Raw genomic sequence first — 56948 nt, forward strand, 5'->3', positions numbered from 1 at the left:
ACAACACATCGGAGAACTTGCTCCAAGCATATTGATTTTAGATGTCCTAGCTGAGCAAGATTTGTCGACAATAGCCGACGCCCTTACCGATCTAAATGAAAAATTTGTATTAGTTGGCGCTGCCGGTATCGCGAAGCACTTACCCAGTTCCATGTTCTCTGAGGGTGTAGGTAAGCCAGTCTTGGTGCTTGCTGGGTCTATGAGTGAGACTACTTTTAATCAGATAAATTATTGCCGCAGCTTGGGTTTGAAAACCGTTTATGTAAGCGCGAGAGATATTTGGTTAAATTTCGAGGACACCCTGCGTGATGCAGTTGATAAAATCTCCTGGCAATTACAACAAGGAAACAATTGCGCGTTGATGACGCTTCAAGATCAGGGGGAGCGGCAGAAAGTTTTGGAGTTGTGCGCTGCGGAGGACGTCAATTTGAGCCAGATAAGTACCTCAGTGGCACGGTTCTTCGGGCAGGCGGGTAAGGAGCTTTTCACAAAATTTCATCTCGCAGGAGCGCTTCTTACCGGCGGCGACATTGCAGCATCGGTTGCTGCCGGGTTGGGCGCTTCAGGTTATAAAATTCAAGGTGAAATAGAGCCTTGTATCCCTTATGGGCACTTCACTGATAATAAAACAAGAATTGTGACCAAAGCCGGAGGTTTTGGCTCAGAAGAATCAATCCAGAACATTATTGAATTTTTGGAGGGCCCTCAATGCAACCAATCGGAATAACGATGGGGGATGCCAGCGGCATCTCTCCTGAGATAATATTAAAAGCATTAGATGCTGATGCGTTGAAAAATACGCCTCTTGTCATCTTTGGCTGCTTTGAAACATTTGTTGCTCAAAATGAATTAATGCAAATTACAAAGAGGCAATTCAGCCGGATAGATGATGTAAAAGAGGCTGATTTTCAGAGCGGGAAAATATTTATCATAGATGTGCCTTTGGAACAGCCAGCAGGCTTGCAGTTTGGCAAGGTACAAGCTCAATGTGGTGATGCAGCCTATAGATGTATCGAGAAGGCAACTCATTTTGCTTTGAAAAAGCAGATTAGTGCGATCGCAACGGCGCCCCTAAATAAGGAAGCGCTTCACCTTGCGGGGCATATGTATGCTGGACATACTGAACTTCTCGCTGAATTGACCAATACCCGTGATTACGCAATGCTCCTATATACAGATAAGCTTCGCGTAATTCACGTTACCACTCATATTTCGCTGCGACAGATGCTGGACAGGTTAAACCCTGAGCGGCAAGAAATTGTGGTTGAAATAGCGGAAAGGTTTCTCGATAAAATTGGTGAGAAAAATGCGCCCATAGCCGTGGCGGGCATTAATCCTCATGCCGGGGAAAACGGCCTGTTTGGCCGCGAAGAGCTTGATGTAATTGCACCTGTTATTGAGGGCTTGAAAAACAAAGGGCACAATGTTCATGGCCCGCAGCCGCCAGATACTGTTTTTCTGCAGGCATATGAAGGTAAGTACGCTATGGTAGTTGCCCAATATCATGATCAAGGCCATATCCCGCTTAAACTATTGGGGTTCCATTCTGGCGTAAACATTACTGCTGGTCTGCCGTTTATCCGAACTTCAGCAGATCATGGCACCGCCTTTGATATTGCAGGAAAAAATATCGCCAAGTGCGAAAGTATTATTGAATCCATTAAACTGGCGGAAAAGCTGATAAACTAATCGAACTAGGGGCAAGGGCGCTTCCCGCTGGACAACAGCAAATGCTTCAGCCTTGATAAAATAAATTGACCACCTGCGAATTACCTTTTGTCGTGTACCTCGGCGAACTGGAAGCTCACCTTTACCGTGAATAGGTAGGCTCTAAAGAAGTCTTCGACTATTGCTTAGGCTCGTAGATCTACGAGGGCGACCACTATCGCGAACTGCAACATTTTATGTAACATCAATCGGTACGTTTTTGACAATTGATGGAGACAAAAGTCGCCCGCCTGCTTTCGATATTTGGGTCTCCAGCAGGCTACCTTCTGAGCGATCCATGCACGTTTCCAGAATTGTAAACCCATGCGAATGCTGTATTGCATACTGTGCCCACATGGGTGTAGTACATGAATTGTTTCTGAGTTGAAGTATATGTTATTTCAATGGCTTACCGAGATATGGAGAGGCAGCTGAGAATCCTACCACCCCAGCCAACTTTCTCCTTAAAGTTTTATGCAATTACAGCACACAGACTTGCGTTTGTGCGCGATGTTAGCGTTTGCATGTTCATCAAGAATGCAGCTGATTGCTGCGTAGACCCGTCAAAAAAACACCCCGCCCCACAAACTCAAGCTGACGCTTCGCCATGTCTGAGCAGGTATACGCCTGCCCAGATGAACCAGACGATAAATCCAAGGCCGAAGATAATGCCGCCCGGTTCGCTCATGCCCGGAATAACTGTCACAAGACCTGCCAGCCCGATGAGGATGCCCAGCCAGCTCAGCCCTTTGGAGAGGCTGGCCCCGCGCAGCCCTGCCCAGCACAGCAGCAGCACCCAGAGGCCGCCGGTGATCTCGTTGCCGCCGCCAATGCCTTCCTGCACGTTGCCCAGTGTTGCCCACATCGCGAGCGCTCTGTCCTGATCCAGCTCATAAAGCGCAGAAACTTCAGCCAGGGAAATATTCGCAAGCATGCCGCTTGCCAGCACCAGCCCCGCCCAGATTAACCCAAAGGCCGCTGCAATCTGCGAAAGGCCCGGCGCTGCCCCTTTCAGCCGGTCATGCAGTGCAACAACGAGCACCACCAAAAACACCGCGTTGACGATGTAGATGATGAAGTTCCACAGGTACATAAGGCCCTGATTGGACATCTCAAATGCGAACATATTCACATCATCGCCGTCTTCTCCGGCCCCTGCCTCTACAAGCAAAGTTGATAAGAGAGCAAAGCCGACAATATAAGTGGCAGCCGCGATCAGAGAGGCCACACCTCCGGTTTTTTGTAGGGTCATCACAACGGTCCTCGCATAGGTCTGGCATCACCCTCTGGTCGAAATTGGCTTGCCCAAAGGTAGAGGGACTTAAAAAGTGCAGGTAGACGCAGCGTAAACTTACAGTATGCGTTAAACAAGAGGCCTATACTCAGACGTGCAAAAACCGGTAGTATTTGTGGTTCAGAAGTTTGGATAAGGCAGCCTGCTATAATCCAACACTGCGAAGCTCACACACGAAGACAGATACCTGAGCGCAAAGTGCGGTCATGCAAAACAACCCGTGGGGAACGGGAGGGCTGCCAGATTGCTTTTGAGGAGAGGCAATCTGATATAAGGGGGAGACCGAATGAATCTGGCAGAGTGGCTGGCCCGGACAGCCAGGATAACACCTGATGCACCCGCGCTCTTTCATGGCACGCAGCTTGTCGCAACCTATGCGCAGTTCGGTGCACATGCTGCAGCCATTGCTGGGTCATTGCAGGCCGACTTTGGTATCGCGCGCGGCGATCGTGTCGCCATTTTCATGAAAAACCGCTGCGAGTATCTGGAAGCCAGCTACGGCATCTGGTGGGCAGGCGCTGCAGCTGTTCCCATCAACGCCAAACTCCACCCTAAAGAAGCCGCGTGGATCATCGAAAACGCAGGCGCCACAGTCGTCTTTGTCTCCGATGACGTGGGTGAAGATCTGATCAGGGAGATTGACCAGACCAGAACCAAAGTTATCTCGGTAGATCAGGATATCTACACGCAGATGCTCAAGGCCCAGCGACTGGCTTATCCGGTGCCCATTGATGCGCAGGACATGGTCTGGCTGTTTTACACCTCCGGCACCACGGGACGCCCCAAAGGGGTGATGATGTCCTCGCAAAACATCCAGAGTATGATGCTTGGCTATTATGCAGGCATTGGCACCCCAACCCATGAAGACGCCACACTTTACGCTGCCCCCATGTCACATGGAGCGGGAATCTATAGCTTCATGCATGTTGTTGCTGGAGGCAGACATGTCTGTCCGGTCTCCGGCGGATTTGACGCCGCCGAAATCCTGCAGCTCGCCCCCAAAATTGGCCGGATCGCCATGTTCGCAGCCCCCACCATGGTCCACAGGCTCGTGGAAGAGGCAAAGGCCACAGGCGCAACCGGGGAGGGACTGGACACCATCATCTACGCTGGTGGTCCCATGTACTTTGCCGATATCGTTGAAGCTGTTGAAGTTCTCGGCCCCCGTTTCGCGCAGATCTACGGGCAGGGCGAATGCCCCATGGGTATCACGGTCCTCAGCCGGGAGCAGGTCTGCGATAGAAAACACCCCCGCTGGCAAGAAAGATTGAAGTCAGTTGGGGTAGCTCAAGTCGTCTCCCGCGTGCGTGTGGTAGGAGAGGACATGAATGACCTGCCTATTGGTGAGATCGGTGAAATTGTCGTGTCAGGCTCAGCGGTCATGTTGGGCTACTGGAACAATGAGGAAGCAACCGCTTCCACGATCGTCGATGGCTGGTTGAAAACAGGCGACATGGGTGTACTGGATGCCGATGGGTTCCTCACTATGCACGACCGCTCGAAGGACATGATCATCTCGGGCGGGTCCAACATCTATCCTCGCGAGGTGGAAGAAATTCTTCTGCTGCATCCGGATGTATCTGAAGTCGCAGTTGTCGGTCGCTTCCATGAGGAGTGGGGCGAGGAGGTGGTGGCCATCATCTCTCCGGAAAATGGAAAGACCGTCGAATTTGCAGAGCTGGACAAGCTCTGCATTGATAACATCGCGCGTTTCAAGCGTCCAAAGCAGTACATCGCCATGGATCAGTTGCCGAAGAACAATTACGGCAAGATCCTCAAGCGGGACTTGCGGGAGATGCTGAAAGGCCCGCAGCAAGGTGGATCAGTTTGATGAAGACCTTTGATATTCGTAGTGCTCGCTCAAAAGACATTCCGCAGATAGGAGAGGTCGGTCTGGCCTCATGGAAACGAGGCATCGGCCCGCACGTCCCGCCGGTATCCCACGACAGCGTTAGTATAGAGACCTTCACAGGCTTTGCCAGCGCCCGTCTGGATCAGATCGTGGTGGCTGTCAAAGACGATCGCGTGCTCGGCTTCACAGCAACCGAGCAGGCAAACAACTTCATCACCGACCTTTGGATCGACCCCGACTGCGAAAGCAGCGGATTAGGTACCGCCCTGATGGAAGAAGCCGAACGACGCATCGCCGCCCGTGGCTACCACACCGCAGAAATCTCGGTGCTACTGCAAAACGAACGCGCACTCAGCTTGTACCGCCACATGAAATACGAGGACGTGCAAGAGGAAACCAAGTTTAACAAGACCCTCAAATCCGAAATCACAAGCATCCGCCTACGCAAACACCTGCAATTCTACGCGGATGAAATCGCCTGAGGAGTACTCCTCAGGCACACCTTTCCCGCAGCACACCTCCACCCGTTGTGGGATGAAATAGAGTGATACGCTTGAAGGTATGGTGTCTTTCCCAAGCTTGGTGAAGGTAGACTGGGTGTGCCAACATCTACCTGTCAGATTAAGCGTGTGAGTTGTCGGTTTGAGCCCCAGAGGGGAAAGAGTACGTCACCTAAGCCAAGGGCCATACATGCGGATAGACGGCCATGCGCTTTATATTCAAAGAGCAGCATGTGGATGAGGGGACTTACCTACCTCGTTCTTTTGGAAACTCTTCAAGATTGCGGGAGCGGAGGTCATATCTTCAATACGACCTCACAGCCCAAAAAATGATCTCACCTTGAAATTGACGACGCTTAAACAGTTGATGTCGCGTCAATGTTTAAATGCCGGAATATCGACGAAATATATGGTTAGGAGACTGGAGAAAAGACCTTTCGAAAGGACCTTCCATGGTTGTCTATTGTGCTACGACACCGCAGAAATTCTTTGATCAATTGCCAGCTCAAACAGATATACTTGTTATCGGCGGTGGAATAATTGGCATTTCTACCGCTTATTACCTTGCGAAAATGGGCGTGAAAGTAACAGTCTGTGAAAAAGGGTGTGTTGCTGGAGAGCAATCAAGCAGAAATTGGGGTGCAGTACGTCAGCAAGGTAGGGATCCTGCAGAATTACCCATAATGATCGAGGCAAATCTTTTATGGCGCAATCTCGCCGTGGAGACTGGTGAAGATCTTGGGTTTCGACAACATGGACTTAGTCACCTGGCTGAGACTGAAGAGGCCCTGTCAGGTTTTGAGGATTTTCTAAAGCTGGCAAAACAGTTTGAACTTGATACGCGGCTTCAAAGCGCTGCGGAAGTTCTGCTGCATATCGATGGTCGGCCAGGGAGATGGCTCGGCGGTATGATCACGCCAAGCGATGCCTGTGCAGAGCCATGGCAAGCAGTTCCCGGCATTGCACGAGCGGCGCAGCGTTTAGGTGCTGTTATCGTCGAGAATTGCGCAGTACGTGACATCGAAATCACGAACAGTGCGGTTACCGGTGTCTTAACTGAAAAAGGGCGCGTTGAATGTAATCGAGTGCTCCTTGCCGGTGGCGCATGGTCATCTGTTTTTGCGGAAAAAATCGGGTTAGATATTCCCCAATCGTATGTGATGATGCCCGTAGCCTCAACCGAAGAGACAACGAACATTTCCTCCGGGTGTGCCTCTGATCAAACTGTCTTCTTCCGAAGACGGGAAGATGGCGGTTATTCTTTATGTGCCAAAGAGCTGTATTCGGAGCTTTCACAAAATGGTTCACTGGCGGATGCTGGCAACAAAGAGCAGGCTTTCATAAACCTATTGGCAGAACTTGGCTTGGAACCAGTAAGTTCACAAAATGGTACTGAAGAAACCATTTTCGAAAAGTACCGGATCCTTAACCCAGCGCCTCCTGCAAAATCTGGACGGATAATCCTGGAACATTTTGGTGAACGGTTTCCACAGTTGGCTGACACGAAAATTAGTGAACTATGGGCGGGGATGATTGACGTATTGCCAGATGATCTCCCGATTATGGATCAAGCTGGTAGTTGTGATGGATTGTTCATAGCGACCGGGTTTTCAGGTCATGGTTTTGGCATTGGCCCTGCGTCTGGACGTATAATGAGCGATATGATGCTCGGAAAACCTGAGCGCCATGATCTCAGCAGTTTCCGCTTTTCCCGTTTTAATGGCGCCACCCCCAGTACTCCCGCACCCGTTTAAGTTAGTTCGCCAGAGCCAATCAAACCCCCAGTGCAATCTGGGCGTTTTCTGAAATTTCTTGAACCGCTGTTCTCATGGCAGGCAGATAGGTCTTTGCCATATTCTCCAGCGTCGTTACATAAGTCGTGCTGGTTACTGATAGGGCGCCAATTGGTTCCCCGTGCTTGTTCAGGATCGGCAGGGCCACGCAGATGATGGTGTCCTCATGTTCCTCATCATCAAACGCGTGCCCGCGCTCACGAATACGCGCCAGCTCATCACGCAGCATCAGCTCGTTCACCAGCGTCTTATCCGTATGGCGTTGAAAGGACTGCGCCTTGAGCGCCTCCGCAAGTTGCGGCTCGGACAGGGCAGAAAGCATGGCTTTGCCTACGCCGGTGCAATAGGCAGGGCCAATCTTTCCGGGACTGGAGAACATGGAAACACTGCGCGGCGGCAGCCGTTTGTCCACGTAAAGCACCTGATTGTTGTCCAGCACCGCAAGATGAATGGTCTCTTCAATCTCAGTGCTCAGCTTGTCCAATGCATTACGCGCAACGCTGGCAAGACTTGCCCGGCTCCAGGTAGAATGCGCCAGTTTCAAAACCCGCATACCCATGCTGTAGGTTTGGCGCACATCGTCATAAGCCAGCATACCTTCACGTGTCAGCTGCCGTAACTGTCGGTGCAAGGTGGCTCGGCTCAGCGGCAAGGCATTTAGCAAATCCACGAACCGGGGAGGTGATTCTGCCAGCGCAACCGCATCCAGCACCACCAGCGCCTTGGAGATAGGACTGGAGAGGTCTGGTTCACTTGCCTCAGCGGTTCTCACGGTTTCTGCAGCCATGTCCAGTTGCTTCCTTATATGCTCGCGGATTTTGCATTCTTCATGCAGACCACGCCCTCATGCCTTTGCTTGACAATTATGCATGAGCACGTAACAATTTCAATAAACAAAACATAGTTTCATTGAGTGAAACTGTCTTGGCGATACTGGGAGGTTGAGCTTTTGAGTTTTTATGAAGGCAGCTACACGCGTTCCTGCTCCAGCACCTGCGATCTCAAGTCCCCCATATGTTGATGGCGACCTGATCCTCACACTCCACAAGACCTGATCATAACAACAAAGGAAGCGGGGGGCATAAATGAACCAGCAGGGGGCACGAGACAGCGACCTTCGCCAGATCACTTCCGCAGGCAGCTGGATCGCTGTTGACTGGGGCACGTCCAGTCTTCGGGCATGGCTGATTGACGAAAACGGATGCACGCAAACCGACGCAAAATCAACGCAAGGCGCCGGAACGCTTCAACCTACTGAATTTGAAGGTGTTTTGCTGGGTTTGGTCGGCGGCTGGCTACAAACCGACGCAAAACCAACGCAAGTGTTCATTTGTGGCATGGCCGGCAGCCGTCAGGGCTGGCAAGAGGCAGAATATGTCCCCGTTCCCACCAAACTGACAGATCTGCACAAGCATCTGGTTGTCCCGCAACCACACAATCCCCGCATCCAGCCGTTCATAGTGCCCGGTCTCTGCCAGAAGACAGAGCAGCACCCGGATGTTATGCGCGGTGAGGAAACACTGCTGCTGGGCATCTTGGAGGAGTTATCCCACAAATCCGGCACCTTTTGCTTACCCGGTACCCACAGCAAGTGGGTCGATATGGAGGAGGGGGTAGTCACCCGAACCGCCACTTACCTCAGCGGCGAGTTATTCGCGCTCATCGCCCAAAGGTCCATCCTCCGCCATTCGCTGGATACAGAAGCGACACTGGACAAGGATGTCTTCCTGCGAACGCTGGATCAGATGAAAAATCAGGAAGCTACACTGCTTGGCGACTTGTTTGGCCTGCGCGCCAGTCAACTGCTCAACGAGACCAGCACCAAGGCAGCTGCGGCCAGACTGTCCGCACTTGTTATCGGAACCGAGCTAGCAGACAGACTCGCAACCTGCGGGGATAACCCGCCAAAACAGGTGCACCTCATCGGAAGCACCTCGCTTTCGCAAAACTACGCGCTCGCCCTGCAACATTTCGACATTACGCCAATCTTGCATGATGCAGACAAAGTAGCGCTCGCAGGTCTCTCCGCCATCAGACAAGGGGTACTCAATGACAACTGTTAAACAAAGCCCGGAGCGCAACCTCATAGCAATCCTGCGCGGCATAACACCCTCCGAAATATTGGATGTGGTGGAAGTGCTTGTTGACGCGGGCTTTTCCAAAATCGAAGTACCGCTCAACTCACCTGATGCGATCACCTCAATCAGCATGGCACAAGAAAGGTTTGGCACCTTATCCGCCATCGGAGCGGGGACAGTTCTGACAGCACAGCAAGTCGGGCAGGTCCGTGCAGCAGGCGGAACCTTCATTGTCTCCCCCAACTGCGATGAAGAGGTTATCCGCACCACCAAAGCAGAAGGCATGAGATCCTATCCGGGAGTTCTTACCCCAACCGAGTGCTTTGCAGCGCTCAAAGCGGGTGCCGATGCACTCAAGATCTTCCCGGCCTTTCAGGTGGGCATAAAGGGGATTGAGGCCGTGCGTGCTGTACTGCCCAAAGAGACGCTCCTATATGCAGTGGGTGGTGTTGAACCAGCTGACTTTGCCGACTATGCAAATGTGGGCTGTCAGGGCTTCGGCATGGCCAGCAACCTCTATAAACCGGGCTTCAGCGCTGCGCAGACAGCTGAAAACGCAAAGAAAATGGTCGCTGCATACGATGCGATCAAACTGGGAGAAAAAGCATGAGTGAGCCCTATGTGTTCGCAAATACAGAGTGTGAGCTGGGCGAGGGGCCGTTGTGGAGCGCCCGCCATGAGGCGCTGTTCTGGACCGACATCAACAATAGTCTGGTCCTGAAAAAGGGCATATCCGGAGACGTTGAGACATGGAAGTTCGATGAGCCAGTCTCCGCCTTCGCCCGCATCCCCGACAGTGACGACTTCGTATTATCCTCTGCAACAGGGTTGTATCACTGGTCCCCGGAGTTTCATAGCAAAGAACTTATCCTCCCCGTTGAGGACCAAAACCCAATCACCCGCTCCAACGACGCCCGCACCGACCGCTCCGGCGCATTCTGGATTTCCTCCATGGGCTATAAGGCAGAAAAAGGTGCCGGCAGTCTTTATCGGTTCTTCAAAGGGGAATTAGTGACAGTTGCAAGTGACATCACAATCCCGAATTCCCTTTGTTTCTCGCCAGATGGCAGCACAGCATACTTTTCGGACACGCTAACATCCCAGATCATAAAATGGCCACTAAATGCACAAACTGGCCTGCCAGAAGGGCCGGCGGAGGTATTTGTCGATATCTCCGGGACAGGTTTTGGCCCCGACGGTTCCGTAGTTGATGCGGAGGGATATCTCTGGAACGCTCAGTGGGGCGGATACAGGGTCGTCCGCTATAAACCGGACGGAACAGTGGATCGCATTGTTGAGATCGACGCAAGTCAGCCAACGTGCCCTGCATTTGGCGGGCCGGACTACAAGACCCTGTTTGTTACTAGTGCTCGCGAACATTTAAGCGAGCAGCAACTCGCAAAAGAGCCACTCGCAGGTTCGGTCTTTGCGTTTCCCATTGACACTCCGGGCCTGCCGGACCCCGAACTGCAAATGTGATCTCATGAGCGATAAGAAACACTTAGGTATCTGTTACTATCCTGAACACTGGTCAGAGGACCTTTGGCAACAAGATGCCGAAGAGATGGCCGAGTTGGGCATCACCTATGTGCGTATCGCTGAATTTGCATGGTCCCGCATCGAGCCGGAACCCGGTCACTACTCTTGGGATTGGTTGGACAGCGCAGTTGAGGTTCTCGCAAGTGCAGGTCTCAAGATCATTATGTGCACCCCAACCGCAGCCCCGCCACGCTGGATGGTGGATAAGCACCCAGACATGCTCGCCGTCGACGAGAACGGACACCCCCGCAACTTCGGAAGCCGCCGCCACTACTGCTTTTCCCACGAAGGCTACCGCTGGGAATGCCGACGGATTACAGAAATGCTCGCCGAGCGCTTCGGTAATCACCCCTCCATCGTCGCCTGGCAGACCGACAACGAGTACGGTGGCCATGACACTGTACGCTCGTGGTCTCCTTCCACCCACAAGGCCTTTCAGCTCTGGCTCGCGCAAAAGTACGGGAACATCAAAGCGTTGAACGTGGCGTGGGGCAATGTGTTCTGGTCCATGGAATACAACAGCTTCGAGCAGGTCGAGCTGCCAAACCTGACAGTGGCAGAGAGTAACCCGTCTCACATGCTTGATTTCAAACGGTTTTCATCCGACCAAGTATTCGAGTTCAACGGCGAACAGGTCGATATCCTGCGCAAGCTCTCTCCCGGTCGCCCGATTATCCATAATTTCATGGGCAACAGTTTTTCCTTTGATCACTACAAGGTCGCAGACCAGCTCGATATCGCCAGCTGGGATTGCTATCCCCTTGGCTTCCATAGTAAATTTCAGATGGAAAACCCTCTTGGTACACCAGAAGGCTACTGGGAAGACTTCTTCCAGCAGGGCGATCCGGATTTTCAAGCCTTCCATCACGACCTTTACCGACAAGCAGGCCATGGCCGTTTCTGGGTCATGGAACTGCAACCCGGCCCTATCAACTGGGCAGCCTATAACCCGGTGCCGCTCAAAGGAATGGTGCGCTTGTGGAGTTGGGAGGCGTTCGCCCATGGTGCTGAAACCACTAGCTATTTCCGCTGGCGTCAGGCCCCGTTTGCACAAGAACAGATGCATGCCGGCCTCAAACAGACCGATAATAAAGCAGCTCAGGCCTATGTGGAGGTCGCGCAGGTCGCCCGCGAAATCGAAGAGCTGGGCGCGTTCACCCCCTCTGCAGCACCCGTTGCGCTCGTTGTCGATTACGAAAGCCACTGGGCACACGAAACGCAGCCGCAATCTCAGGACTTTAGCTACTTCCGCCTCGTCCTTGCCTACTACCGTGCTCTGAGACAAAAAGGTATCGATGTGGAGATCATCAGACCAGCCTCACAGGACTTATCCTCCTACAAGCTGGTTATTGTCCCCGCCCTCTTTACAATGACGGAAGCCCTCTCCGACAACCTTGCAGCCTATATAGAATACGGCGGCGTCATCCTCGGCGGCCCGCGATTGGCGCAAAAAGACAAGAACTTCCAGATCTCTCAGAAAACCCTGAACCTGCCAAAGCCATTCGAAGAAGTTGAGGTCTTACGCGTCGCGACCAGCCCGGCAGAGTTTGCGGCAACGGTTCAGGATTTGGAAGGCAAGGAACGCGGCAAAGCCTACATCTGGCAGGAAGAGGTCTCCACCGGCCTGCCAACGGTTTTTGAAGATGCCAATGCAAACCCGATCTTCATCGGCGAAAAGAGCCGGTTCTACACAACAGCCTGGGCTGATCCGACCCTGATGAGCGCCATACTGGATGAAGTCTTCAAGACCGCAAAAATTGAGAGGGTGGACCTACCAGAGGGCTTGAGAAGAAGCAAAACCTCGATAGGCACCTTCTACTATAACTATTCGAAAAATATGATGAATTTGAAAACGCTGGGTCTCGCGGATGCAGCAGAATTGGATGGACTGGAGCTGCCACCGGCAGGGGTGGCTCTGGTTCGGGAAGGAACTGACGGGCAATGATGGAAGCTCCCAAAAGAAGACTACGCTCCCAAGAGTGGTTTGACTCAACCGACAACCCAGGAATGACAGCGCTCTATCTGGAGCGTTATCTGAACTACGGTATCACACGCGAGGAGCTTCAATCAGGCCGACCCATCATAGGCATTGCTCAGACTGGATCAGACCTGTCCCCTTGCAACCGCCATCATCTGGTGCTGGCAGAACGGGTCCGCGAAGGCATTCGCGAAATGGGCGGCATCTGTTTTGAATTCCCAGTCCATCCCATTCAGGAAACCGGCAAGCGCCCAACTGCAGCCCTTGACCGCAACCTTGCTTATCTTGGCCTTGTTGAAACGCTCTACGGTTATCCCCTTGATGGGGTTGTTCTTACCATCGGCTGTGACAAGACCACGCCAGCGCTGTTGATGGCCGCTGCCACTGTCAACATCCCCGCGATCTGCCTGACTGTCGGCCCCATGCTCAACGGCTATCATAAGGGCGAACGTGTGGGCTCCGGCACGGTTATCTGGAAAGCCCGCAAGATGTTGGCAACCGGAGAGATCGATTACAAAGAGTTCATGGAGATGGCCGCAGACTCCGCTCCATCCGTTGGCTACTGCAATACGATGGGCACCGCGTCCACCATGAACTCGCTGGCAGAAGCTCTGGGCATGAGCCTGCCGGGCTGCGCCTCTATCCCCGCTCCGTATCGTGAACGGGGCCAGATCTCTTTTGAGACCGGCAAGCGCATCGTGCAGATGGTGCATGAAGATCAAAAACCATCAGATGTCCTCACACGCAAGGCTTTCGAGAACGCAATCGCGGTGAATTCCGCCATTGGCGGCTCAACCAACGCCCCCATACATATCAACGCAATCGCGCGCCATATTGGGGTTGAACTGAATAATGACGACTGGCAGAACCTCGGCCACAAAATTCCACTGCTTGCCAACGTCCAACCCGCTGGTGTGTACCTCTCAGAAGAGTTCCACCGCGCAGGTGGCATCCCGGCCATTTTCTCACAGCTGATGAAACACGGCCACGTCCATAAAGATACCGTCACTGTGTCTGGCAAAAAGACCGGCGAGATCTACGCCGAGAGTACCGTCAAAGATCATGATGTGATCTATCCCTATGACAAACCAATGCTGGATGATGCAGGTTTCATAAATCTCAAGGGCAATCTCTTCCGATCCGCGATAATGAAAACATCTGTGATTTCAAAGGATTTCAGAGCGCGCTATCTATCAGATCCAGACGACCCAGAAGCATTCGAAGGCAAGGTCGCGGTGTTTGATGGTCCTGAGGATTATCACGAAAACATCAATAACAAGGCACTTGGCATTGACGCTAACACGATCCTCGTCATTCGCGGAGCTGGACCCGTTGGCTATCCGGGAAGTGCCGAAGTGGTCAATATGCAGCCACCCGATGAGCTGTTGAAGCACGGTATCGATGCGCTGCCATGCATTGGCGATGGTCGCCAGTCTGGCACCTCCGGTTCACCATCTATCCTCAACGCATCCCCTGAGGCTGCCGTTATGGGCGGTCTGGCGCTGCTGAGAAACGGAGATAGTGTTCGTCTTGATCTGAGAAAGGGCGAGGCAAATGTCCTGATCTCTGATGAGGAGCTTGCCAAGCGCAAGCAGGAGCTTGCAGAAAGTGGCGGCTACGAGTTCCCTGCACACCAGACCCCTTGGCAAGAGATTCAGCGCGGCATTGTTGACCAGCTTGACGAGGGTATGGTGCTCAAACCAGCCGTCAAATACCAGCGCATCGCGCAAAAAGGACTTCCACGTCATAGTCACTGATAGGCATGTGAACGTAAAAAGCCGCCTCTGTTTGAGGCGGCTTTTTTGCTGTTCTAAAGCAGCTTAAACGCTTTAGTCTTCTGTGGCTGCCAGCAGGCTCGCGTTCCCGCCAGAGGCTGTGGTATCGATGCACAGATGACGCTCAAGCTGATAGCGCTCAGGCTGGTTGCGCTCCATGATCAGCTGTATCAGAGCGCCATCGCGTTCCGCCAAGTCGGCCTTCATCTCTTTCAGCTCTTTCTCGCTGTGATGAGCTGCAATTGCGTCAACACCCTGAAGTTCCTTCAAAGCGCCAGTCGCCAGATGACCTTCCAGCGCAACAATTGGAGCAGCAAGTCGGCGGAGCTTCACAGCCAGTTTCTCGGCACCTTGTCCAACAGCAATCACCCCGTTGCCAGCCGCCAGAGCCAGAACCACTTGATGCGTCAGGCTTTCTGCATCGGGACCAAGGCACAGCACAATGCCGCGCGGTGCAGCATACAGGCGGTTGGATTCACCGGTCGGCCCAGGCATGTCATGCGCATGGTCTGTCGCAACGCGGTTCAGCAGGCCTGTTTCCTTCTCAAACAGAGTTGCCAGCTCGGTGTAGCGACCAAAGTTTTTCTCCCACGCGCTGGCGCGTAATGCACCGTGTGCTTTGAAGATATCCTCGGCAGTAACGGTTCGGCTCAGCGTGACGTTCTCAGCTGCTGAGGTGTCAGCAAGGCGGAAGCGTGCCACATAGTGAGGGCCACCTGCTTTCGGACCCGTGCCGGAAAGGCCTTCACCGCCAAATGGCTGAGACCCAACAATCGCGCCAATCTGGTTTCGGTTCACATAAAGGTTGCCCGCCTTCACGCGCTCTACAATGTGCTGAACACGGCTATCAACGCGCGTATGCAAACCAAAGGTCAGGCCAAAGCCTTTTGAGTTGATCGCATCAATGGTCTGATCGATCTCATCTGCTTTGAAGGTCGCAACGTGCAAAACAGGACCGAAGATTTCTTCCTCCAGCTCGTCAATGCCTTCAAGCTTGATCAGGGTAGGTGCTACGAAGTAGCCTTTGCCTGACCCTTTCAACTGCTTGAGAACGCGGCCTTTTTTGTCCCATTTCTTGCAATGTGCCTCAATCTTCTTCTGCGCTGCTGCATCGATCACAGGGCCAACATCGGTCGAAAGAGCAGCAGGGTTGCCCAGTTCCAACTCGGCCATTGCACCCAGCAGCATCTCTTTGAAATCATCAAAGATGTCTTCCTGAACATAAAGCATACGTAGGGCAGAGCAGCGCTGACCAGCACTTTGGAAACTGGAGGCAATGATATCGCGAACGGCCTGTTCTGGCAGGGCAGTGGAGTCCACGATCATCGCGTTCAGACCACCAGTCTCCGCAATCAGCGGCGCAGTTGGTGCAAGCGCTTTTGCCATGGCACGGTTGATGTGCTGTGCAGTTGCAGTGGAACCGGTAAAGCAGACGCCAGCCACACGGCTGTCAGAGGTCAGGGCAGCACCAACTTCACCAGCACCAGGTAGCAGCTGTAAAGCTTCAACAGGAATGCCTGCTTTGTGCATCAGACCAATGGCAAACGTTGCGATCAGCGGGGTCTGCGGGGCTGGCTTTGCAAGCACCGGGTTCCCGGCAGCAAGGGCTGCAAAGATCTGACCGGAGAAAATCGCCAGCGGAAAGTTCCATGGGGAGATACAGGTGATCGGACCACGCTGTGCCCCTTTGCCATCACGCTCCTCAAGGCGGATCGCCTCGTTCGCGTAATAGCGAGCAAAGTCAACCGCTTCACGCAGTTCGTTGATGGCGTCCATGTGGGTTTTGCCAGCTTCGCGGGTAAGCAGTGCAAAGATCTCAGGGGCATTCTCTTCAAACAAATCCGCCGCCTTGCGTAGGATAGCTGCACGCTCCTCTGCGCTCTTGTCTGCCCACGCAGCACATCCGTGATGGGCAGTCGTCAAAGCCGCTTCGATCTGCTCAGGCGTCGCTGTTGCCACGCTGCCAACAACATCATCCAGCTCCGCCGGGTTTTTGACAGGCACAGCCTCGGCGTTCTTGACGGATGCAGCAATAACAGGATGACCGGCCCATTTGGTTGTCGCAAAGGTTTTCAGGTTCGCAACGTATTCCGCTTCTTGACGCGGATCACTCAGATCCCAGCCCTTGGCGTTCTTGCGACCTGCACCATAAAGCTCTGGTGGAAGTGCGATCTTGGAATTGGCAACGTGTTCGCCATACTTCTCGATATGCGCAAGTGGGTCCTGTGCGATCGCTTCAGGAGTGACGCTCTCATCGCGGATCTGGTGCACGAACGAGCTGTTCGCACCGTTTTCCAGAAGGCGGCGAACCAGATACGCCAGCAGGTCTTTGTGCGCACCAACCGGAGCGTAGATACGGCAGTTGGTGCCATGCTTCTTCATGGTGCGCTCGTGAAGCGCTTCGCCCATGCCATGCAGACGCTGGAACTCGTAGGAGTTCAGCGGTAGGTTCTTCGCCAGTTCCAGAATAGTTGCAACACTATGCGCGTTGTGGGTCGCAAACTGCGGATAGATCCGGTCGGTCATGCCCAGCAGCTTTTCAGCACAGGCCGCATAGGAGATGTCGGTGGACACCTTACGCGTAAACACCGGATAACCTTCAATGCCAAGCGTCTGTGCGCGCTTGATTTCGCTGTCCCAGTAAGCCCCTTTCACAAGGCGAACCATGATCTTGCGGTCATACTTTTCAGCGGCAGCATAAAGCCAGTCGATTACATGAGTAGCGCGTGGGCCAAAGGCCTGCACAACAACACCAAAACCATCCCAACCTTCAGTTGCCGGGTTAGCCAGCAGAGCCTCGATCACATCGAGAGATAGGTCAAGACGATCAGCTTCTTCCGCATCAATGTTGAAGCCCATATTGGAGGACTTCGCCAACATGATAAGCGAGAGCGTGCGCGGAACCAGCTCCTTCATCACCCGCTCGCGTTTTGCAAACTCATATCGTGGATGCAGCGCGGAGAGCTTGACGGAAATGCCTGGGTTCTGGCGAATGCTTGCATGGTTGCAGTTGCTTGCCAGCGCGGTAATTGCCTTGGAATAGGACAGGTGATAGCGCTTTGCATCAGCATCGGTGCGCGCTGCTTCTCCCAGCATGTCGTAGGAATAAGTAAAGCCTTGGCCTTCCTCCGCCCTTGCATTTCGCATGGCTTCGCGGATGGTGCGACCCAGAACGAACTGGCGGCCCAGCTCCTTCATCGCCTGACCAACAGCCGTGCGAACCATCGGCTCGCCAAGGCGTTTGACCACACCGCGGACGGTGCCGATGAGGCCTTGATTGTCTGGAGCAAGAACCTTGCCCGTCAACAAAAGCGCCCACGTGGATGCGTTGATCAATGAAGACGAGGATTGCCCCAAATGCTCTCCCCAGGCACTTGGAGTGATCTTGTCTGCAATCAGAGCATCAATAGTCTGGGCATCTGGAACGCGAAGCAGGGCTTCTGCAAGGCACATTAGCGCAATGCCTTCCTGCGTTGAGAGACCGTATTCGCCGAGAAAACTCTCCATGATCGTCGGAGAAGTGTTCGCACGCAAATCTGAGATCAGTTCCGCAGCTTTATGAGAAGCACGCTGGCGCGCTGCCTCATCCATTTGCAGCGAGGAAATGAGCTCCTGAACAACCTGATTTTCGTCAGGAAGGTAATTATCTCTGATTTTGTTGCGGATGATTTCCGGCGTAGCCTCTGAACCCATGCAGTCCTCCCTACTATTAAATACCTATTATTATGGCGACATTAGCAAAAGACCTATAGGGATGTTTCCTGTATTTTTTGATGGTAAAGACTATTCGACTTTGATATTTAGGCGCTGTGGTCGTTATCAATAAAAAAATGGCATATCATGGAGAAATTGGACGATTTTGATCGCAGGATTGTGGAGGAACTGCAAAAATCCGGGCGCATCACCGTTACTGACCTGGCAAAAAAAGTAGGACTCTCCAAAACTCCTTGCCAGATCCGCATGAAAAAGCTGGAGGATGCCAAGTACATTCTAGGCTACCGTGCAGAGGTCGATCACCGCAAACTGGGGGCAGGCCATATCGCTTTTGTTCAGGTTAAACTCAATGACACTCGGTCACGTTCGCTGGAAGCCTTCAACGCCGCTGCACGCGAGATCCCGGAAATCGAAGAGTGCCATATGATTGCAAGTGGCTTTGATTATCTCCTGAAGGTGCGCACCAAAGATATTGGCAGTTATCGTCGAGTGCTTGGTGAAAAGCTCTCTGAAATGCCGTTTGTCGCCCAGACCTCCACTTTTGTTTGCATGGAGCAAGTTAAGGACCGGCCAATCTAATCAACCGGTCGCTGCATGTAGTGTACGCCTGGTCCGTAAGTCAGCAGGTTGTTCTAATTGCTTCTTTGTCGACGATCCGGAAACCACGGGATTGCCAGAAACTCTCTGCCATGGGCATGGCAACGAGTGCGAACTTCTTGATGTAATGCCGGCGCGCCACCTGACTAAGTTGAGCAAGAATCGCCTTTGCTGCGCCAATGCCCTGCACGTCAGGTAGCAAGGCAATATCGTGGATGAAGTAGACTTCCGGAGAAATGGGAAGGGATCTGAGTAGGCTGGAGAGTGGTGGGACGTTAAGGTCCTGCCAGGGATGCGAAACGACGTAACCGAAAATGCGGTCGGAGCCATCGCTTCGAAGCACGTAGCATCCATCTGGAAACAAGCGTAAACGCTCGCGTGCGCAAGCGATGTCTTCGGGCAAGGTCGGATAGGTTTGGAGCAGGATTTTCTCGATCTGAGGCAAATCATCTTCCTGCATAGAGTGCCAACTATAATTCTTCATAAGCCTGCTGGATGCCCCTCGGATCACTCTGTCTGCTTATCATCCGGCACTACAAAACGCTCAGGTTGCTGGGCCACCATCGTCAACATGCGCCATCCCATTACGGCGAATGCAATTGTCAGGATCGGGCTGACAATGTTGAAGAAGGCGTAAGGGGCAAATGTGAGCGCCGGGACGCCAAGCGTCGCCGCCATATAAGCACCGCAGCTGTTCCACGGGATGAGGGCAGACGTCACCGTCGCGCTGTCACCAACTGCACGCGAAAGAACTTCCGGACGCAGCCGACGTTCACGGAATGGTTTACGGTACATCCGGCCTGGGATTACGATGGCAATGTATTGATCTGCAGCAAGAATATTGGTCGCGATTGCGGTAGTGACCAGCGAGAATACCAGCGCACCGGTGGTCTTGGCTGCATTCAGGATAGGACCGATGATCCTGTCCAGAATACCGGCTTTCTCAACCAACCCACCAAAGGCCAGAGCGGTCATGATGAGCCAGATGGTCGTGAGCATATTGCCCATGCCTCCACGGCTTAGCAGCGCGTCAATGGAAGTGTCGCCGGTCGCGCTCACATACCCGTTGGACATAGCGATCCAGACGCCTTTGATGATCTCAAGCACATAAGGCAACTCGGGAGACGCTGCCAGCCCGGTTACCTTGTCAGGTTCCATAATGATCGCATAAACGCCACCAAATAAGGCACCGATGAAGATAGTCGAAAATGGCGGATAGCGAACCATCGCCAGCCCTAAGACCAGCAACAGCGGGAGAAAAGCGAATAAGGAGATATCGTAGTGCTGCTCAATACTGGTCAACGTATCCTGCGCTATAAAGTCCCCAGGCTTCCCAAGCCACCAGAACAAGGCTAGCGAGATGAGAAGGGCAGGGACAGACGTCCAGAGGTTTTCTTTGATGTGCGTGTAAAGCTCTGAGCCTGCCGCCGCCGTTGCCAGATTGGTTGCGTCAGAAAGGGGAGAGGATTTATCGCCGAAGTAGGCACCCGCAAGAACAGCGCCAGCGGTGATTGCCGGGTTCAGGCCCATCTCAGTTGAGATGCCCATCAAGCCAATGCCGATCGTACCGGCAACGGTCCATGAACTCCCGATACTGACAGAGACAAGGGCGCAGATAAGAACGGTCGTGAAGTAAAAGTAGTTAGGGCTCAGCAGTTGCAAACCGTAATACACCATCGCCATGATGGTGCCGGACATTGCCCATGTGCCGATCAGTGACCCAACCGCCAGCAGAATAAAGATGGCATAGAGGCCGGTGCTGACGCTTTCAACCACTGCATCCTTCAACTCATCGAAGTTGAAACCATGATAAAGCGCCACAAAAGTTGCAATAAGCGTGCAGAAGAGAAGTGCAATCTGGTTCGGTCCCGACGAGGCTTCATCTCCAAACAGGTAGTAGGAGAGGGCAAGTAGGGTCACGAGGGAGACAACAGGGATGAGGGCTCCGATCAGCGACATCTTATGGGAAAACTGAACCGGCGCATTGGCCATATGCTACTCGTCCTTTGTATTGTTCCTGTTTTTCTGATGGGCAACTTGGTGCCCAAGGACAATTAAATGCATTTTGAAGAGAAACGCCCCGCGGGTGATACAACCCCGGGGCTTTCATCTCAATAAAATGCGGTGTCGCCTGCATTCATAGCAATCGTGGTGCCTTTCTCTCCCACAATTGCCTGCGGCACGTCAGAAAGAGCGCAGATCACCGCTTGTTTGCCGGTTTCGCGTGCAAATGTCTGGGCAGCTTCCACCTTGGGGCCCATAGACCCGGCGGCGAAACCGTAAGCGTCCAGTGCGTCGGGTGAGGCAGACTTGATGGCGCGCTGGCTTGGGGTGCCCCAATCCAGATACACCGCGTCCGCATCCGTCGCCATAATGTACACGTCTGCGTCAATCTCTTTGGCAAGGAGCCCGGAGCATCGGTCTTTGTCGATCACGCACTCCACACCAACGAGTTTCTTTTCTTCGTTGTACATGGTCGGAATACCGCCGCCACCGGCAGCGATGACCAGAACATCATGGTCCAGAAGCCATTTGATCGGCCTGATCTCGAAAATGTGCTTCGGCATCGGACTTGGCACGACGCGTCGCCATTTGTCTCCGTCTTCACGGATGGACCAGCCTTTCTCCTCGGCAAGCCTCTCGGCGTCTTCTTTGGAGTAAAGCGGCCCGATGGGCTTGGTTGGGTCATGAAAGGCGGGGTCGTTCGGATCAACTTCCACCTGCGTGAGGATGGTGGCAAAGGGTTTCTCGTAGGGGAGCAGATTACCAAGCTCCTGCTCAATCATGTAACCAATCATCCCCACGGTCTCAGCACCCAGCACGTCCAGCGGATAGGCTTCCACATGCTCATAGGCAGCGCCCTGCAAGGCCAACAAACCAACCTGAGGGCCATTGCCGTGCGTGATGACCACTTCATGACCCACGTCATAAAGAGGTGCTAGCGCCTCGGCGGCGAGCCTCGCATTCTTGCGTTGGTTCTCTGCGGTCATTTTTTCTCCGCGCCGGAGTAGGGCATTCCCGCCAAGTGCAACGACAACACGCATTACCGGCCTCCAATCGTCGCAACCATGACGGCTTTAATGGTGTGCAGACGGTTCTCCGCCTGCTCAAAGGCCAGATTGCGATCAGATTCGAAAACCTCGTCAGTCACTTCCATTTCAGAGATGCCAAATTTCTGGAAAATCTCTTCGCCAACCTTGGTCTCGCGGTTATGGAAGGCGGGTAGACAGTGCATGAAATAGGTGTTCGGGATGCCGGTGTTATCAATCAGCTTTTTGTTGACCTGATAATCACGCAGCAACTTGATCCGGCTTTCCCACACATCGGACGGTTCGCCCATGGAGACCCACACATCGGTATGGATGAAATCAACCCCCTTGGTGCCTTCCTCAGGATCGTCCGTAATAGTGATGCGTGCGCCATAACGCTTCGCTTGGGCTTCTGCTGCCTTGACCACGTTTGCTTCTGGTTGCAGGCCCTTAGGGCCGATGATGCGCACATCACAGCCGCACAAAGCGCCCAGCATCAGTAGGGAGTTCCCCATGTTGTTGCGGGCATCTCCAATATAGGCAAAGGAAATATCGTGCAGAGCCTTGGAGGAGTATTCGGTCATCGTCAGCATATCAGCCAGCATCTGCGTTGGATGCCAGTCATCAGTCAGACCGTTGTAAACCGGTACGCCCGCATATTCTGCAAGCGTCTCCACTGCTTGCTGCCCGGCTCCACGAAACTCGATTGCGTCAAACATGCGGCCCAGCACACGCGCAGTGTCCTTCATAGATTCCTTGTGACCGATCTGAGAGCCCGACGGATCAAGATATGTGACGTGGGCTCCCTGATCATGGGCAGCAACCTCAAACGCACAACGAGTACGGGTCGAGGTTTTTTCAAACACCAGACAGATGTTCTTGCCAACAAGGGTCTGCCGTTCTGTCCCTGAATATTTGGCTCGCTTCAGATCACGGGCCAGATCCAGCATGTAGAGCACTTCGCGTTGGCTGAAGTCCTTTAGCTTGAGGTAACTGCGACCTTTCAGATTGAAAGCCATATTCCTTACTCTCCATCTCTCGGATGTTTTGTTGTTTAACGGAGGTTGCACAGACTAAAACTCCACAGCTTCGCGAATGGTCGGGCATGTCATGCAATGCCCACCACCACGCCCACGACCCAGCTCGGCACCGTCAATGGCGATCACTTCCACACCGGCACGTTGGAGCTTCGAGTTTGTGTAGGTGTTCCGGCGGTAGGCAACGACCACACCCGGCTCGATGCAGACAACGTTGTTACCGTCATCCCATTGCTCGCGCTCCTGGTCGTAAGCGTTCCCGCCCGTTGTCACCACTTGCAGTTTACGGATGCCAAGCGCCTCTGCGACAACGTCAAACAGATGGCCTTCATCCTTGCGATAATCCACGTCCTCTGGCTTGTCGCCGGGACGGATGGAAAAGCAGATAATCTCGTCACATACGCCCTGAAAGGCCGTTGCCTTATCCCGGTCCAGCAGCGTGAAAACCGTATCCAGATGCATTGCCGCACGGCTCTTTGGCATCTGGCAGGCGATCACACGCGTTGCCGCATTATTGCGGAACAGTGCCCGAGCGACCTGACCCACGGCCTGTGGGGTAGTGCGTTCCCCCATGCCAATCAGCACAACACCGTTGCCAATCGGCATAACGTCGCCGCCTTCCACGGTGGATTCATGGAAGTCCTCATCCGGATCGCCCCACCAGAAATTCACCTTGCCTTTGAAGTGAGGGTGAAACTTGTATATCGCCGTGGTGAGCAGCGTTTCATTCTTGCGCGCCTGCCAGAACATGGGGTTCAGCGTCACGCCGTTATAGATCCAGCAGGTGGTGTCGCGGGTAAACAGCGTATTGGGCAGGGGCGGGATGACAAAGTCGTTGGGCTCCAGATAGCTGCCAAAAACACCGGTTGGCTTGAAGCCCAGCTCGGCGCGGGCGATGCCGCCAATCAGGTGGTCTGCAAGAAACTTCTCGGGCTGCTCAAGAAGCCAGCCCCGCAAATCTTCCGCCATGCCATAGCCAACCCGGTTGTGCGTGATACGTCGATCCAGCACCCACTTGCGTGCTTCCGGGTCTGCTAGCGTCCTTTCCAGCAGATTGTGCATCTCCAGCACTTTCACACCACGTTCTTCTATTCGCAGACAGAAGTCGTAGTGGTGCTTTTGCGCCTCTCGAACCCAGATCACATCATCAAACAACAATTCCTGACAGTTGCCAGGCGTTAGGCGCATATGCGCAAGCCCAGGGCGGCAAACCATCACTTCTTTCAGTTTGCCAACTTCTGAATGAACACCAAACTCAGTCATGTTGCAGACTCCATTCCAGAATTCCTAGGTTTGAGAGATCAGCATCTCTTTGTGTGTCGCAAAGGATGGCCAGATGAAGGCCTCCTTCACGGAGTTTTCGAGGACTGTCTCTAAACACTGAGAGAAAGTGCAATCGAGATCAGGATGAACAAGATGACGACCAGCGGGATAGAGAACCGGAGCCACTTGTCATAAGGCACCCGGCCAATGGCCAGACCGCCCATCACAACAGCAAATGTCGGGTTGAACAGGTTCAACAGACCGCTCGCGGACTGGAACGCAGTCACCACATGTTCTGCACCAACATTTGAGAACCCGGCCAGCGGTGCCATGATCGGCATGGATAGAACGGCCAGACCTGAAGAGGAGGGAACGAAGAACGACAGCACCAGCTCCAGCCAGAACATCACGTTGATGAAAGCAACCTTGCTGAGACCGCTGACAGCCTGTTCAGACCAGTAAAGGACTGTATCCGTAATTGAACCGGCATCCATCACAACAACAATGCCGCGGGCCACACCAATGATCAGCGCCACAGCAAGTAGATCGCGCGCGCCGTCAAGGAAGTTGTCGACGAACTCATGTTCGCCCTGACGCGCGATGAGGCCCACCAGGATCGAGGCTGCGAGGAAGAGGGCCGCCATTTCGCCCATCCACCAGCCCAGAACGGCAACACCGTAGATCAATAGGGCAAAGGTCAGGACGAAGACTGCCAGGATGATGCCGTGCTTGGTGGTGAAGTCGGGAATATCACTGGTTGAAACACCCTGAAGGAAGTGCTTCTCGTTGTCCTCCTTCATGTCGGCGACGAGGGAGGTTGTATGGTCGGCTTTCACCTTGCGCGCGTAACGCATCACCCACGCTACGCAGACCAGCCAGCCAACAATCAAGATCAGGAAGCGCAACCAGATACCGTCTGTGAATGGTACGCCAGCCGCATTGGACGCGATAACTGTTGCAAACGGGTTGATGGTCGAACCCAGTGTTCCAATGCCCGCACCCAGCATGATAACGGCAACACCCGTCAGGGAGTCATATCCGGCGCGGATCATCACCGGGATGATGAGCGCGTAAAATGCAAGACTTTCCTCTGCCATCCCATAGATCGTTCCCCCCGCAGCAAAGAATGCCATCAATATGGGGATCATCAGGTTCTCTCGCCCTTTCAATCCCGTCATGATCCTGGCAATCCCGGCATCAATCGCGCCTGTGCGGGTCACAACCATAAGGAAGCCACCAATCACTAGGACAAAAACGGCAACATCAATCGCATTCGCCTCGTAGGAAATCGGGTCATAAAGACCCGCTATCGGAGCGAGAAAAACTTCCACCGGACCCTGAGGGCTTGGGTCTACCAGTTGGTAGGTGCCCGGAACAGGAACTTCCCGATCAAGCACCGGGTTGATCACCCGATCGTACTTGCCTGCAGGAACGAACCAGGTTGCAATTGCAACGAGAATGATAAGGACAAACAGTATGGTAAACGCGGTAGGAAACTTGAACTTCGACATTTGCTTTTCCGCTTGGTTATGTGTCGAGTCTTCGAATGCTTCTGCTACCTAAAATGTATGTAGATGCTTACGTCAATAGGTCTTCATTTTCTTGATTAAGGAGTATCATCGCCTTTTTAAGCAAACTGGACGATGTTGTTTGGGAGGGTGTAATCTAATTCGGCGTCTCAACTACCGGTGTAGCTAAAAAGGTCCGTTAAAGAACGTATTTTAACGCGATTTACCGCCAATCACGCAGCAGATTACAATGGAAAATGAGGTTAACACCTTAACTTATCTGAATAAGCGCTTAGGTGAAGCTCAGCAACATGCAGACAAGTTTTTCTGGATCGTAATAGGGCAGTGAAGCCGTGCTGGTCAGGTCTGCACCGATCAGGGAAACGCCTTGTGCCTCCAGTTCTGCCCAGTCAAACTCGGCCGCGTGTTTCTCATCAGTCACAACAAAGTTCAGCAGCTTGTCCGTTGGGGTGTCTTCTCCAGCATCCGCCCGCAGATGCTTTAGTAGGGCGTCCACCGTCTCATTGGGGCTCATCCCAAACTGCTCAGGATCATTCCCAAGGTTGGGAACGTAGACTTTCGGGTTCGGGCTGCGCGCAATGGATTTGCCGACGCCCTTCGGTAGAAGGTTGGCAATCAGGCTGCTGTGAAAACTTCCCGGTGGGTAGCAGATCATATCCGCAGTCTCGATAAGATGCTGCTTCTTTGGCGTGACCTCAATCTCCACCGGATCACCACCCGCCAGAGAACGCGTCAGATAGGTCCGCTTGATCCGGCTGGCAATGGGAGAGGTTTCCTTGCCGGTCATGTTGTGCTGACCCACAATAATCTCGCCAGACTCCAACTCAACCGCCAGATGCAGGCGGGCGTCAACGGTGGCCAGCACCGTACCGAGTGTGTTCACCAGCTTGGAGAACAGGAAGATGATCGGATCGAGCTTCTGGTTGTTGTTCAGATACCCACCAGCAAGGATCAGGTTCCCAATGCTTGCGCCACGCAGATCGAAGTCTGACGGCATCGCGTCATGAAAGAAGGCAAGTTGATGCCGGATCAACCGGCGCATGGGATTAGGAACACGGGCAATAAGCTGATCATGCCCTTCAAGCATATCCACCAGCTCACCATGCAGCTCTTCAAGAGACGCATTCTTTGGAAAACGGTGGGTGAACAGCCGGTAGATCTCCGATTGCCCCAGAACACTCTCATCTGCCAGTGCGATCAAACGCGAGCGCAGGTCCCCAATAGCTGGCATCCCAAACGCATGACGCAAAACAGCCGAGCTCCCGCCGCTATCAAACGGCGTCATCAGGTGAATGGAGTTTTGCGTGTATTGCTTGAGAACGCGCGCAGTCGGGTTGAGAGCGCTTCCCCCGCTAAAGAACAGAACTGCAGGACCAAGTTCCGGCAAGCGCTTGTAGCGACTGATGCGAACGGGATCTGGTAGATTTAGACCGCGTGAAACACTGAACTGCTGCATAAATGAATTGGCCTGACTATAAGATGTTCCATCCCTGTTATCACAGGAGATCTAATTGATTGGTTTACCGCTAAATCGTGCAGCCTACCCGAAGAAATAGCCAGCATCCCCAAAGAATTCGCGGGCAGGTCACCACATCTTCGGTGCCTCGTAGAATTGTCGAAGTATAAACCCTTATTGGATGTTTCGGTAGATCAGTAAAACTCCTGAAAAATTAGAAATGTATATTCGTCACTCGTGAACCAGAGAGACTAAAACTGATAATTACCTGTGGTTCCGACAGATTTAATGGCTATTCTTGATATCAGTATTTGACTTATGCAGGTTCAGAGGATGTAACGCTCTGGAAATAACAAAAAAATAGAGAGAAGAGCATGAGTTCGCAGGCCCGGCCCGTTACTCAACCAGAGACTCAAGAGGCGTTTAAATCCATTCCCGCAGCATTCATGGAAACCGTTGAGCGGGTTGCCAACAAACCGGCATACTTCGTTCGCGGTGAAACTGGATGGGACGCAACGAGCTGGACCGAATATGGCGAACAGGTACGTACCGCTGCAAAGGCACTGCTCGCACTGGGAGTGAACCCAGGCGATACGGTTTGCATCCTCAGTTACAACCGCCCCGAATGGACCATCATGGATGTTGCCGCCATGATGATTGGCGCCGTACCAACCGGGATCTACTGGACCGCCGCGCCGCCGGAAATCAACTACATCCTGCGCCATTCCGAGGGCCGCATCCTGCTGGCCGAAACCAAGGCTCAGCTACAGGGCATTGGCGAGCACGCAGACAGCATGCACCACTTGCGCAAGATCATTCGTCTGGATGGTCACGTTGAGAACCCGGACCAGTACACCTGGGCAAACTTCATGTCCCTCGGGCAGGACAGTCCGGGATTGGAAGTAGAGCTTGACCGGCGTCTCAACGAGATTGAAGCGGAAGATATCGCCCTGCAAATCTACACCTCAGGCACAACAGGCCAACCCAAGGCTGTTCAGATTAGTCACCGTGCAATTCGCGCTGAGTCCGATGCGCTTGATCTGGTGTTCAGGGCCACACCAGCAGACCGCTACATCTCTTACCTGCCAATGGCCCACATTGCAGAACAGTGCGGGACCATCCTTCACGCGTGCGATACTGGCTACCCGGTTTACTACGCCAAATCCGTGACAAGCCTTGGAGAGCACCTTCCGGAAGTCCGGCCCACAGTAACCTTTGGTGTGCCGCGGATTTTCGAAAAGATCCTTGAGAAGGTCGAAAAACAGCTCGATGCTGAAACGGGCTTCAAAGGCAAGCTCATCCAGTGGTCATTGCAAATCAGTAAGGACTGGCAAGCACAGAACCTGAATGGCAAATCCGCTGGCTTAGCTTTGAGCATCAAGAAAAAGATCGCCAACTACCTTGTGCTCGACAAGATCAAACGCAAGATCGGCCTCGACAAAATGCGCATGTTTGTCAGTGGTGGGGCACCGGTATCCATGCGCGTTCTGGAAGGCTTTACAGGTCTGGATATCGTGATCTACGAAGTCTACGGACAGTCTGAGAACTGCGGTGGAGCAACAATCAACGTCATTGGAGCCACACGTTTGGGGTCTGTCGGTAGACCAATGAAAGGTATCTCAATCAAGATCGCCGCTGACGGCGAGATCCTCTGTAAAGGTGATACCAACTTTTCCGGTTACGCCCACGACCCTGCCTCAACAGACGAGATCATGCGCGACGGCTGGCTCTACAGCGGCGATATCGGCTATCTGGATAAAGACGGCTACCTGTTCATTACGGGACGGAAAAAAGAGATCATCATCACCTCCGGAGGCAAGAACATCTCGCCAACCGGCCTCGAACATGATCTCACGGAAATTCCGCTGGTTGAGTACGCCGTTGTTGCCGGCAACAACCAGACATTCCTGAGTGCGCTGTTGACCATTGACCACCAGATGGCACAGCGCTTTGCCTCTGAAAACAACATCAAGCCGGAAGATGTTTTACAGTCAGACCAATTGCGCAGCGTCGTGCAAGCAGGCATCAACAAAGTAAACGCCCGCCATTCACGGGCTGAACGCATTCGTAAGTTTGAGATTCTGCCAAGCGGCTTCTCCATCCAGACAGGGGAGCTGACACCAACTCTCAAGGTCAAGCGTGCCAAAGTGCTCAACAACCACGCCGATGCGCTGGAAACCATTTACAAGCATGATGCGTAAAGCCACGTGCCTTGCACTCATTGTGAAATCAATGCATATTTCATTTGTGTAATATTATTACGTAACATATAACAGCCATCCCTTTCGTGGTGCTGCCCACGGCGAGCTGAGGTGCCTATCGTGCAATTGATTGAAATGGATGGAGTCGGGATCAAACGGCAAGGCCGATGGTTGATCCAGAACGTCTCACTAAATGTGAAGTCCGGCGAAATCGTAACGCTGATCGGACCCAACGGTGCAGGCAAAAGCACAACGGCCAAAACCGCGCTGGGCGTGCTGAAAGCAGACGTGGGTACAATCAAGCGCAAGCCTGACCTCACTGTGGGCTATGTTCCGCAAAAGCTGGCGATCGACTGGACCATGCCGCTCACCGTGCGTCGCCTGATGAGCCTGACCGCAAAACCAACTGCAGCAGAAATCGAGGCGGTGCTGGAGAAAACCGGCATCCCCCACCTGATCAATTCCAATGTGCAGCAGTTGTCCGGTGGTGAATATCAAAGAGCGTTGCTGGCGCGCGCGATCCTGCGCCGTCCGGACCTTCTGGTGCTCGATGAGCCGGTTCAGGGTGTGGACTACTCCGGCGAGATCGCGCTTTACAACCTAATCCTCAAGATCCGGGAGGAGCTCAACTGCGGGATCCTTCTCATTTCCCACGATCTGCACGTGGTGATGGCTCAGACAGATACTGTCGTCTGCCTCAACGGACATGTGTGCTGCAGCGGGGCGCCAGAGCATGTTGCTGCCTCCGATGCCTACAGGCAAATGTTCGGAGATGTAGCCTCCCAGTCACTGGCAATCTACAACCACCATCACGATCACAGTCATAAGGCCGACGGCACAATCGTCCCGTCTAAAGGGGACACTGGAGACTGCTGTAATCATGGATGATTTTATTATCAGAGCCATGCTGGCCGGAATCGGCCTCGCCCTCGTCAGCGGCCCGCTCGGCTGCTTTGTTGTCTGGCGCCGCATGGCTTACTTCGGCGATACAATGTCCCACTCCGCCCTTCTGGGCGTTGCGCTGGCGTTCCTATTGAACATCAACCTCATGCTAGGGGTGCTCGCGGTAACAGTTACCGTTTCCATATTCCTGCTCATCCTGCAAAAACGTGGTTCACTCTCAACAGACGCCTTGCTCGGGCTGCTCTCACACTCAGCGCTCGCACTCGGTATGGTCCTGATCGCCTTCATGAGCGACCTGCGCTTTGATCTGCTCTCCCTGTTGTTTGGCGATATCCTTGCCGTTGGCAATGAGGACGTAATCGCCATTTACGCCTGCGCAGCGGTTATTCTCGGCTTGATGTATTTTCTCTGGCGCCCCTTGCTGGCATCCACGGTCAATCGTGAACTGGCGGAGGCGGAAGGCTTCAATCCTGACCTCACACAGCTTATCTTCATGGTCATGATGGCAGCTATCATCGCAATTGCAATGAAGATTGTGGGCGTTCTGCTGATCACAGCCCTGTTGATCATTCCGGCAGCAACAGCGCGTTGGTTTGCAAAAACACCGGAACAGATGGCCGTTGCCTCTGCGATCATCGGTATTGCCAGCGTTATTCTGGGACTGGAAGGCTCTCTGCAGTTTGACAGCGCGTCCGGCCCGTCTATCGTAGTGGCGAGCCTCTGCATATTTTTGCTGTCATTGTTTGCATCTCGGCTCATAAACGGGGTATTGGCAAAGGACAAAGGGCAATAGCTTGAAAGAATTGGCAATGGCAACCGCAGAATTGAAGCTCACGAAAAACCAGCGTCTTGTTCTGGACCTGCTGTGCTCCTCAGATGCACCCATGAGCGCATACTCAATTCTGGACCAGCTGCGCTCTGAAGGATTGCGCGCGCCGCTACAAGTCTATCGGGCGTTGGATAAGCTCATCGGGCTTGGTGTGGTGCATCGTCTTGAAAGCATGAATGCCTTTGTCGCCTGCGCCCATCCATCATGCCATTCGGTGGAGATGGTCGGCTTTGCAATCTGCGAAACCTGCGGCAAGGCTTTGGAATTTGCGGATAATGATATTGCCGAGATCCTGAGCGGCTGGGCCAGTGCCAACGGCTTTGCAGCCAAATCAACCTCCATTGAGATCAAAGGCACCTGCGCGTCCTGCCAGCAAGCAGCGGAAAGTGCTTCAGGAGCTGAGTGAGAACCGGCGCCGCAGATCAAACAGGCTCGGCACATCGCTTTCTGTGTGATGCAGCTCGGAAGGATCAATCAGTTCTCGGGAAATCCAGTTTGTCGTGTAAAGCAGGGGCTTCTTTTGCTGTCGCTGACTTGGTTGCCCACCAAATCCACTGCCATCTACAAGAATAAGATCGCTGGGAAGTTTTCGTCTGAGTTCCGAAAGGCTTGAGAATAACAGTGATCGGTTCTTGCTGCACACTTGCAATCCGGTTGCTCGCTCCGCCAGACGTGCCAGCATGTCAGGGAAGGAGTTTGTCCGCTCACTCACCACGTATCTGAGGAAAATACCCGGTGAGTAGTCCCCGAACAGGCTTTCTATAGCCTCTTCAGGGTGCACCTCACTGAGGTTGCGGAAGGGAATATAGAGTGCATTCTCGCTGTTGTAGAAGCTTTCGTGACGAACAGTATTAAAGTGCCCCGGATGCTTAGAGGAAAACATGCGGTTCAATTGGTTCTCTTCAGGCTCCAGCTCCTCATTGATCACCCGAAGCCCACCACTATACAGCGGGTCCCCATAGGCGAGCACAAGAGCGCCGGAGATGCGCTGGAAGCTCTGGTCAAATTCTCTGTCAGGGGAGGGGCCGATGCTTAAGAGCAGATCAGATGCGATAAGAATGCGTGTCGGTATCGGACACGTTCCGCCATGATCGCTCCAAATGACCTTAAGGTCGCTCAAACTGGCAAAGTCGTTTGGCTGCACAGTTCTCTAGTCCTTATTAAAGATTGAAGCTCGGCCTTGGGAGCCAATAAAATCAATAATGAGGACTAATTGACCCTACGGCAAGTCGTAGGGCGTGCAAACGATAAATCTGGAGAAACAAATCTCATTCTGTGGCAAGAGCGCTACAGCAACAGCAACTATTGGACTCGCTGCAACTGTAGCGCCTGCAAAAGGAAGGAGAATAACCCGCGGCGAGGAGCGATATTATCGCCGCAGGGGTGTGTCAGTCACGTTTAGGGCGCTGCCACATAGGCAGGCTGCATCGTGGAGCCAGGTGTCGCGCCAGCGCCTGCACCGGCGACCTTGTAGCCATTTACCGCGCGGCGAGGTGTGCTCTTGCTGTTCGCTGACTTGCGATTGCTACCGCGATAATCCACGTTGATGCCAAGCTCGTTGATCATGGCCACCAGCTGAGAGCGGGAATAAAAGCCCAGAGTGCTCAGCAGTGCTGATACGTGGTGCTTCACGGTCGCTTCGGAAATGCCCAGCTCATGTGCGATCTGTTTGTTCAGCTTACCTTCTTTCAGGTAAGTCAGAATGGTTGCCTGACGGCGTGTCAGGTTCGCAAGACCTTCATAGAAATCGATGCTAAACGCATTCTGCGCTTCTTCACAATCAGAGATCAGTTCAACAGTGCCACCGGTCAGGATGGCCTTGAAGACAGAAAAATCAGCAGTCTTTGGAACCGCAGCGCTTGCGCCACGTGCCACGAAGTAATCAGAAAGGCCCGGATTATCCTGCTCCAGCAGCATCACAAGGCTGGAGATCTCGTAACTCTCCAGCAGCGCGGATACAGTACCCAGACCTGGGGCTCCCTTCATGCGAGGGTTTACAAGCACAACTGCGGAAGGGTGAAGCTCTACCCAAGTCTGCAACTCGGAAAAGCTCTTCGTCACAAGTACATTCACGCCATGGCACTCATTGGAGTAGATACTCGCAAGTGCTCTGGAAAATGCCGGATGTGGATCACCAATAATAACAGTGTGCATGGAAACCTTCTCCCTTAGGGTTCCAACAGTGGAATGACGCTCCCGATACATAATTTCTCCTCCCTAAACTATGCACTAAGTGTTTCGTCTTATCTCTTGAAAAAAATACATGCATATGGTTTTTTTACAAGCGTTGTTGTGAGGCTACATGAAAAATAATTTTCCTGATTCCACCGAAACGCGTAAATCGACCCAGGCTGCAAAGAGTGATCGCATGCGTAAGGAGATACTCCTTGCTGCGATCAGCTGTTTGTATGAACTTGGCTATCACCGTGCATCTATTAAGAAAATTACGGAAAAGACTAAATTTTCTCAGGGTGCGCTGCAGCATCATTTCCACACCAAAGAAGATTTAATGGTCTTCGTACTGGAACGTTTGTTGGCTAAATCAGTTCGCTTGACTTTGGAGTGGTTGAACGAAATCGGTGAGGATAAAAGCAGAATTTCCGAGCTGACAATCAAATGGTGGACGAATCAGGCGAACTCTCCAGAGTACCTCGCCATGATGGAAATTCTTGTTGCAGCGCGAACAGAAGATGCGCTGCGTCGTCGCATCAAACCCACCTTTGACAACTTTGCAAGGGTCACTGACGATCGAATTCTGGCAATCTTCGAGAACGATAATATAAGCCACGCCAAGGCGCGCACGCTCATCACAGCCTCACGACAGATGATGACGGGGCTGATCACCTCGGATGGTTTGTTTATGAATGAGGAAGAAAAGCAGGCCTACATTGAGCACTGGGCGACGTTTCTGCAGCAACTTTTCGAGCAAAAAGTTCAAGAAACGATGTAGACTAAAGTCTATGTGGCATCCGGGCGCGGGGCCCGAATGCACGATCTCATATTAGCCGCGATTAGATCAGCTGGCTAAGCTTCATTGCAATGCTCATGTCACCATCAATGGTGAACTTGCCCTGCATGAATGCTGCTGTTGGATCCAGATCGCCAGCAATCAGAGACTGAAGGTCTTCAAAAGAAACACCAATGGTACAATCAACATCCTGATTGTCGGTGGAGATTGAGTTGCCATCAATCACCAGGATACCATCATCACCACAGTCAAACTTGAGAGAGCTGTCAAAGTCGCTGGATTCAACGCGGCCTTTCAGGTCATTTACAATTGCGTCCATGCTCATATTTGTTTCCTCCATCTGGTAGTTTTCAGTATTTAAAAAGCTCGGTCAGATGCCTAAAGTGTCCTACCCACTACTTTACGTGTTACGCATCAGGCATCTTGTTAACGTAAGCGTAATCCAGCATTCGCTGAATGTAAAGAGATCAGATACTGGTTCTTATTGATTACCCATGCTGCCTTAGTAGGAGGCGCCTGCCAGTTGCTCCGCCAGTGATTTCGTCTTTTCAGTTGTAATATCACCGGTATGCTTGGTTGCGACGGGCTCCATCAGCACGATCCAACATTCCTCCTCCGCAACAGGGTTGTGCATTTTTCCCTTAGGGACCACGTGAAAGTCCCCCTCGTTGAGTGTAACAGCGTCCCCTTCATACTCAATCGTGACGCTTCCCTTCACAACATAGAAGAGCTCATCTTCTTCATCGTGCTTGTGCCAGGCGAGATCTCCTTTGACCTTCGCAACCTTAACATATTGGTCGTTCACTTGTGCGACGACCCGAGGGGACCAGTAGTCAGTGACCTTCTCAAACTCAGAAATAAAGTTGCCAATCATAAAAAGCCTCATGCAAACACACTAGTAATGGATATATGGGAGTGTCGCGGGCAGGAACAACATGAGCCATCGCACATTCATTGACGTTTGTTTGCAAGCCGCTATAAGCGCCTCCATGAACAGTCCAAGCACACCCTTTATATACGCGCCGCCCACGGAGCCCTTCCTTGATGTTGTCCATCAGGACGATCAGCTTCTGGTTCTCAACAAGCCGAGCGGCTTGCTGAGCGTCCCTGGCCGCGCAGAGGAGCATAAGGACTGTCTGGAGAGCAGGGCGCAATCAGTCTATTCAACGGCCACCACCATCCACCGGCTGGATATGGATACCTCTGGCCTGCTTGTCATGGCCATGAACAAAGACGCCCATCGTCATGTGGGCCTCCAGTTCGAAAAGCGTATGATACGCAAAACCTACATTGCCCGTGTCTGGGGCCATCTGAGGGCAGAGCAGGGCGAGGTTGATCTTCCCCTGCGCTGCGACTGGCCCAATCGCCCAAAGCAAATGGTTGACCATGAGCTGGGCCGTTCCGCACTCACCAAATGGGAAGTCGTGAATCGCGAGGACAAAACAACCCTCGTTAAACTGATGCCGGTCACTGGACGCTCCCACCAGCTGCGTGTGCACATGCTGGCCCTTGGCCATCCAATCGTGGGAGACCGCTTCTATGCAGAAGGGGAGGCGCTAACCTTCTCAGATCGGCTACACCTCCACGCCCAGACCCTCGAACTGCGCCATCCCATTGGCGGCGAGTACAACACCTTCACAGCATCCTGCCCATTCTTGGATCTATAAGCCGCAGATAAAACTTGGGTTTAGTAAATTTGTAAGAATTAGTAATATTAAATACGAGCAATTGCCTATTTTGCGCGAGTAAGGCGCATTATTCACAAGCACTAGGTGAAAATACCCCTGAATGACCACAGGGAAGTAACTTTGTCGCAGTTTAGGTCAAAGAACTTGTCCTAAAAACACAGAGCTACGAACAGGGCACAGAAACATCCATTGCTTTACCTGGTTAACATATTGAACTGAAAATGGAATATCACTGAATATACGCGCTGAAACTGTATGCAATGCTATGCAAAAAATGACAAGTGTCTTGCTTGTGATCAATTCAGTCGCTGAATGCAGCTCGTAGACACTGAGTTTTATGACATCCTATTCATATATCTCTGTTTTTTGACTTATGTCATGCGCCTGCCACAAGATGTGACCAATAATATCCGTGTCGAAGAGAAGAACAGCTTCCTCCCTTGAACTGTTTTGTGACAAATGCCGATCTGCTGTCACGTTTCGTCTTCGGTTCTTGCCCACGGAGAAGAAAATGCCTGTCACTAATCGCCAAGAACTAGACGCCCTGGTCGCCCGGGTTAAAAAAGCGCAACAAGTCTATGCAACATACACTCAGGAACAGGTAGATAAGATCTTCCGCGCCGCAGCTCTGGCAGCTGCCGACGCTCGTATCCCGCTCTCCCGCATGGCGGTTGAAGAGACCGGTATGGGCGTAATGGAAGACAAGGTAATCAAAAACCAGTTCGCATCTGAGTACATCTACAATAAATACAAGGATGAGCAGACCTGCGGTATCCTGTCTGAAGATGACACCTTCGGCACAATCACCATTGCAGAACCAACAGGCATCATCTGCGGCATCGTTCCAACAACGAATCCGACCTCTACTGCAATTTTTAAAGCGCTCATTTCTTTGAAGACCCGCAACGGTATCATCTTTAGCCCGCACCCACGTGCCAAGTTGGCAACCAACGAAGCAGCACGCATCGTTCTGGAAGCTGCCATCAAAGCAGGGGCTCCGAAAGACATCATTGGTTGGATTGACGTTCCATCTGTAGAACTCTCCAACGCGCTGATGACCCACGATGGAATCAACCTGATCCTCGCAACCGGCGGTCCGGGCATGGTGAAGGCTGCTTACTCTTCCGGTAAACCTGCCATCGGCGTGGGTGCTGGTAACACACCAGTGGTCGTGGATGAATTTGCAGACGTAAAACGCATGGTCGCATCTGTGCTCATGTCCAAAACCTTCGACAACGGCGTGATCTGTGCATCTGAGCAGTCTGTCATTGTTGTAGAAGACGTCTACGAGCAGGTAAAAGAACGCTTCTCAACCCACAAAGGCTACATCCTGAAAGGGAAAGAGCTTCAGGCTGTTAAAGACGTTCTGCTGAAAAACGGTGCGCTCAACGCTGCAATCGTTGGTCAGCCTGCCGCAAAAATCGCTGATATGGCTGGCGTCAAAGTTCCAGCTGACACCAAGATCCTTATTGGCGAGGTCACAGAGGCAAGCGAAGCAGAAGCATTCGCCCACGAAAAACTGTCTCCAACTCTGGCCATGTACAAAGCCAAGAACTTCGACGCGGCCTGCGACATTGCTGAGAAGCTGGTCACAATGGGCGGCATCGGTCACACCTCTGTATTCTATACAGATCAGGACCGCTGCGAAGATCGCGTCAAAGAGTTCGGTCGCCGCATGAAGACCGCTCGTATTCTGATCAACACACCAGCCTCCCACGGCGGTATCGGTGACCTTTACAACTTCTCTCTTGCTCCATCCCTGACACTGGGTTGTGGCTCTTGGGGTGGTAACTCCATCAGTGAGAACGTTGGTCCAAAGCACCTGATCAATAAGAAGACCGTTGCGAAGCGAGCAGAAAACATGTTGTGGCACAAACTGCCTGAATCCATCTACTTCCGTCGCGGTTGTCTGCCAATCGCACTGGGTGACCTTGAAGGCAAAAAACGCGCTCTGATTGTCACCGATGGCTTCCTCTTCAAGAATGGCTACACCGACGAAACCGTTCGTGTGCTGAAGAGCATGGGAATGGAAACTGACGTCTTCTACGAAGTGGAAGCAGATCCAACACTATCCGTCGTGCGCAAAGGTGCAGAACTCTGCCGGACCTTCAAGCCAGACGTGATTGTTGCTCTGGGTGGTGGTTCTCCAATGGATGCCGCAAAGATCATGTGGGTCATGTACGAGCACCCGGAAGTAGACTTTGCTGATCTTGCCCTGCGCTTCATGGACATCCGCAAACGTATCTACAAGTTCCCGAAAATGGGTGAAAAGGCCATGATGGTCGCGATCCCAACCACATCTGGTACTGGCTCTGAAGTGACCCCGTTCGCAGTGGTAACTGACGATGAATCCGGTCAGAAATACCCGATTGCGGACTATGAGCTGACCCCGAACATGGCAATCGTTGACGCCAACCTCGTCATGAACATGCCGAAGTCTCTGACTGCCTTCGGTGGTATCGATGCCATCACCCACGCTACAGAAGCTTATGTCTCTGTTCTGGCCAACGAATACTCTGATGGTCAGGCCTTGCAGGCGCTGAAGCTTCTGAAAGAGAACCTGGTTGAAAGCTACGAAAAGGGCGCAGAGGCACCTGTGGCTCGTGAAAAGGTCCACAACGGCGCAACAATCGCTGGTATTGCCTTCGCGAACTCCTTCCTGGGTGTCTGCCACTCTATTGCCCACAAGGTTGGTGCTACCTTCCACGTGCCGCATGGTCTGGCAAATGCGATGCTGATCTCTAACGTGATCCGCTACAACGCAAACGACAACCCAACCAAGCAGACTGCGTTCTCTCAGTACGACCGTCCGCAAGCCAAATGCCGCTACGGTGACATAGCAGATCACCTTGGTCTGACTGCAGCTGGCGACGACAATGACGCAAAGGTTGAGAAACTTGTTGCATGGATCGAGAACGTCAAGAAGTCTCTCGAGATCCCAGCTGGCTTCAAGGACCTGGGCATCACTGAAGAGCAGTTCATGGCCAAGCTTGATGAAGTCGCAGTGGAAGCATTTGATGATCAGTGCACCGGTGCAAACCCACGCTACCCACTGATTGACGAGATCAAACAGCTCCTTCTCGATGGCTTCTACGGTCGCGTCTATGTAGAGGGCCGCGCGGAGGATGTGGTGGATCTTGCAGAGGAAAAAGCGAAGAAAGCTTCCAAAGCTAAAGCTTAATTCTCGCAGCACACATTGCGGCTCGAAAAAAAGCCCCGGGGCATACGCTCCGGGGCTTTTGCATGATCAAGTCAAAGACTACCTTGTTATGTAATATGGATTATGGACACGCCTTAGTTGCGCAAAAGCCACAATATCTCCCGATAAGATTCCGCGGTGTTCAAAGTCTCTTCCGCTATATCCGTTGATTTGCTTATGCTGGCCGCCTTGTTTCACAACGCGAGAAATCAATTTTGCCTATGTAATCACCGGTCTCTTTTAGTCTATCATTGTTCCGTAACAGACACTCTGTTGCGGCGCGCTTTCTGTTGCGCGGATGGTGGCATGAGACCGGTTTGGCCTCGTGATTTCTGGTACCATCCATGCGCACTTTTGCGCGCTGCTTTTTTTAAAATCCTTTGCCTTACCGTGTGCTGTAACGGCGTCATGCTGTCCATCCGCTTTTTGATAAGTGGAAATCATAAAGCATGTCAAAATCGCTTAAATGCGTCTGGACACTTCAGCCAGAAAACCCACCACGCCCAGTCATTCCTTGCAAAAGCTGCGGCGTTCTAAAACCGTTCAAGCCATCAGGCAAGTTCCGCCTCAACGCAAATGGCACGAAGCTGGACGCATGGCTCATCTACAAGTGCACATCCTGCGATGCCACTTGGAACCGGCAAATCTTCGAACGTCGCGCCCGTAAGCAGATCCCTGCAGACCTCATGGAGGCACTGCAAATCAATTGCCCTGCGCAAGTGAGAAAGGTCGCTTTCGACAAATCAGGCTTGCCCGCCGTTGCCGCACCAGAGGAACGAGAGATAGCCATCACCGTTCATAAGCAAATCCTGAGCGGTGGCGAGCTCGATTGGGCACATCTGGAAATCCGACTGGAACTGGCACTGCCCATAAGCCTGCGGCTGGACAGATTGCTTGCTCTTGAACTCGGTATCTCAAGAAACGCCCTCAGAGACCTCGGCAAACAGGGTGTTTTGTGCGGAGCGGGCGGAACTCCTCTTCAACTGAAGAAGCCTCCCAAAGACGGCACTCTGGTATGCCTGCAACTGACAAACCAGCCCGCTCTGAAGGCACAGCTCAATGCAACGCTGTTCTCTTTGGAAACCGCTGACTAGCCAGTTCGGAACTACAGACCCCGGGGTATAGCTCCGGGGTTTTCCATGGCAAGGAAAGTCAGAGAATGATAGCTTCTCACCATGAAGATAAATCAGCAGCGCTTCTCCTATAGGGAGGACGCCAACGTCCCGGCATTTCCCGATGAAGGCCCAATTTCCGTCATGGACGCCACCTGTGGCCTCTGTGCAAAAGCAGCCTCTTGGATCGCACACAACGATAGGACAGGGGATTTCAAAATCGTGCCCCTGCAATCCGACTTAGGCGAAGCATTGGCACGGCACTACGGCGTTGACCCCACCAATCCGTCCACGTGGCTTTATCTGGAAGCTGGATCTGCATACACATCCCTGGATGCCCTGACACGCGTCGGATCTCGGCTTGGAGGAATATGGAAGCTTCTGATCACCCTACGCATCCTCCCAAGCCCCTTGCAAGACGCCCTCTATTCGCTCGTCGCCCGCAACCGCTACAAGCTCTGGGGACGAACCGATCTATGCTCCCTTCCAGACCCCGAAGTCCAAGAAAGGATCAATATTTGGACTGTTCACTAGGGGTAAACTAGAGCCGGGTTGCAGCGTGGAGACTTGCTTCAATCGAGTTCCGCCCACACTTCACGCAAGGCCATAGCTCTTGAGTTGCTACCGCTTGGCCTTCAAGTGCTTAATCGTACCTTGCTGGAGTTTTCGTGGACCTTGATAAAGTCGCATCGGATTGACTGTTATCGTGTCACCACCTTCATAAATAAAACAATCGGAAGCTACAATAGTTCTGCTGTGCGTCACCTGACCGCAATAAACTGGTACACCTTTCATAATTCGATCTTGAACAAATTCACTTCCAGCTACAATTGTATACTCTACAGCAGGTGCTATCTTAAAGCGGGCGGTTTTTTGGAAAACTATTTTATCATAGCCGTTGGCAGACGGGGTTATCAATTCTCCCTTAGGACTCGTGCAACCTGTGATAGCTACCAATATTAAAACAGTCGTTATAAGATTCAGTTTCATAAATATTCCCGGCTTTTCAAAATGAGATAGTTATTTTTATCTAAATATTTAAAATTGTGCAATCAGCACAATGCTCCTCTGATGGACTATAACTATTCCGACCTTGCTGTGAAGTAGGTCTCGTGCTCGCCTGTTGGTCGGCCTTCCCGCCCTGTTTGAAGCCATCAGGTTAGGCTTCCGCTAGGATGCCGCAGACAATCCTCCAACTATCCTCCTCTAACAGAGTGAAATAGCTGCGGGCTCAAACCCGTAGCTCTCTTTAGAGTTGTATTTGCTTATATTTACCCTGCGTAAAGGGGCGAGGTGGCTATAGTTGCAGGTTGGTACAGATAGAGGACGCGAAACATGAGTCAGAATCAGCATAGTGCCTTCCGGAAACAAGTGGCGGACAGAACTCTTGATGGTTGGGAGCTAGAGGGATGTGCCGAGTGGTTGATTGATCAGCAGGGGGTCGGTGTTTCCATCATTGATACTGAAGGACGACTGCTTTTTTACAACCAGTGGGCAGACAACAAAATGCCCCGTGAGCCAGAGTATCTGGGCCAAAAAGTGCAGGAGCATCACCGAAAACAGATAACCAATGTGCGTTTTGAGGCTATGCTGGATCTGTTCAGGAAAGAGGGCCGAACTGAAGCAGTGAAGTATGTTGCCAAGCCCTATGAAGGGCTAACCATCATCGTTATTGTGACACCCATCATTGTTGAAGGCGAGTTAGTCGCATTCTGTCAGACGGTGCTGGACAAAGATGAAATCCAGGGGATGTGTGAGACTTTTGATGAGTCTGGCAACATCACATTTCAGCGTGATATCTTGCCGGGCAGCGAACCGGGTTGACTACGGCATTTAATGGGGTGCCACCACATTTCTAAGCGCGGTGATAACCAGAAATAGCAACCGCAAGAGAAGCCTTGCCTCCAATAAACAGAAGTCAAAGTTTCATCTCATACGCTCGCCTTGAGGCTAGGTAACCTCGGTTCGCTCTCTCACTGACTAAAAAGTCAGACAGGTCAGCCATTGCGACCAAGTGCAGCCTCAACGCGCTCAGCGACTTCCGGTGAGACCCATGTCTGCCAGAGATCTTGATGTGTTTTCAAAAACTCAATCGCGGCATCATCCGCCGATCCGCCGGTTTCATTTATGTACGCCAAACCCTGAGAAGTAAGAGCTGCCGTTGTGTGATATTTCCTGAAAAAATCCACGAGCTCAGGGGCTTCTTGCACAAACTCGGCATTGGCATAGATATCTACTGCAGACGATGGGTATGCCACAGCTTCTGTTACATCATCTGCATTAGTTGTTTCAAGAAGTTGATCCCATATCACAGGATCATATGCTGGCTCTTCCAGCACTACGAGGTCATCCTGATATTTTCCGAGTAGCCAGCTTGGGCCCCAGTAATAGAAAAAGATAGGGCGTTTGCGTTGAAGACTTGATTCAACTGCAGCCGCGATTGCAGAGCCCGAACCAGGGCGGAAGTTCACAAAATCATCAGCAAGACCATAGGCATGAAGTTTTTTTGTATTTGTTATTTCGCAGACCCACCCAAAAATACAGTTTAAGAACCGGCCTTTATCGGGCTCCTCAGGGTCTGCAAAAATCTCTTTGTATTGCGCCAGGTCAGCAACACTTTTCAGATCGGGGGCTGGTGCATTTTCGCCTTCGACGACATATTTCGGCACATACCAGGCTTGAACGGTATCAGGATAATTGACACCCAAGTTCACGACTTTGTCTTCTTCTTCACCTTCGATTAGGACGTCAGGCAAGTTGCTCGGCCAAACTTCCATAGCAACATCGATATCCCCTCGCACTAGCCCGGTCATTAAAGGTATGTTTGAACCGGGAATGATATCCGTGCTGCAACCATATCCGTTTTCAAGGATAAACTGAGCAACAGACGTATGAAATGCGCTGGAATCCCAATCCAGACCCGCAAATACAAGCGGGCGATCCAGATCGCAGGCAGGTTCGGCCGCCAAGCTTTGACTCGCATAAAATGGAAGGGTGAAAGCTAAACCGATGACCGAATTTCTGACAATAAGCAAAGATCTTCTCCCAAAGAGAGGGTTTCTAGTTCTTCTTGTGCTTCACACATATCTCATCGGTTCAAAGTCTGTTCTAATTTCAATATAGGTTTTTAAGAAAATAGGACTGTAGTGCAACCCTAGAGCGTCATAGATTTTGTCATGGTCACTTAGCACTTCCTCTGATCGAGTAACCTACGATCAAGTGTAACGAGTTGAGAGCATTCCAATCCGTTGCAGCTAAGAAGGCAGCAATACAGTACACCTCGCTCATATGAAGAAACAGGCTCAGGAGAAAAGCTAGAACCTGTTCATCCTAATCTTCTCTAAGCTTGTGTTCAGTTCGGCCGCTGCATATTTCTGATCTTCTTATCGGTATTGTACTGCCCCAGTGCATATACAGCCCAGATTGCTGCCGGTAGCCAGCCGATCAACGTAATCTGGAGCAAGAGGCAAAAGATCCCCTGAAACGGACGGTTGATTGTGAAGAACACAACAAACGGAAGTAGGATAGCCAGGATCAATCGCATAAATAAAATCTCCGCACGATATAAATAAGCCCTCACCAAACACAGTTTTGCGTGGTTACGAGAATGGTGTTTAGGCCGAATAATGCAAATCAGGAACTCCTGAATCTCGGTAGTGATGTATGTCGTATCTGGGCCTCTGATTTCAAGTATTTTGCGCAGACCCATCAAATTGGGCAGGTGAAAAAGGAAGAGCTCAGACCTTTATGACCAGCAGCCAGTTGTCAAGTTTGAGAAGGCACCCGCTATAAGTGGTCCTTTTCATTGTAAGGAAGGGCCTAAAAATGAAGCTTCGCATCCCCAGACGGTAAGGCGAAGCCGTCGGAGATTGCATCCGTCTCTCCTCCTTAAAATGACCATAGGTAATGTGCTTAGTGTTCCGCTGATGTCGCCACAAATAGCAGAATGAGCATATGCCCTACCAAATCTGGATAAAATATCTTGCCGTCGGTACAGCTACCGTACTTGCTGCCTGCGCCACTGAGCATGACATTAGCGGGCAATACAACGATGGATCAGGAAACGTCACTGGGCAAATACAAACCGGAGCTGCTGGCAGTCCTGATGGTGCAGCACTGACACTCACAGATTCCAATGGTCGTACTTGCAATGGAACAATCGCCGGAAGTCGCGGTCGCTATGACTCGGGTCGGTATATAAGTGCTGTGTATTGTGATGACGGCACAGCCGGCACCGTCAACTTAGTAAACGGAGTTGGGCGTGGTGTTGTTGCCAACCAGCCCGTTACCTTCACCTATGACCCCAACTTTCCCGATGTGAGAGTCTCGGTTGACGTTGAATGATCGTTCCGCAGCTGGGCACTGTCAATACCAGCACCTTTGGGAAACATGATGCATTGCGCAAACAGCTTAGCTAAGCGCGAAACGCATCTCAGCGTTTCTCTGCTTCTAATACAATGCAGCTTGGATTTTCCAAAAACCAATCGATGTTTGGCAAGTGGTCATCATACTGCTCGGGTAATTTCAGCGGGAGCCAGCGAATATTTTCAAAACCTGCGTTGGTAAGGCATTTTTCATGCGCCGCTTTGCTCCAATGCCACATGCGCGCACGGAGGTCGCCAATGACCAACAAGTATTCCGGCGGCGCGACGGCCTCATATCGGAATCCGAAGACCTTCTCTATGCGTGGGTCCTGAGCGGTAAAGTCAAACTCGGGATTTATGCCATAGGTTACGAATCTACCGCCCGGTTTGAGGTTGCGGCTAATAAACTGGCACATTTCCTCAAGTTGCTTCATGCTGTTTGCATAGTGAAACAGATATAACGCTGTGACCATATCGACAGGTCTATCAAGCTGAAAGCCTTCATCACAGGCCGAAACAACCTCGTAGCGTAGCTGACCCTTTTCATGATCCGAACTTCCGGGGAACTCCTGCGCCCTCGCTTCGCTGATCATCTTTTGCGAGACATCAATACCTAGAACCGATTTGGCGCCATTACCCAGCAGAAGTCGCGACAAACGGCCTTCCCCGCAAGCGACATCTAATAGGTCAAGATCTTCCACATTTCCGATAGCAGATAAAATGCTGTGCAGCTCCAGTAAAAAGTAGGGATTTTTTGAATTGATCCACTTTTCATAGGAATTTGACTTGTTATCACAATCTGGCATAGCTGCATGTCCTTCTATTCGATTGCCAGCGTTTTCTGTATTATTAAATTTTACGTTTCCTAGTGTTAAACTAAATTTAAATTAGCAATAACTTCCTCTGCGTTTGCAGGTACCAGCAGGGCACGCCTCAATGAAAAGGCACGTAATTTACATTCCGGGATACGATCCGCGCCCGCCCGAAGTCGCATTTTCGTTCTTCCAAACAGAGATTGCGCGTTATGGAGATCAGCGCAACGTTAGGTGTACTCTGGAGGAGACAAAAGGTCTGGATGAGGGAAATCCACTTTACGCCCTATGGCAAGTGCGATCCAATCAATCCGGGCAAACGGTCGATACCGATCTCTACCTCATCAACTGGCGTGATTTAGTTCTGCGGGAGTTCCAGTTTTCTGGGCTCATGCGTATTCTGCTGGGCTTCTGGACTTTCGCAAGTATGGTGTTTTCTGGCTACTATTTTCGTCTATACCAACGTCACCTTCACTCGACGCTATTTTGGGCCTATCCGCCAATTTTCTTTGCCATTCTTGTCTCGGCCATGCTCTTTCCTCTGGGTCTTTTGGTAGAGATGGTAAACTGGCAGGATTACAGGCAGTCAGCTCTCGCCATGTTGGGCTTCATCCTCTGGCCTTTTGCTATCTATCGTGGATCGTGGCTTCTGGAGCGGCACACTTACTTCTGGTACCTGACAAACGACTACATCTCCATACGGCGCTATTCTTTGAACAAGGACGTAGCGCTGCGAGAGCGCTTAGAGAGCGTTGGTCAGCTCATATTGCAAATTCAGGAAAATGCAGCACCGGAAGATGAGGTGATCGTGCTGGGCCATAGCTCCGGCAGTATGCTGGTGGTTGACGCAATCCATGAAGCACTTTGCATAAACCCGGATTTGGGAACAGTAGGGGCAAAGATAAGGTGCCTCACGCTCGGCTCCGCGTTTAACTACTTCTGTGGCTTCTCAGGAAGTACGAAACTGCGAACAGCGATCGCGGAGCTTACTGTGAACAGGGCGATCCATTGGCGTGATGTCTATGCGTCAGAAGACATCATCTGCAATGGCAAGTTTCCCTCGCTACAAGATTTTACAAGAAAGCGCACCCTCAGCAAGAATGAAGGGCCTGAGCAGCAGCGCACCAGAATTGCAGCATCTCTGACCCCAGAACGCTACCGCGCCTTATGGGGAAAGGTATTCAACATGCACTTCTGCTATCTGCTCGCCAGCGACAATCCAGGCTATTTCGACCTCTATGAAGAGCTTCTGGGTTTCAAAGAAGTAACAGCCGGCGAGAGTAAAGAGTTCGCATTAACAGCAGCGCCAAGCCACTGACCTTAGTATCAAACTCTTGGCAATTGAACTAGTTCTTGTTTTCGCAAGGGCATTGGAGCCACGCCATACTCGCAACTCAGATCCACGATATCTCTCTGCTCAGGCTTGCTGAAGAGAGAGGTCCATATGCCATGTCAGGTTCACCTGCAGACAATAGATATATGCTTAGTGAGCGAGAAGAAGCGGCTCACCGGTATCTGCTTTTGGACAGGTTTCTGCGTGGATCCACACAATTGGGCCTCGCAAAACTTGAGGTCCCCACCACCGCGAGTGTTTTAGACCTTGGATGTGGTATCGGTGAAGCTGCTTGTTATTTCGCTAAGGAAAATTTCCCAAACGGGCGAGTAACTGGCCTTGATGCGGTTCAGGTTTTTATCGCACTTGCAGCTCGCAAAGCGGCAGAGGAAGCGATTCAAAATGTTAGTTTTGTGTGCTCTGATGCAGCTACGTTCGAGTATGGGACCAATCAATACGACCTTGTTTACGCCAGGCTAACACTTAGACATATCGCAGATAGAAAACAGGTATTGCAGAAAGTATTCAAGGGCCTAAAGCCGGGAGGGGTAATCTTCATCGAAGAGTCCGAACCTCTCAGGGGAAAACAGCGCTCTGACTGGCCATTGGTGCAGGTGCATGCCTGGGGTTTCCAACTGGTTAGTGCAGGGGGCGGTAGCCCCAACTTCGCGCTGGAGGAACTTCCGGAACAGCTCAAGGATCTGGGTTATGTGGATATAACCACCTGTCGCCAAACTGTCCCATGCGATACGCCTGAATATCTTGAATCAAGCCGCCTCTTTTTACAAGAAGGGGAGCAACGCATATTGGAGCAAGGAATAGCCTCCCGTGCACAAATAGATGAGATTTCCGAGCTGCTTGAGCAGGCTTCGCCCGATAGCATCTCTCCGGAATTTGCAATGAGGCAGGTAACTGCCAGAAAACCCAATGCACCTGACTGAGAGCACTATGCAGATACGTAGATTGTGTGCCTAAGGAAGGATGATCTGAGTTCCTTAGGCACACTGTGTTTCCAGCATCCACGACATCCACATACTGACTTGTTTGGTGCCACAGCAGACAGGTACCTACTTCACCTGCTTAATGTGCATTCAGAGAAAGTATGGCTTCGATTTCAACCAGTAGGTCTGGCGAAAACAAACCATCAACAATCACCATGGAACTTGCAGGAACATCCTCCTGATAGTGTCTGGTGAGTGCCTCTCTAAGCTCTGGTATCTGGGTGAAGTCAGAGACAAACACGGTCACTTTCACAAGGTTCTTCAGAGAGATGTTCTGCGATGCGGCAATTATCTTGAGCTGCGAGAAGATCGCGTCAGCTTGCTCTCCGGCAGATCCTGACTGTGCAGGGCTGCCGAAGGCAGTAAAGCCAGAGGTATAGAGCGTGTCGCCATGAGCAACGGCATGTGTATACGGGCCAACAGGCAGGCCAAGCTCCGGAATGTTGATGCGTCGGATAGTCAATGAAATCACTCCAATGATGAACTAAGAAATAACTCTGAGAAGCTTCTGCGTAAGCGACTGGACCACAGGCCCAAGAGTAAAGGCGGCAAGCCACGCAGCAGGCCACGCAAACCTGAATGCAGTCATCCAATGTGTCACAAACTCTTCGCTCCACCCCAGATTCAGCCATGTGACCCAGCAGGACATGACAAACGAGAGAAACAAAGACATCAGAATGGATGAGACAAGGCGTTGCATCATGCTATGCGGCCACTCGTTCAGAAACGCCAAGGGGCTCAAGCTTCTGTACAGAGTCGATTTTTGTAAGGTTCTTAGCGAAATAAGCGAGTGTATGCGGCGCATCATAGTGTGCCTGTAACGCCTCTGCATCCACCCAGCACTCCCAGAGAATAAAACACTCCGGTTTCCCGATTTCCTGCCGAATTTCAAACTGAATACACCCGGGTTCCTCAAGGGTGACTGCCACCAGTTTCTTAAGTTCACTTTCAGCTTCAGCCAGACACGCTCCATCGGCCAATTCTACCTCTGCGCTCACCCATAAGTTGGTCATTCTAATCTCTCCATGAGGTTCAAGAAACGTATGAGCCGGGTTTTACAGATTCCGAATGCGCTGTTATATATCGAATTTGGCACTTATAAATTTCAAAAATGGAATCATGATCGACGACATCGCACTGTTCATTCACATTGTTCGCCGGCAAGGGCTATCGGCTGCGGCAGCACGTTTAAATTTGCCCGCAGCAACCGTGACGCGGCGTCTGCAGCGGCTGGAACAGGATTTGGGATGTCAGCTCATTTATCGCTCGGCAAGGAAGTTTAGCCTGACAGCAGAAGGTGAAACCTACTACCAAGCCTATGCCGATCTGGTGACACAATTTGAGAGGACCGAACGTAACCTTCGCAAAGACCTGCATCAACTCAGCGGCCAATTAACAGTTGCAGCACCCACCAACGCCTCGGTCGGCATACTGCAACCAATGTGGTCCCAGTTCATCAAAGCCAATCCCGAGATTCAACTGAACCTGAAACTAAGCAACGAAAACAAGGATATGCTGGAAGCGCAGGTTGACTTGGCACTGAGGGCCGGTCCCCAACAATCATCCCAGCTGTTCCAGAGCAAACTGGGAACTGTGGCCTCTGTGATTGTGGCTTCACCGGGTTATCTGGCCGACCATAAAACTCCCGAGAGCCTCACAGACCTACACAACCATTCCATCATATCTACTAGAACTTTTCCGATCTGGGCTCTGCACACCGAAAACCCCAAAAATGAAGAAACGCTACGACTGCAACCCGCCGTTGTCACAGACGATATTGGTTTGGCCAAACAATTGGCTATGGACGGGCTAGGAGTGACACTTCTTCCAGTGAGCGAGATGGCAAAGGAGCTGGCCGAGGGAAGTCTGCAAAGGGTTTTATGTGAGTGGAGAGGGCCAAACAGAGACATGTTTGCCGTTTGGCCAACGGGGCGTTTGTTGAGCGCAAGGGCCCAGCATTTGAGAGCGTTTATGAAAACCCACATTTCAAACCAACGAGTTTTGCAAGGTTCAATTCCGGGTTAAGTGCACCAGTACCCCCAGCGACCACTCACAGATTAGCAATCACGTCCGATAGTATCTCATAGGTCATCGGGTCTCCCATTTGGCTCACGTTGAAGCGCATGAAGTGCCCCATGGATTGGGTTGGGCTAAACACGTCCCCCGGCGCGAGCACCATGTTTTGTTGCAGGGCCGCGCGAGCCAGCTCGGCGGAGTCAACGCCTTCAGGCAATCTGCTCCACAGGTAGAACCCGCCCTCGGGCATCAGCCAGCTCTGAATACCAATCTCCGCCAGATTGGCTGAGACCTCCCGTCGCGCTTTGGCAAGACGCATGCGCAGGGTCTCCATGTGCTTTCTGTAGGATCCATCATTCATACAGGTGTAAATCAACTCAGTGGCAATTGGGCTGGGCCCACCGAAGTTGGTTGCCACCTGAAGGTCAAGCAGAGCCTCGACCCACTCTGGTTTGGTGGCAATGTACCCGCAGCGCACAGAAGCCGAGAGCGTCTTGGAAAAGCTGCCAAGCCGGATTACACGGTCAAACCCACCAAGCGCGGTCAGCCGGGGTGTCATGGCCGGCATAAACTCCGAAAACACATCATCCTCGATCAGGATGAGATCATGACGGCTTGCAATTGTCAGAATCTGGTGTGCGGCTTGAGGTGAAAGGGTCACGCCCGTTGGATTATGCAAGGAAGAGTTCGAGACGTAAAAGCGTGGCTTATACTCCAAAATTGCTTGCTCAAATTGCTCACAATCCACGCCAGTCTTTGTGTAAGGCACGCTGATCATCTCTACCTGATGCGCCTTCAGGATCGCCTGAAAGTTGAAGTAGCACGGGTCGCTGATGAGAACCCTGTCTCCCGGTCGCAGTAAGAAACGGCACAAAAGGTCAAGGGATTGCGTCGCAGAGCCCGTCAGCAGGAGCTGGTTGGGATCAGCCTCAATCCCCTCCGCCGCAAACTGCCGCGCAAGCAGCCGTCGCAAGTTGCTGGCACCGCGGGTGCTGGCATAATCACAAAGCAGATGATCATCCGCCTTGCTCAAAGTCCGCAGAGCTTTGCGCAGCGAGCCGGTGGGCATCCAGTCCGCAGGCATCCAGCCACAACCGGGCTTGAGCATTTCAGAGCCGGTATCCAGTGACTGACGCGAAACCCAGAACGGATCAATCTCCCTGTCCAGATGCGGACCAATCTCGGAAACCGTAAACGGCTGCGTGTTGGGTGAGACATAAAACCCCGACCCCTTCCGCGCAAAAATAATCCCTTCCGCCGCAAGCCGGTCGTACGCTTCAACCACCGTTGAGGGAGAGACATTCATGGATGACGCAAACCCGCGAATACTGGGCAGTTTTTCACCCGGTTCCAACGCACGGCTACTGATCTTGGTGCGCACCGCCTGTATCACACGCTGTGTTTGCTGCCCATAAGCCATTTCAATATCGCCTACTGTATGGATGATTGTAACAGTACAGTTCATTTCAATTGTATTGCTTTGTAACTGTTGTGCCTAGCCCCACCCAGCTAAAAAAACGGAAAATAGAAAACAGAAAGTGGAGGGGCACAATGCAAACAGCATTGGCACAACGAAGTTCAGCAGGGTGGGGAAACGGCCTGCTCGGGGTTATCATCTTCAGTGGCTCCTTGCCCGCAACGCGGGCCGCAGTGGGTGGGTTTGACCCAATTTTCCTGACCAGCATCCGCGCCACTATCGCAGCTCTGCTCGGCATCTTGTTTCTTGGCTTGCTCCGCCAGCCACTGCCAAAACCTCAGGATATTGTCTCGCTGGTGATCGTCGCCGTTGGCGTGGTGATCGGCTTCCCGCTGCTCTCCGCACTGGCACTGACACAGATGACCGCAGCACAGTCTCTGGTTCTCATGGGCGTCCTGCCAGTCTCAACTGCTATCTTTGCGGTGTTAAGGGGAGGGGAACGACCCAAGTCTCTCTTCTGGGTGTTCTCTGGTATTGGGAGTCTTGTGGTTGCAGCTTTTGCGCTCTCACAAAATGCAGAGGGCTCGCTCTTGGGTTCCCTTTATATGTTTGCAGCCATCGTTATCTGTGGTCTTGGGTATGCCGAAGGGGCAACGCTCTCCAGAAGGCTGGGCGGATGGCAGGTTATCTCATGGGCTCTCGTTCTGGCCCTGCCAGTCATGGCACTCTCAGCTGTGATTAATGCCCCTGTAAACCTGCCAGACAGCAGCTCTTCCGCATGGATCGGGCTTGCCTACGTCTCCGTCTTTTCAATGCTTGTGGGGTTCATCTTTTGGTATCGGGGGCTGGCAGTGGGAGGTGCAGCAGGGGTCGGCCAGCTCATGCTCCTGCAACCGTTCCTCGGCCTCATGCTGGCAGCGGTTTTGCTGCAAGAGCCGGTCTCATCCACCATGATGGTAGCAACCGTTGCGGTGGTGGCCTGCGTTATTGGCGCCAAGCGATATGCATGAGTAAGGAGAAAAGAACAGACCGGAACCGCCCGGTCTGCTCGTGTTCTTGAGTTCTACACCCGCCGTAACAGCTGAACGAGGGTAGAGCCCGGCTCGCGCAATGGCGAGGTGCACACAGAAAGCACTCGCCCATCACACGGGGCGGTGTATTCTGCGGTAATCTCTCCAAAAGCGTTGCTCAGCGTCGCTAGTAACTGGCCTTCCGCAACATCCTGATTGAGAGAGACCTGCACACGCGCAAACCCGCCATGGTCAGTTGTGATCTTCACATCTTCATTGCCAACAAAGGACTCGATGCCGAGCAGATCAACCTCGCCCTCAATCATTCCGTAGTCCACCAGCGTGTTCAAAATGCCCTGAACACCGCGCTTGGTCATATCCGGGTCAAACACATTTGCGCTGCCAAGCTCAACGGTGAGTGATGGAATGCCCACCGCCACCATTTCTGTCTCAACCGACCCGTCAATACCGTCGTCTTCCAAAATCTGATCAGCAGGCTGAAGAGCCGCCAACCGGCGCACCTCTGCATTCCGGTAGTCAGCAAAAAGGAACAGCGGAAAGGCCGTTCCGGTTGATTGGGTGTGCAGATCCAGAAAGATATCCGCATTGCCCATATAAAGATTATGCCAAAGCGCATGGGCAAACCGGCTTGCGGCATTGGAACTTTTAGCGTCCCCCGGCATCATGCGGTTCAGGTTAGTGAAGGTGTGTGTGTCATTCAGGGAAGGATAGTAGCGCGATGCGAGCTGCATACCGGGAGGATTCGCGCCGGGCACCAGAACAACCGTTCCGGTCAGCTTGTCCGTATCAAGATGCGGCAAAAGTTGGTGGATCACATCCACACCCTGCACCTCATCCCCGTGCAGCGTCGATTGAATGAACAGCTTGCGCCCAACCTCGGATCCCTTGATCACAATTACCGGAATGCGGTGGTAGTTGCCCAATGCGTCCGTTGTGGCTTTAAAGAAGAAGTGGTGCTTCCCAACCGAGAGCTCATCAACACTCAGCTTCTCGATGACCGGGACACCATCAATAATGTCATTTGTTGTTTTCATGGCAGAAACCTAGCTTGCCACCTGAGCCATATACAAGTGAGTTATAGTCAAATATCACATTGTTTCTCAGCTGGTTTTCGGTAAACGAAGACGCACATCGACAGCGTTTTAGTCCCCAACATCGGCGACTTGAAAAACAGTTATAAATATGTATACATATGAATACAATTTGGAGGTGTGCCATGACAGTTGCTAAAGAACATGCATTTTCCGGTTTGCAGAAGATCTACGATCACGCCCGCCCACGCTATCCGGAACCAGCCCTGAACCACGTTGTTGGCTTGCTGACAAAGGCAAGTGGGGCGGAACAGGGATGCTTGCTGGATGTCGGCTGCGGCACCGGAATCCTGACCCGCCAGCTTCAGCAACTATCCCCCCAGAGCAAGCTGACCGGCTGCGATATTAACGAGGACATGCTCTCCGAAGCCAAAGCAAAAGACACCTCTGGCGCGATCTCCTGGCACCAATCCTCCGCAGAAAAGCTTCCCTTCAAAGACGCAGCGTTTCACATGATCACCGTCGGGCAAGCTGCCCAATGGTTCGACCGATCCAAATTCTACAAGGAAGCGCGCCGCGTCCTCAGGCCAAACGGCTATCTGGTGATCATCGAAAATAACCGCCTGCTGGAAGGCAGCGCCTTTATCGATGCCTATGAAACCCTGATCGAAACCCACAACAGCACGTATTTCAGAAATTACAGGCAGTTCAACTATGCCCATGAGATGAAGAAGGCGGGCTTTGCAGAAACTAACCTCCAGCGCTTCCCATGGTCTCGCAGCATGTCCCGCGACGACTTTATCGAAATGGCAAAATCATCGTCAAAGGTGCAAGCTGCTATCAAAGCCAGTAACGGATATTTCCTGACTGAGCTCAACAAGATTCTGCAGGATCATTGGTCTGCCGATGAGCCGATCGTCGTCGATTATTCAACGCAGGTCTTCATCGGTCTTTCATCATAGGGTTGAGAACCTCAGACAAATCAACCCGTGCGCTTAAACCAATGCAAAGACTATACTTATAGAGTGGCAGCAGACCGCAACCAGAAGGGGGCCACGGCGACCGGCCAGTGGCAGACCCCGAGACCAAAGCTGCCCAATGTCCTATCAAAACCTGACCGTCATTTTCGCAGTGGTGTTTTTATACAGTGTGACAAGCAGGCGGGTGGAGCAAACACCGGTCAACGGCGCCCTGCTGTTTTGCATTATCGGGTTTCTTCTGGGCAACGACGGGCTACAGTGGTTTCAGGTCAGGCTGTCCAATGAAACCATCAAAACTCTGGCAGAACTGGCCCTCGCCATCGTGCTTTTCACCGATGCGGCAAAGGCAAACCTCAAAGTCCTGTCTTCCAACATCGACCTGCCACGCCGTCTGCTTTTGTTGGGGCTGCCGCTCACAATCATTCTGGGCATCCTGGCAGGCATGGCCTTGCTGCCCGGTCTCCCGGTCATCGAAGTCGCCATCCTTGCTGCCCTGCTGGCTCCAACTGACGCGGCGCTGGGCAAAGCTGTGGTCACCGACCCGGCAGTGCCCGCCAAAATCAGAGGAACCCTCAACGCAGAGAGCGGCCTGAACGACGGTATCTGCGTGCCAATTGTATTCTCACTGCTACCCATCGCAGCTGACCCCACATTAGCGACAGAAATCAACAGGATGGCCGCCCAGCTGCTGGCGGAACAGATTGGTCTGGGTGTCCTTGTCGGGATCGGTATTGCAATTCTGGCGGGGCAGATCATCGACTATTCTTTCGAAACCAAAGAGCAATCCAAAACGTGGGAGCAGGTGACAGTCGTCGCGCTGGCAATCTGCTGCTTCTCCGTCGCACAGCTGGCTGGCGGCAGTGGCTTTATTGCTGCTTTCGTCGGCGGCATTGTCTTCGGCTGGCTGGAAAAACCCTACAAGGAGCAACTGCTTGATTCAGCGGAAGGAATAGGGGACACGCTCTCCCTCGTGACATGGCTCATCTTCGGTGCAGCAATTATCGGCGCTGTCATGCACATGTTCACATGGGAAATCCTCGCCTACTCGGTGCTGAGCCTCACCGTCGTCAGGATACTGCCCGTCTACCTCGTCCTGCACGGCGAGCCTTTAAACCTGCGCGAAAAGCTCTTTATCGGCTGGTTTGGCCCACGCGGTCTGGCAAGCATTGTGTTTGCCATTGTGGTGCTGGACGCCAACCTGCCGGGCAGCTCTGTTATCGCATCAACTGCTGTGACCACTATCGGCCTCAGCGTCATCCTGCACGGCATAACAGCCCACTCCTTCATCCGGGCCTTGAAGAAAAAGTAGCGGCCCTAAGACAGTTCCATTCTCCCAGATGCCGGTTCGCCCTATGCGCCTTCTGATTCCTGCGGAAAATGACAGGGTGTTGATTGACGGTTGTGTATGAAGTGAAACATACAGGTATCATGTCAACACCATTGAATAACACCACTAAAGACAAACTGTTAGAAGCCGCTGTGCGCGTGCTCAACACCCAGCCCCGCGCTTCTCTGGCCGATATTGCAGAAGCCGCTGGCGTAAAACGCGTCACACTCCACCGCGTTGTTGGCACACGCGAAGAGCTGCTGCGAGACGTCGCCCTGCGCGCTCTGCAGCAGATGGATGACGCCGTTTCTGCAGCCATCAAAGGCAAGCGTAAACCGTTTGAGCAGCTCAAAGCTATCGTTACCGCTCTGGTACCCATCGCAGATTCCTGCCACTTCCTATGGAACGGCCCCGACGTTGGGAATGAACCCGACATCACACAGGAGATCCAGCGCCACGATAAGCAGCTCCGTGACCTGATCGACCGTGCAAAAGCAGAAGGTGATATCCTCTCCTTCCTCCCAAACAGCTGGGTTATGGCCTCGCTGGACGCTGTCGTATACGCAGCAGCAAACACAGTGGAAACCGATAACATCCCACTCACCGACGCCAGTGCCCTAGCTATCCAAACCCTCTTTGGCGGCATCACGAAAAAGGTCAAAGGCGGTCAGCCAGCCGGTTCATAAAAGGGGAAGGCCCAGACCAAGGACCATATTGTCCTGGGTGCCTTTCATTGCTACCCCTCCATTCTTTACCATCGGGAATACTTAAGTGCCTTTATCCGCTACCTCACCGAAACTGGTGATTTTCGACTGCGACGGCGTACTCGTGGACTCCGAGCCCATCTTCCTCCGCGTGGTGCATGACATGTTGCTGTCCTTCGGTGGCACACTGTCCTTTCAGGAATGCTGGGACAAATTCATCGGCAAAACCACGCGGGCAGTTGATGCCTACATGACCGAGCAGGGCATCACGGCTCCGGAAAACTGGGCGGATGAGTTCCACAAGCAAGCCCGGTCCCGGTTGGAAAAAGAAGTGCTGCCTATTCCCGGTGCCCGCCAAGTGGTAGAGCAACTGGCAGAGGCCAACGTCCCACTCTGCGTTGCCTCCAACGGGCATCCGGTAACCGTGCGTGCCACATTGAAGCGCACCGGATTGCTGCCTTGGTTTGAGGGAAACATCTTCTCCGCGCATGAGGTCGGTGCCAGCAAACCCGCACCAGATGTCTTCCTGCACGCAGCAAAGCTGGCAGGCGTGCATCCAGAACACTGCGTTGTTATCGAGGATAGCCCAAGTGGCCTGCGCGCTGCAGCCAACGCCGGTATGCCCTGCTTTGCCTACACACCCAATACCACCCCAACGCCCCCAGACCTCTTCGGCGCGCACCCCTTCCAAACCATGGACAAGCTCCCAGACCTGCTGGGCCTCGTCCCTGCATGAGCAGTGCACTGGTTCCGGAGTTTGCCGTCTCTGACTGGTTCGCATCCAAGCACTTCTACTGCGAAGTGCTTGGCTTCGAATGCCTCTATGAGCGGCCAGAAGAAGGCTTCTGCTACCTAAGCCTTGGCGCTGCGGAAATCATGATCGACCAAATC

General features: G+C 52.4%; 54 protein-coding genes (2 of these 54 cut by a window edge). 31 read left to right on the forward strand and 23 right to left on the reverse strand.

Going from position 1 to position 56948, the window contains the following annotated elements:
• Together IE076_RS20065 and pdxA are read left to right on the forward strand one after the other, a co-directional pair.
• Positions 1–727, forward strand: the 3' portion of a protein-coding gene (locus IE076_RS20065; protein WP_189438576.1) for a four-carbon acid sugar kinase family protein. It extends 527 nt beyond the left edge of the window; the window shows 727 of its 1254 coding nt (coding positions 528–1254); its start codon lies off the left edge, out of view; the stop codon is at positions 725–727.
• Complete coding sequence (gene pdxA, locus IE076_RS20070) at positions 709–1689, forward strand: 4-hydroxythreonine-4-phosphate dehydrogenase PdxA (RefSeq protein ID WP_189438577.1); 981 nt, start codon at positions 709–711, stop codon at positions 1687–1689. The genes IE076_RS20065 and pdxA overlap by 19 nt, the downstream gene beginning before the upstream one ends.
• A gap of 607 nt (positions 1690–2296) precedes the next feature.
• On the opposite strand, the gene IE076_RS20075 is transcribed toward pdxA, so the two are convergent.
• Positions 2297–2959 carry a DUF4386 family protein gene (locus IE076_RS20075; protein ID WP_189438578.1) on the reverse strand — a complete coding sequence of 221 codons (663 nt, stop codon included), beginning with the start codon at positions 2957–2959 and terminating at the stop codon, positions 2297–2299.
• A gap of 328 nt (positions 2960–3287) precedes the next feature.
• On the opposite strand from IE076_RS20075, the gene IE076_RS20080 reads away from it, so the two are divergent.
• From IE076_RS20080 to IE076_RS20090, 3 genes are all read left to right on the forward strand, one after another.
• On the forward strand, positions 3288–4832 hold the full coding sequence (locus IE076_RS20080) for an AMP-binding protein (RefSeq protein ID WP_189438579.1): 1545 nt from the start codon (positions 3288–3290) through the stop codon (positions 4830–4832).
• A complete protein-coding gene (locus tag IE076_RS20085; RefSeq protein ID WP_189438580.1) occupies positions 4832–5335 on the forward strand; it encodes a GNAT family N-acetyltransferase in 504 nt (167 codons plus the stop codon). The genes IE076_RS20080 and IE076_RS20085 overlap by 1 nt, the downstream gene beginning before the upstream one ends.
• 470 nt (positions 5336–5805) lie before the next feature.
• Positions 5806–7107: an NAD(P)/FAD-dependent oxidoreductase gene (locus tag IE076_RS20090; protein WP_189438581.1), complete on the forward strand. Its 1302-nt coding sequence runs from the start codon at positions 5806–5808 to the stop codon at positions 7105–7107.
• Positions 7108–7126: 19 nt separating this feature from the next.
• On the opposite strand, the gene IE076_RS20095 is transcribed toward IE076_RS20090, so the two are convergent.
• Entirely contained in the window at positions 7127–7933 is an 807-nt protein-coding gene (locus IE076_RS20095; protein WP_189438582.1) for an IclR family transcriptional regulator, read from the reverse strand.
• Between the two features lie 298 nt (positions 7934–8231).
• Between IE076_RS20095 and IE076_RS20100 the strand changes: the two genes are divergently transcribed.
• The 5 genes from IE076_RS20100 to IE076_RS20120 are packed head-to-tail and all read left to right on the forward strand — an operon-like array spanning position 8232 to position 14498.
• On the forward strand, positions 8232–9209 hold the full coding sequence (locus IE076_RS20100; protein ID WP_189438583.1) for a 2-dehydro-3-deoxygalactonokinase: 978 nt from the start codon (positions 8232–8234) through the stop codon (positions 9207–9209).
• A complete protein-coding gene (locus tag IE076_RS20105; protein ID WP_189438584.1) occupies positions 9196–9834 on the forward strand; it encodes a 2-dehydro-3-deoxy-6-phosphogalactonate aldolase in 639 nt (212 codons plus the stop codon). The genes IE076_RS20100 and IE076_RS20105 overlap by 14 nt, the downstream gene beginning before the upstream one ends.
• A complete protein-coding gene (locus tag IE076_RS20110) occupies positions 9831–10703 on the forward strand; it encodes an SMP-30/gluconolactonase/LRE family protein (RefSeq protein WP_189438585.1) in 873 nt (290 codons plus the stop codon). The genes IE076_RS20105 and IE076_RS20110 overlap by 4 nt, the downstream gene beginning before the upstream one ends.
• A 4-nt stretch (positions 10704–10707) precedes the next feature.
• Complete coding sequence (locus IE076_RS20115) at positions 10708–12708, forward strand: beta-galactosidase (RefSeq protein ID WP_189438586.1); 2001 nt, start codon at positions 10708–10710, stop codon at positions 12706–12708.
• Positions 12705–14498, forward strand: coding sequence for an IlvD/Edd family dehydratase (locus IE076_RS20120; protein ID WP_189438587.1), 1794 nt, complete (start codon positions 12705–12707; stop codon positions 14496–14498). Before IE076_RS20115 ends, IE076_RS20120 begins: the two co-directional genes overlap by 4 nt.
• Positions 14499–14570: 72 nt before the next feature.
• Here IE076_RS20120 and putA read toward each other — a convergent pair whose 3' ends face one another.
• Entirely contained in the window at positions 14571–18209 is a 3639-nt protein-coding gene (gene putA / locus IE076_RS20125) for a bifunctional proline dehydrogenase/L-glutamate gamma-semialdehyde dehydrogenase PutA (RefSeq protein WP_189438588.1), read from the reverse strand.
• Positions 18210–18356: 147 nt separating this feature from the next.
• Between putA and IE076_RS20130 the strand changes: the two genes are divergently transcribed.
• A complete protein-coding gene (locus IE076_RS20130) occupies positions 18357–18809 on the forward strand; it encodes an Lrp/AsnC family transcriptional regulator (protein WP_371871520.1) in 453 nt (150 codons plus the stop codon).
• 40 nt (positions 18810–18849) lie between these two features.
• Here the strand turns inward: IE076_RS20130 and IE076_RS20135 are convergent, their stop codons facing one another.
• From IE076_RS20135 to IE076_RS20165, 7 genes are all read right to left on the reverse strand, one after another.
• Positions 18850–19311 carry a GNAT family N-acetyltransferase gene (locus tag IE076_RS20135; protein ID WP_209009325.1) on the reverse strand — a complete coding sequence of 154 codons (462 nt, stop codon included), beginning with the start codon at positions 19309–19311 and terminating at the stop codon, positions 18850–18852.
• Positions 19312–19334: 23 nt separating this feature from the next.
• Entirely contained in the window at positions 19335–20819 is a 1485-nt protein-coding gene (gene nhaC / locus IE076_RS20140; protein WP_189438589.1) for a Na+/H+ antiporter NhaC, read from the reverse strand.
• Between the two features lie 119 nt (positions 20820–20938).
• A complete protein-coding gene (arcC, locus tag IE076_RS20145) occupies positions 20939–21871 on the reverse strand; it encodes a carbamate kinase (protein ID WP_189438590.1) in 933 nt (310 codons plus the stop codon).
• A complete protein-coding gene (argF, locus tag IE076_RS20150) occupies positions 21871–22875 on the reverse strand; it encodes an ornithine carbamoyltransferase (RefSeq protein ID WP_189438591.1) in 1005 nt (334 codons plus the stop codon). Before argF ends, arcC begins: the two co-directional genes overlap by 1 nt.
• A gap of 54 nt (positions 22876–22929) precedes the next feature.
• Positions 22930–24156 (reverse strand): arginine deiminase, encoded by a 1227-nt coding sequence (locus IE076_RS20155; protein ID WP_189438592.1) that lies wholly within the window; start codon positions 24154–24156, stop codon positions 22930–22932.
• 110 nt (positions 24157–24266) lie between these two features.
• Positions 24267–25667: a YfcC family protein gene (locus tag IE076_RS20160; RefSeq protein WP_189438593.1), complete on the reverse strand. Its 1401-nt coding sequence runs from the start codon at positions 25665–25667 to the stop codon at positions 24267–24269.
• A 289-nt stretch (positions 25668–25956) separates the two neighbouring features.
• Positions 25957–27141, reverse strand: a complete 1185-nt coding sequence (locus IE076_RS20165; protein WP_189438594.1) for a GAK system CofD-like protein — start codon at positions 27139–27141, stop codon at positions 25957–25959.
• A 374-nt stretch (positions 27142–27515) separates the two neighbouring features.
• Between IE076_RS20165 and IE076_RS20170 the strand changes: the two genes are divergently transcribed.
• From IE076_RS20170 to IE076_RS20185, 4 genes are all read left to right on the forward strand, one after another.
• A complete protein-coding gene (locus tag IE076_RS20170; protein ID WP_189438595.1) occupies positions 27516–29342 on the forward strand; it encodes an AMP-dependent synthetase/ligase in 1827 nt (608 codons plus the stop codon).
• 120 nt (positions 29343–29462) lie between these two features.
• Complete coding sequence (locus tag IE076_RS20175) at positions 29463–30230, forward strand: ATP-binding cassette domain-containing protein (protein ID WP_189438596.1); 768 nt, start codon at positions 29463–29465, stop codon at positions 30228–30230.
• Positions 30223–31038, forward strand: a complete 816-nt coding sequence (locus IE076_RS20180) for an iron chelate uptake ABC transporter family permease subunit (protein WP_189438597.1) — start codon at positions 30223–30225, stop codon at positions 31036–31038. Before IE076_RS20175 ends, IE076_RS20180 begins: the two co-directional genes overlap by 8 nt.
• Before the next feature lie 16 nt (positions 31039–31054).
• Positions 31055–31480, forward strand: coding sequence for a Fur family transcriptional regulator (locus tag IE076_RS20185; RefSeq protein WP_189438598.1), 426 nt, complete (start codon positions 31055–31057; stop codon positions 31478–31480).
• Here the strand turns inward: IE076_RS20185 and IE076_RS20190 are convergent.
• Together IE076_RS20190 and IE076_RS20195 are read right to left on the reverse strand one after the other, a co-directional pair.
• A complete protein-coding gene (locus IE076_RS20190; RefSeq protein WP_189438599.1) occupies positions 31466–32218 on the reverse strand; it encodes a hypothetical protein in 753 nt (250 codons plus the stop codon). The genes IE076_RS20185 and IE076_RS20190 overlap by 15 nt on opposite strands.
• A gap of 254 nt (positions 32219–32472) precedes the next feature.
• Positions 32473–33228: a response regulator transcription factor gene (locus IE076_RS20195; RefSeq protein WP_209009327.1), complete on the reverse strand. Its 756-nt coding sequence runs from the start codon at positions 33226–33228 to the stop codon at positions 32473–32475.
• A 148-nt stretch (positions 33229–33376) separates the two neighbouring features.
• Here IE076_RS20195 and IE076_RS20200 point away from each other — a divergent pair, with 148 nt between their 5' ends.
• Entirely contained in the window at positions 33377–34024 is a 648-nt protein-coding gene (locus IE076_RS20200; protein WP_189438601.1) for a TetR/AcrR family transcriptional regulator, read from the forward strand.
• Between the two features lie 61 nt (positions 34025–34085).
• Here the strand turns inward: IE076_RS20200 and IE076_RS20205 are convergent, their stop codons facing one another.
• Together IE076_RS20205 and IE076_RS20210 are read right to left on the reverse strand one after the other, a co-directional pair.
• A complete protein-coding gene (locus IE076_RS20205; protein WP_189438602.1) occupies positions 34086–34367 on the reverse strand; it encodes an SCP2 sterol-binding domain-containing protein in 282 nt (93 codons plus the stop codon).
• A gap of 177 nt (positions 34368–34544) precedes the next feature.
• The gene (locus IE076_RS20210) at positions 34545–34916 is read right to left on the reverse strand and encodes a cupin domain-containing protein (RefSeq protein WP_189438603.1); all 372 of its coding nucleotides are present in this window, start codon (positions 34914–34916) and stop codon (positions 34545–34547) included.
• Positions 34917–35031: 115 nt separating this feature from the next.
• Here IE076_RS20210 and IE076_RS20215 point away from each other — a divergent pair, with 115 nt between their 5' ends.
• The 4 genes from IE076_RS20215 (at position 35032) to IE076_RS20230 (ending at position 40575) form a co-directional block, all read left to right on the forward strand.
• On the forward strand, positions 35032–35709 hold the full coding sequence (locus tag IE076_RS20215; RefSeq protein ID WP_189438636.1) for a pseudouridine synthase: 678 nt from the start codon (positions 35032–35034) through the stop codon (positions 35707–35709).
• Between the two features lie 532 nt (positions 35710–36241).
• Positions 36242–38911: a bifunctional acetaldehyde-CoA/alcohol dehydrogenase gene (gene adhE, locus IE076_RS20220; protein WP_189438604.1), complete on the forward strand. Its 2670-nt coding sequence runs from the start codon at positions 36242–36244 to the stop codon at positions 38909–38911.
• Positions 38912–39378: 467 nt separating this feature from the next.
• The gene (locus IE076_RS20225; RefSeq protein WP_189438605.1) at positions 39379–40023 is read left to right on the forward strand and encodes a DUF1062 domain-containing protein; all 645 of its coding nucleotides are present in this window, start codon (positions 39379–39381) and stop codon (positions 40021–40023) included.
• 81 nt (positions 40024–40104) lie between these two features.
• A complete protein-coding gene (locus IE076_RS20230; protein WP_189438606.1) occupies positions 40105–40575 on the forward strand; it encodes a thiol-disulfide oxidoreductase DCC family protein in 471 nt (156 codons plus the stop codon).
• An 87-nt stretch (positions 40576–40662) separates the two neighbouring features.
• Here the strand turns inward: IE076_RS20230 and IE076_RS20235 are convergent, their stop codons facing one another.
• Positions 40663–41031 carry a hypothetical protein gene (locus IE076_RS20235; protein WP_189438607.1) on the reverse strand — a complete coding sequence of 123 codons (369 nt, stop codon included), beginning with the start codon at positions 41029–41031 and terminating at the stop codon, positions 40663–40665.
• Positions 41032–41376: 345 nt separating this feature from the next.
• Between IE076_RS20235 and IE076_RS20240 the strand changes: the two genes are divergently transcribed.
• Positions 41377–41865, forward strand: coding sequence for a hypothetical protein (locus IE076_RS20240; protein ID WP_189438608.1), 489 nt, complete (start codon positions 41377–41379; stop codon positions 41863–41865).
• A gap of 173 nt (positions 41866–42038) precedes the next feature.
• On the opposite strand, the gene IE076_RS20245 is transcribed toward IE076_RS20240, so the two are convergent.
• Together IE076_RS20245 and IE076_RS20250 are read right to left on the reverse strand one after the other, a co-directional pair.
• Positions 42039–43076 carry an ABC transporter substrate-binding protein gene (locus IE076_RS20245; protein ID WP_189438609.1) on the reverse strand — a complete coding sequence of 346 codons (1038 nt, stop codon included), beginning with the start codon at positions 43074–43076 and terminating at the stop codon, positions 42039–42041.
• A gap of 317 nt (positions 43077–43393) precedes the next feature.
• Positions 43394–43585, reverse strand: coding sequence for a YqaE/Pmp3 family membrane protein (locus IE076_RS20250; protein WP_189438610.1), 192 nt, complete (start codon positions 43583–43585; stop codon positions 43394–43396).
• Between the two features lie 410 nt (positions 43586–43995).
• Here IE076_RS20250 and IE076_RS20255 point away from each other — a divergent pair, with 410 nt between their 5' ends.
• Positions 43996–44385 carry a hypothetical protein gene (locus IE076_RS20255; RefSeq protein ID WP_189438611.1) on the forward strand — a complete coding sequence of 130 codons (390 nt, stop codon included), beginning with the start codon at positions 43996–43998 and terminating at the stop codon, positions 44383–44385.
• An 88-nt stretch (positions 44386–44473) separates the two neighbouring features.
• On the opposite strand, the gene IE076_RS20260 is transcribed toward IE076_RS20255, so the two are convergent.
• Positions 44474–45211, reverse strand: coding sequence for a class I SAM-dependent methyltransferase (locus tag IE076_RS20260; RefSeq protein WP_189438612.1), 738 nt, complete (start codon positions 45209–45211; stop codon positions 44474–44476).
• A gap of 130 nt (positions 45212–45341) precedes the next feature.
• Between IE076_RS20260 and IE076_RS20265 the strand changes: the two genes are divergently transcribed.
• Entirely contained in the window at positions 45342–46535 is a 1194-nt protein-coding gene (locus tag IE076_RS20265) for a hypothetical protein (protein WP_189438613.1), read from the forward strand.
• 161 nt (positions 46536–46696) lie between these two features.
• Positions 46697–47491 (forward strand): class I SAM-dependent methyltransferase, encoded by a 795-nt coding sequence (locus IE076_RS20270; RefSeq protein ID WP_189438614.1) that lies wholly within the window; start codon positions 46697–46699, stop codon positions 47489–47491.
• A gap of 139 nt (positions 47492–47630) precedes the next feature.
• Here the strand turns inward: IE076_RS20270 and IE076_RS20275 are convergent, their stop codons facing one another.
• Genes IE076_RS20275 through IE076_RS20285 form a run of 3 tightly spaced genes read right to left on the reverse strand, consistent with a single transcriptional unit; the run spans position 47631 to position 48564 of the window.
• A complete protein-coding gene (locus IE076_RS20275; RefSeq protein ID WP_189438615.1) occupies positions 47631–48014 on the reverse strand; it encodes a RidA family protein in 384 nt (127 codons plus the stop codon).
• A 21-nt stretch (positions 48015–48035) separates the two neighbouring features.
• On the reverse strand, positions 48036–48254 hold the full coding sequence (locus IE076_RS20280; RefSeq protein WP_189438616.1) for a DUF2798 domain-containing protein: 219 nt from the start codon (positions 48252–48254) through the stop codon (positions 48036–48038).
• A gap of 1 nt (position 48255) precedes the next feature.
• A complete protein-coding gene (locus IE076_RS20285) occupies positions 48256–48564 on the reverse strand; it encodes a putative quinol monooxygenase (protein WP_189438617.1) in 309 nt (102 codons plus the stop codon).
• A gap of 106 nt (positions 48565–48670) precedes the next feature.
• Here IE076_RS20285 and IE076_RS20290 point away from each other — a divergent pair, with 106 nt between their 5' ends.
• Positions 48671–49576 (forward strand): LysR family transcriptional regulator, encoded by a 906-nt coding sequence (locus IE076_RS20290; protein ID WP_189438618.1) that lies wholly within the window; start codon positions 48671–48673, stop codon positions 49574–49576.
• 25 nt (positions 49577–49601) lie between these two features.
• Here the strand turns inward: IE076_RS20290 and IE076_RS20295 are convergent, their stop codons facing one another.
• On the reverse strand, positions 49602–50987 hold the full coding sequence (locus IE076_RS20295) for an aminotransferase-like domain-containing protein (protein WP_189438637.1): 1386 nt from the start codon (positions 50985–50987) through the stop codon (positions 49602–49604).
• A 131-nt stretch (positions 50988–51118) separates the two neighbouring features.
• On the opposite strand from IE076_RS20295, the gene IE076_RS20300 reads away from it, so the two are divergent.
• Positions 51119–51994, forward strand: coding sequence for a DMT family transporter (locus IE076_RS20300; RefSeq protein WP_189438619.1), 876 nt, complete (start codon positions 51119–51121; stop codon positions 51992–51994).
• Positions 51995–52047: 53 nt separating this feature from the next.
• Here the strand turns inward: IE076_RS20300 and IE076_RS20305 are convergent, their stop codons facing one another.
• A complete protein-coding gene (locus IE076_RS20305) occupies positions 52048–53049 on the reverse strand; it encodes a succinylglutamate desuccinylase/aspartoacylase family protein (protein WP_189438620.1) in 1002 nt (333 codons plus the stop codon).
• Positions 53050–53231: 182 nt separating this feature from the next.
• Here IE076_RS20305 and IE076_RS20310 point away from each other — a divergent pair, with 182 nt between their 5' ends.
• The 5 genes from IE076_RS20310 to IE076_RS20330 form a co-directional block, all read left to right on the forward strand.
• Complete coding sequence (locus IE076_RS20310) at positions 53232–54008, forward strand: class I SAM-dependent methyltransferase (protein WP_189438621.1); 777 nt, start codon at positions 53232–53234, stop codon at positions 54006–54008.
• A 136-nt stretch (positions 54009–54144) separates the two neighbouring features.
• Positions 54145–55335, forward strand: coding sequence for a cation:proton antiporter (locus IE076_RS20315; RefSeq protein ID WP_189438622.1), 1191 nt, complete (start codon positions 54145–54147; stop codon positions 55333–55335).
• A gap of 119 nt (positions 55336–55454) precedes the next feature.
• Positions 55455–56039 (forward strand): TetR/AcrR family transcriptional regulator, encoded by a 585-nt coding sequence (locus IE076_RS20320; RefSeq protein ID WP_209009329.1) that lies wholly within the window; start codon positions 55455–55457, stop codon positions 56037–56039.
• Between the two features lie 85 nt (positions 56040–56124).
• Entirely contained in the window at positions 56125–56793 is a 669-nt protein-coding gene (locus tag IE076_RS20325) for an HAD family hydrolase (protein ID WP_209009331.1), read from the forward strand.
• On the forward strand, positions 56790–56948 hold the start of the coding sequence (locus IE076_RS20330; RefSeq protein WP_189438623.1) for a bleomycin resistance protein. The gene runs 261 nt beyond the window's last position; the window shows 159 of its 420 coding nt (coding positions 1–159); the start codon lies at positions 56790–56792; its stop codon lies off the right edge, out of view. Before IE076_RS20325 ends, IE076_RS20330 begins: the two co-directional genes overlap by 4 nt.

Source organism: Pseudovibrio japonicus (assembly GCF_014651595.1).
GTDB lineage: Bacteria > Pseudomonadota > Alphaproteobacteria > Rhizobiales > Stappiaceae > Pseudovibrio > Pseudovibrio japonicus.

Excerpts from the sequence above, each read along its gene's own strand:
- pdxA (WP_189438577.1), top strand. The coding sequence starts at position 709 with ATGCAACCAATCGGAATAACGATGGGGGATGCCAGCGGCATCTCTCCT.
- IE076_RS20075 (WP_189438578.1), bottom strand. The coding sequence starts at position 2,959 with ATGACCCTACAAAAAACCGGAGGTGTGGCCTCTCTGATCGCGGCTGCC.
- IE076_RS20080 (WP_189438579.1), top strand. The coding sequence starts at position 3,288 with ATGAATCTGGCAGAGTGGCTGGCCCGGACAGCCAGGATAACACCTGAT.
- IE076_RS20085 (WP_189438580.1), top strand. The coding sequence starts at position 4,832 with ATGAAGACCTTTGATATTCGTAGTGCTCGCTCAAAAGACATTCCGCAG.
- IE076_RS20090 (WP_189438581.1), top strand. The coding sequence starts at position 5,806 with ATGGTTGTCTATTGTGCTACGACACCGCAGAAATTCTTTGATCAATTG.
- IE076_RS20095 (WP_189438582.1), bottom strand. The coding sequence starts at position 7,933 with ATGGCTGCAGAAACCGTGAGAACCGCTGAGGCAAGTGAACCAGACCTC.
- IE076_RS20100 (WP_189438583.1), top strand. The coding sequence starts at position 8,232 with ATGAACCAGCAGGGGGCACGAGACAGCGACCTTCGCCAGATCACTTCC.
- IE076_RS20105 (WP_189438584.1), top strand. The coding sequence starts at position 9,196 with ATGACAACTGTTAAACAAAGCCCGGAGCGCAACCTCATAGCAATCCTG.
- IE076_RS20110 (WP_189438585.1), top strand. The coding sequence starts at position 9,831 with ATGAGTGAGCCCTATGTGTTCGCAAATACAGAGTGTGAGCTGGGCGAG.
- IE076_RS20115 (WP_189438586.1), top strand. The coding sequence starts at position 10,708 with ATGAGCGATAAGAAACACTTAGGTATCTGTTACTATCCTGAACACTGG.
- IE076_RS20120 (WP_189438587.1), top strand. The coding sequence starts at position 12,705 with ATGATGGAAGCTCCCAAAAGAAGACTACGCTCCCAAGAGTGGTTTGAC.
- putA (WP_189438588.1), bottom strand. The coding sequence starts at position 18,209 with ATGGGTTCAGAGGCTACGCCGGAAATCATCCGCAACAAAATCAGAGAT.
- IE076_RS20130 (WP_371871520.1), top strand. The coding sequence starts at position 18,357 with ATGGAGAAATTGGACGATTTTGATCGCAGGATTGTGGAGGAACTGCAA.
- IE076_RS20135 (WP_209009325.1), bottom strand. The coding sequence starts at position 19,311 with ATGAAGAATTATAGTTGGCACTCTATGCAGGAAGATGATTTGCCTCAG.
- nhaC (WP_189438589.1), bottom strand. The coding sequence starts at position 20,819 with ATGGCCAATGCGCCGGTTCAGTTTTCCCATAAGATGTCGCTGATCGGA.
- arcC (WP_189438590.1), bottom strand. The coding sequence starts at position 21,871 with ATGCGTGTTGTCGTTGCACTTGGCGGGAATGCCCTACTCCGGCGCGGA.
- argF (WP_189438591.1), bottom strand. The coding sequence starts at position 22,875 with ATGGCTTTCAATCTGAAAGGTCGCAGTTACCTCAAGCTAAAGGACTTC.
- IE076_RS20155 (WP_189438592.1), bottom strand. The coding sequence starts at position 24,156 with ATGACTGAGTTTGGTGTTCATTCAGAAGTTGGCAAACTGAAAGAAGTG.
- IE076_RS20160 (WP_189438593.1), bottom strand. The coding sequence starts at position 25,667 with ATGTCGAAGTTCAAGTTTCCTACCGCGTTTACCATACTGTTTGTCCTT.
- IE076_RS20165 (WP_189438594.1), bottom strand. The coding sequence starts at position 27,141 with ATGCAGCAGTTCAGTGTTTCACGCGGTCTAAATCTACCAGATCCCGTT.
- IE076_RS20170 (WP_189438595.1), top strand. The coding sequence starts at position 27,516 with ATGAGTTCGCAGGCCCGGCCCGTTACTCAACCAGAGACTCAAGAGGCG.
- IE076_RS20180 (WP_189438597.1), top strand. The coding sequence starts at position 30,223 with ATGGATGATTTTATTATCAGAGCCATGCTGGCCGGAATCGGCCTCGCC.
- IE076_RS20185 (WP_189438598.1), top strand. The coding sequence starts at position 31,055 with ATGGCAACCGCAGAATTGAAGCTCACGAAAAACCAGCGTCTTGTTCTG.
- IE076_RS20195 (WP_209009327.1), bottom strand. The coding sequence starts at position 33,228 with ATGCACACTGTTATTATTGGTGATCCACATCCGGCATTTTCCAGAGCA.
- IE076_RS20200 (WP_189438601.1), top strand. The coding sequence starts at position 33,377 with ATGAAAAATAATTTTCCTGATTCCACCGAAACGCGTAAATCGACCCAG.
- IE076_RS20205 (WP_189438602.1), bottom strand. The coding sequence starts at position 34,367 with ATGAGCATGGACGCAATTGTAAATGACCTGAAAGGCCGCGTTGAATCC.
- IE076_RS20210 (WP_189438603.1), bottom strand. The coding sequence starts at position 34,916 with ATGATTGGCAACTTTATTTCTGAGTTTGAGAAGGTCACTGACTACTGG.
- IE076_RS20215 (WP_189438636.1), top strand. The coding sequence starts at position 35,032 with ATGAACAGTCCAAGCACACCCTTTATATACGCGCCGCCCACGGAGCCC.
- adhE (WP_189438604.1), top strand. The coding sequence starts at position 36,242 with ATGCCTGTCACTAATCGCCAAGAACTAGACGCCCTGGTCGCCCGGGTT.
- IE076_RS20225 (WP_189438605.1), top strand. The coding sequence starts at position 39,379 with ATGTCAAAATCGCTTAAATGCGTCTGGACACTTCAGCCAGAAAACCCA.
- IE076_RS20230 (WP_189438606.1), top strand. The coding sequence starts at position 40,105 with ATGAAGATAAATCAGCAGCGCTTCTCCTATAGGGAGGACGCCAACGTC.
- IE076_RS20235 (WP_189438607.1), bottom strand. The coding sequence starts at position 41,031 with ATGAAACTGAATCTTATAACGACTGTTTTAATATTGGTAGCTATCACA.
- IE076_RS20240 (WP_189438608.1), top strand. The coding sequence starts at position 41,377 with ATGAGTCAGAATCAGCATAGTGCCTTCCGGAAACAAGTGGCGGACAGA.
- IE076_RS20250 (WP_189438610.1), bottom strand. The coding sequence starts at position 43,585 with ATGCGATTGATCCTGGCTATCCTACTTCCGTTTGTTGTGTTCTTCACA.
- IE076_RS20255 (WP_189438611.1), top strand. The coding sequence starts at position 43,996 with ATGCCCTACCAAATCTGGATAAAATATCTTGCCGTCGGTACAGCTACC.
- IE076_RS20260 (WP_189438612.1), bottom strand. The coding sequence starts at position 45,211 with ATGCCAGATTGTGATAACAAGTCAAATTCCTATGAAAAGTGGATCAAT.
- IE076_RS20265 (WP_189438613.1), top strand. The coding sequence starts at position 45,342 with ATGAAAAGGCACGTAATTTACATTCCGGGATACGATCCGCGCCCGCCC.
- IE076_RS20270 (WP_189438614.1), top strand. The coding sequence starts at position 46,697 with ATGCTTAGTGAGCGAGAAGAAGCGGCTCACCGGTATCTGCTTTTGGAC.
- IE076_RS20280 (WP_189438616.1), bottom strand. The coding sequence starts at position 48,254 with ATGATGCAACGCCTTGTCTCATCCATTCTGATGTCTTTGTTTCTCTCG.
- IE076_RS20285 (WP_189438617.1), bottom strand. The coding sequence starts at position 48,564 with ATGACCAACTTATGGGTGAGCGCAGAGGTAGAATTGGCCGATGGAGCG.
- IE076_RS20290 (WP_189438618.1), top strand. The coding sequence starts at position 48,671 with ATGATCGACGACATCGCACTGTTCATTCACATTGTTCGCCGGCAAGGG.
- IE076_RS20295 (WP_189438637.1), bottom strand. The coding sequence starts at position 50,987 with ATGGCTTATGGGCAGCAAACACAGCGTGTGATACAGGCGGTGCGCACC.
- IE076_RS20300 (WP_189438619.1), top strand. The coding sequence starts at position 51,119 with ATGCAAACAGCATTGGCACAACGAAGTTCAGCAGGGTGGGGAAACGGC.
- IE076_RS20305 (WP_189438620.1), bottom strand. The coding sequence starts at position 53,049 with ATGAAAACAACAAATGACATTATTGATGGTGTCCCGGTCATCGAGAAG.
- IE076_RS20310 (WP_189438621.1), top strand. The coding sequence starts at position 53,232 with ATGACAGTTGCTAAAGAACATGCATTTTCCGGTTTGCAGAAGATCTAC.
- IE076_RS20315 (WP_189438622.1), top strand. The coding sequence starts at position 54,145 with ATGTCCTATCAAAACCTGACCGTCATTTTCGCAGTGGTGTTTTTATAC.
- IE076_RS20320 (WP_209009329.1), top strand. The coding sequence starts at position 55,455 with ATGTCAACACCATTGAATAACACCACTAAAGACAAACTGTTAGAAGCC.